49 protein-coding genes (1 of these 49 running past the window's edge) are annotated in these 57,671 nt (G+C 36.6%); 30 read left to right on the forward strand and 19 right to left on the reverse strand.

The window, feature by feature from the left end:
- Positions 1–153: 153 nt before the first annotated feature.
- On the reverse strand, positions 154–1,032 hold the full coding sequence (locus ACODR7_RS13620) for an AraC family transcriptional regulator (protein WP_488839806.1): 879 nt from the start codon (positions 1,030–1,032) through the stop codon (positions 154–156).
- A gap of 199 nt (positions 1,033–1,231) precedes the next feature.
- On the opposite strand from ACODR7_RS13620, the gene ACODR7_RS13625 reads away from it, so the two are divergent.
- The 5 genes from ACODR7_RS13625 to fabF all read left to right on the forward strand — a co-directional run bounded on the left by ACODR7_RS13625 (position 1,232) and on the right by fabF (position 6,114).
- The gene (locus ACODR7_RS13625; RefSeq protein ID WP_488839808.1) at positions 1,232–2,098 is read left to right on the forward strand and encodes a helix-turn-helix domain-containing protein; all 867 of its coding nucleotides are present in this window, start codon (positions 1,232–1,234) and stop codon (positions 2,096–2,098) included.
- A gap of 87 nt (positions 2,099–2,185) precedes the next feature.
- Positions 2,186–2,605 (forward strand): OsmC family protein, encoded by a 420-nt coding sequence (locus ACODR7_RS13630; RefSeq protein WP_488839810.1) that lies wholly within the window; start codon positions 2,186–2,188, stop codon positions 2,603–2,605.
- Between the two features lie 180 nt (positions 2,606–2,785).
- Positions 2,786–3,391 carry a TetR/AcrR family transcriptional regulator gene (locus ACODR7_RS13635; protein ID WP_488839812.1) on the forward strand — a complete coding sequence of 202 codons (606 nt, stop codon included), beginning with the start codon at positions 2,786–2,788 and terminating at the stop codon, positions 3,389–3,391.
- Positions 3,392–3,401: 10 nt separating this feature from the next.
- Positions 3,402–4,670 (forward strand): acetyl-CoA C-acetyltransferase, encoded by a 1,269-nt coding sequence (locus tag ACODR7_RS13640; protein ID WP_488839814.1) that lies wholly within the window; start codon positions 3,402–3,404, stop codon positions 4,668–4,670.
- A gap of 202 nt (positions 4,671–4,872) precedes the next feature.
- Complete coding sequence (gene fabF / locus ACODR7_RS13645) at positions 4,873–6,114, forward strand: beta-ketoacyl-ACP synthase II (protein WP_276967514.1); 1,242 nt, start codon at positions 4,873–4,875, stop codon at positions 6,112–6,114.
- 318 nt (positions 6,115–6,432) lie between these two features.
- Here the strand turns inward: fabF and ACODR7_RS13650 are convergent, their stop codons facing one another.
- Both ACODR7_RS13650 and msrB read right to left on the reverse strand, forming a co-directional pair.
- Positions 6,433–7,194: a murein L,D-transpeptidase catalytic domain family protein gene (locus tag ACODR7_RS13650; RefSeq protein WP_488839816.1), complete on the reverse strand. Its 762-nt coding sequence runs from the start codon at positions 7,192–7,194 to the stop codon at positions 6,433–6,435.
- A gap of 127 nt (positions 7,195–7,321) precedes the next feature.
- Positions 7,322–7,768: a peptide-methionine (R)-S-oxide reductase MsrB gene (msrB, locus tag ACODR7_RS13655; RefSeq protein ID WP_488839818.1), complete on the reverse strand. Its 447-nt coding sequence runs from the start codon at positions 7,766–7,768 to the stop codon at positions 7,322–7,324.
- A gap of 142 nt (positions 7,769–7,910) precedes the next feature.
- On the opposite strand from msrB, the gene ACODR7_RS13660 reads away from it, so the two are divergent.
- A complete protein-coding gene (locus ACODR7_RS13660) occupies positions 7,911–9,155 on the forward strand; it encodes a DUF445 domain-containing protein (protein ID WP_488839820.1) in 1,245 nt (414 codons plus the stop codon).
- 24 nt (positions 9,156–9,179) lie between these two features.
- Positions 9,180–10,070: a hypothetical protein gene (locus tag ACODR7_RS13665; protein WP_488839822.1), complete on the forward strand. Its 891-nt coding sequence runs from the start codon at positions 9,180–9,182 to the stop codon at positions 10,068–10,070.
- A 30-nt stretch (positions 10,071–10,100) separates the two neighbouring features.
- Here the strand turns inward: ACODR7_RS13665 and ACODR7_RS13670 are convergent, their stop codons facing one another.
- Positions 10,101–11,138: a quinone-dependent dihydroorotate dehydrogenase gene (locus ACODR7_RS13670; RefSeq protein WP_488839824.1), complete on the reverse strand. Its 1,038-nt coding sequence runs from the start codon at positions 11,136–11,138 to the stop codon at positions 10,101–10,103.
- A 415-nt stretch (positions 11,139–11,553) separates the two neighbouring features.
- Positions 11,554–12,261 carry a pseudouridine synthase gene (locus ACODR7_RS13675; protein ID WP_488839826.1) on the reverse strand — a complete coding sequence of 236 codons (708 nt, stop codon included), beginning with the start codon at positions 12,259–12,261 and terminating at the stop codon, positions 11,554–11,556.
- A 285-nt stretch (positions 12,262–12,546) separates the two neighbouring features.
- On the opposite strand from ACODR7_RS13675, the gene ACODR7_RS13680 reads away from it, so the two are divergent.
- From ACODR7_RS13680 to ACODR7_RS13690, 3 genes are all read left to right on the forward strand, one after another.
- Entirely contained in the window at positions 12,547–14,088 is a 1,542-nt protein-coding gene (locus tag ACODR7_RS13680) for a glycine--tRNA ligase (protein ID WP_488839828.1), read from the forward strand.
- A gap of 108 nt (positions 14,089–14,196) precedes the next feature.
- Positions 14,197–15,030, forward strand: a complete 834-nt coding sequence (locus ACODR7_RS13685; protein WP_488839830.1) for a hypothetical protein — start codon at positions 14,197–14,199, stop codon at positions 15,028–15,030.
- Between the two features lie 107 nt (positions 15,031–15,137).
- On the forward strand, positions 15,138–16,667 hold the full coding sequence (locus ACODR7_RS13690; RefSeq protein WP_488839832.1) for a hypothetical protein: 1,530 nt from the start codon (positions 15,138–15,140) through the stop codon (positions 16,665–16,667).
- Between the two features lie 69 nt (positions 16,668–16,736).
- On the opposite strand, the gene ACODR7_RS13695 is transcribed toward ACODR7_RS13690, so the two are convergent.
- A complete protein-coding gene (locus ACODR7_RS13695) occupies positions 16,737–18,065 on the reverse strand; it encodes a M48 family metalloprotease (RefSeq protein ID WP_488839834.1) in 1,329 nt (442 codons plus the stop codon).
- Between the two features lie 99 nt (positions 18,066–18,164).
- Here ACODR7_RS13695 and ACODR7_RS13700 point away from each other — a divergent pair, with 99 nt between their 5' ends.
- Complete coding sequence (locus ACODR7_RS13700) at positions 18,165–19,298, forward strand: serine hydrolase domain-containing protein (protein WP_488839836.1); 1,134 nt, start codon at positions 18,165–18,167, stop codon at positions 19,296–19,298.
- A gap of 2 nt (positions 19,299–19,300) precedes the next feature.
- On the forward strand, positions 19,301–19,915 hold the full coding sequence (locus ACODR7_RS13705; protein WP_488839837.1) for a YdeI/OmpD-associated family protein: 615 nt from the start codon (positions 19,301–19,303) through the stop codon (positions 19,913–19,915).
- A 24-nt stretch (positions 19,916–19,939) separates the two neighbouring features.
- Here the strand turns inward: ACODR7_RS13705 and ACODR7_RS13710 are convergent, their stop codons facing one another.
- Positions 19,940–21,211: a Y-family DNA polymerase gene (locus ACODR7_RS13710; RefSeq protein WP_488839839.1), complete on the reverse strand. Its 1,272-nt coding sequence runs from the start codon at positions 21,209–21,211 to the stop codon at positions 19,940–19,942.
- Positions 21,212–21,394: 183 nt separating this feature from the next.
- Positions 21,395–22,978 (reverse strand): Na+/H+ antiporter, encoded by a 1,584-nt coding sequence (locus tag ACODR7_RS13715; RefSeq protein ID WP_488839841.1) that lies wholly within the window; start codon positions 22,976–22,978, stop codon positions 21,395–21,397.
- A gap of 234 nt (positions 22,979–23,212) precedes the next feature.
- Between ACODR7_RS13715 and ACODR7_RS13720 the strand changes: the two genes are divergently transcribed.
- From ACODR7_RS13720 to ACODR7_RS13775, 12 genes are all read left to right on the forward strand, one after another.
- Positions 23,213–23,713: a M15 family metallopeptidase gene (locus tag ACODR7_RS13720; protein WP_488839843.1), complete on the forward strand. Its 501-nt coding sequence runs from the start codon at positions 23,213–23,215 to the stop codon at positions 23,711–23,713.
- Between the two features lie 189 nt (positions 23,714–23,902).
- Positions 23,903–24,940: a patatin-like phospholipase family protein gene (locus ACODR7_RS13725; protein WP_488839845.1), complete on the forward strand. Its 1,038-nt coding sequence runs from the start codon at positions 23,903–23,905 to the stop codon at positions 24,938–24,940.
- A gap of 158 nt (positions 24,941–25,098) precedes the next feature.
- On the forward strand, positions 25,099–25,347 hold the full coding sequence (locus ACODR7_RS13730; protein WP_488839847.1) for a hypothetical protein: 249 nt from the start codon (positions 25,099–25,101) through the stop codon (positions 25,345–25,347).
- A gap of 221 nt (positions 25,348–25,568) precedes the next feature.
- Entirely contained in the window at positions 25,569–26,327 is a 759-nt protein-coding gene (locus ACODR7_RS13735) for a leucine-rich repeat domain-containing protein (RefSeq protein ID WP_488839849.1), read from the forward strand.
- An 11-nt stretch (positions 26,328–26,338) separates the two neighbouring features.
- The gene (locus tag ACODR7_RS13740; RefSeq protein WP_488839851.1) at positions 26,339–28,522 is read left to right on the forward strand and encodes a hypothetical protein; all 2,184 of its coding nucleotides are present in this window, start codon (positions 26,339–26,341) and stop codon (positions 28,520–28,522) included.
- Between the two features lies 1 nt (position 28,523).
- On the forward strand, positions 28,524–32,342 hold the full coding sequence (locus ACODR7_RS13745) for a hypothetical protein (protein ID WP_488839853.1): 3,819 nt from the start codon (positions 28,524–28,526) through the stop codon (positions 32,340–32,342).
- Between the two features lie 72 nt (positions 32,343–32,414).
- Entirely contained in the window at positions 32,415–34,292 is a 1,878-nt protein-coding gene (locus ACODR7_RS13750; RefSeq protein ID WP_488839855.1) for a hypothetical protein, read from the forward strand.
- Positions 34,289–35,047, forward strand: a complete 759-nt coding sequence (locus ACODR7_RS13755) for a hypothetical protein (protein WP_488839857.1) — start codon at positions 34,289–34,291, stop codon at positions 35,045–35,047. The genes ACODR7_RS13750 and ACODR7_RS13755 overlap by 4 nt, the downstream gene beginning before the upstream one ends.
- Positions 35,048–35,235: 188 nt before the next feature.
- Positions 35,236–35,529: a toxin-antitoxin system YwqK family antitoxin gene (locus ACODR7_RS13760; RefSeq protein WP_488839859.1), complete on the forward strand. Its 294-nt coding sequence runs from the start codon at positions 35,236–35,238 to the stop codon at positions 35,527–35,529.
- A 116-nt stretch (positions 35,530–35,645) separates the two neighbouring features.
- A complete protein-coding gene (locus ACODR7_RS13765) occupies positions 35,646–36,566 on the forward strand; it encodes a helix-turn-helix transcriptional regulator (protein ID WP_062673781.1) in 921 nt (306 codons plus the stop codon).
- A 53-nt stretch (positions 36,567–36,619) separates the two neighbouring features.
- Positions 36,620–37,237, forward strand: a complete 618-nt coding sequence (locus tag ACODR7_RS13770) for a hypothetical protein (RefSeq protein WP_488839861.1) — start codon at positions 36,620–36,622, stop codon at positions 37,235–37,237.
- Positions 37,237–37,668 carry a nucleoside deaminase gene (locus ACODR7_RS13775; protein WP_120232447.1) on the forward strand — a complete coding sequence of 144 codons (432 nt, stop codon included), beginning with the start codon at positions 37,237–37,239 and terminating at the stop codon, positions 37,666–37,668. Before ACODR7_RS13770 ends, ACODR7_RS13775 begins: the two co-directional genes overlap by 1 nt.
- A 69-nt stretch (positions 37,669–37,737) precedes the next feature.
- Here the strand turns inward: ACODR7_RS13775 and ACODR7_RS13780 are convergent, their stop codons facing one another.
- The 5 genes from ACODR7_RS13780 to ACODR7_RS13800 all read right to left on the reverse strand — a co-directional run bounded on the left by ACODR7_RS13780 (position 37,738) and on the right by ACODR7_RS13800 (position 43,956).
- Positions 37,738–38,265, reverse strand: coding sequence for a GNAT family N-acetyltransferase (locus ACODR7_RS13780; protein ID WP_488839863.1), 528 nt, complete (start codon positions 38,263–38,265; stop codon positions 37,738–37,740).
- 68 nt (positions 38,266–38,333) lie between these two features.
- Entirely contained in the window at positions 38,334–39,092 is a 759-nt protein-coding gene (locus tag ACODR7_RS13785) for a type III pantothenate kinase (RefSeq protein WP_488839865.1), read from the reverse strand.
- A gap of 474 nt (positions 39,093–39,566) precedes the next feature.
- Positions 39,567–41,405 carry a M1 family metallopeptidase gene (locus tag ACODR7_RS13790; RefSeq protein ID WP_488839867.1) on the reverse strand — a complete coding sequence of 613 codons (1,839 nt, stop codon included), beginning with the start codon at positions 41,403–41,405 and terminating at the stop codon, positions 39,567–39,569.
- Between the two features lie 196 nt (positions 41,406–41,601).
- Positions 41,602–42,072 carry a DUF1572 domain-containing protein gene (locus tag ACODR7_RS13795; protein WP_488839868.1) on the reverse strand — a complete coding sequence of 157 codons (471 nt, stop codon included), beginning with the start codon at positions 42,070–42,072 and terminating at the stop codon, positions 41,602–41,604.
- A gap of 192 nt (positions 42,073–42,264) precedes the next feature.
- On the reverse strand, positions 42,265–43,956 hold the full coding sequence (locus ACODR7_RS13800; protein ID WP_488839870.1) for a DUF6909 family protein: 1,692 nt from the start codon (positions 43,954–43,956) through the stop codon (positions 42,265–42,267).
- 305 nt (positions 43,957–44,261) lie between these two features.
- On the opposite strand from ACODR7_RS13800, the gene ACODR7_RS13805 reads away from it, so the two are divergent.
- Together ACODR7_RS13805 and ACODR7_RS13810 are read left to right on the forward strand one after the other, a co-directional pair.
- On the forward strand, positions 44,262–46,457 hold the full coding sequence (locus ACODR7_RS13805) for a glutamine synthetase III family protein (protein WP_076596445.1): 2,196 nt from the start codon (positions 44,262–44,264) through the stop codon (positions 46,455–46,457).
- 339 nt (positions 46,458–46,796) lie between these two features.
- Entirely contained in the window at positions 46,797–47,507 is a 711-nt protein-coding gene (locus tag ACODR7_RS13810; protein WP_076596446.1) for a C40 family peptidase, read from the forward strand.
- Between the two features lie 186 nt (positions 47,508–47,693).
- On the opposite strand, the gene ACODR7_RS13815 is transcribed toward ACODR7_RS13810, so the two are convergent.
- The 6 genes from ACODR7_RS13815 to ACODR7_RS13840 all read right to left on the reverse strand — a co-directional run bounded on the left by ACODR7_RS13815 (position 47,694) and on the right by ACODR7_RS13840 (position 54,042).
- Positions 47,694–48,269: a pentapeptide repeat-containing protein gene (locus ACODR7_RS13815; protein ID WP_488839873.1), complete on the reverse strand. Its 576-nt coding sequence runs from the start codon at positions 48,267–48,269 to the stop codon at positions 47,694–47,696.
- Between the two features lie 97 nt (positions 48,270–48,366).
- Positions 48,367–49,596, reverse strand: a complete 1,230-nt coding sequence (rodA, locus tag ACODR7_RS13820) for a rod shape-determining protein RodA (protein ID WP_488839875.1) — start codon at positions 49,594–49,596, stop codon at positions 48,367–48,369.
- Positions 49,593–51,638 carry a penicillin-binding transpeptidase domain-containing protein gene (locus ACODR7_RS13825; RefSeq protein ID WP_488839877.1) on the reverse strand — a complete coding sequence of 682 codons (2,046 nt, stop codon included), beginning with the start codon at positions 51,636–51,638 and terminating at the stop codon, positions 49,593–49,595. The genes rodA and ACODR7_RS13825 overlap by 4 nt, the downstream gene beginning before the upstream one ends.
- On the reverse strand, positions 51,635–52,141 hold the full coding sequence (locus ACODR7_RS13830) for a rod shape-determining protein MreD (RefSeq protein WP_488839879.1): 507 nt from the start codon (positions 52,139–52,141) through the stop codon (positions 51,635–51,637). The genes ACODR7_RS13825 and ACODR7_RS13830 overlap by 4 nt, the downstream gene beginning before the upstream one ends.
- Positions 52,134–52,988: a rod shape-determining protein MreC gene (gene mreC, locus ACODR7_RS13835; protein WP_076596451.1), complete on the reverse strand. Its 855-nt coding sequence runs from the start codon at positions 52,986–52,988 to the stop codon at positions 52,134–52,136. Before mreC ends, ACODR7_RS13830 begins: the two co-directional genes overlap by 8 nt.
- 28 nt (positions 52,989–53,016) lie before the next feature.
- A complete protein-coding gene (locus ACODR7_RS13840) occupies positions 53,017–54,042 on the reverse strand; it encodes a rod shape-determining protein (protein ID WP_045491741.1) in 1,026 nt (341 codons plus the stop codon).
- A 401-nt stretch (positions 54,043–54,443) separates the two neighbouring features.
- Between ACODR7_RS13840 and hemA the strand changes: the two genes are divergently transcribed.
- The 4 genes in view from hemA to hemE are tightly spaced (at most 56 nt apart) and all read left to right on the forward strand, a layout consistent with a single transcriptional unit that may run on beyond the window.
- Complete coding sequence (hemA, locus tag ACODR7_RS13845) at positions 54,444–55,718, forward strand: glutamyl-tRNA reductase (RefSeq protein ID WP_488839881.1); 1,275 nt, start codon at positions 54,444–54,446, stop codon at positions 55,716–55,718.
- Positions 55,705–56,613 carry a hydroxymethylbilane synthase gene (gene hemC, locus ACODR7_RS13850; protein ID WP_488839883.1) on the forward strand — a complete coding sequence of 303 codons (909 nt, stop codon included), beginning with the start codon at positions 55,705–55,707 and terminating at the stop codon, positions 56,611–56,613. The genes hemA and hemC overlap by 14 nt, the downstream gene beginning before the upstream one ends.
- A 56-nt stretch (positions 56,614–56,669) precedes the next feature.
- A complete protein-coding gene (locus tag ACODR7_RS13855) occupies positions 56,670–57,353 on the forward strand; it encodes a uroporphyrinogen-III synthase (RefSeq protein WP_488839885.1) in 684 nt (227 codons plus the stop codon).
- Positions 57,354–57,400: 47 nt separating this feature from the next.
- A protein-coding gene (hemE, locus tag ACODR7_RS13860) for a uroporphyrinogen decarboxylase (RefSeq protein ID WP_488839887.1) crosses the window boundary here: on the forward strand, positions 57,401–57,671 show its 5' portion. The gene runs 761 nt beyond the window's last position; the window shows 271 of its 1,032 coding nt (coding positions 1–271); its start codon is at positions 57,401–57,403; its stop codon lies off the right edge, out of view.

The following is a 57,671-nucleotide window of genomic DNA, read 5'->3' on the forward strand; positions in this document are numbered from 1 at the left end:
ATTGAATATCTAAAAACAAAAAGTCGGAAGAAAAATCTTCCGACCATGACTGGATTTATTCCGTTATTTTAACAAAAAAAAGTAGATTTCTGGACGGAATTATAAAACGCCAGATAGGATAAAAAAAAGAAAAATGTAAATTTTTAATACGTATTATTCAATCTTTTTAACTCCTTTGAATTGTTCTTTAAATTCGGTTGGAGTTGTTTTTTTGATGGACTTAAATACCTTATTGAAATTCGCAATATTATTAAACCCGGCTTCGAAAGCAATTTCAAAGACCGTAAGATTTTTTTCCATCAACCAGCGTGCAGCATAACTGATTCTTATCTCATTAAGATAATTAACAAATGTTTTCCCTGTTCTTTTTTTAATAAACCTGTTAAATGTCACATTGCTCATGTTCACCAATGAGGCTACATTATCCAGCGTTATTTTATTCTCAAAATTTTTATGAACAAAATCATGAACAACCTTCATTTTATCATTGTCTGCAAAAGACTCAAGTTCAATACTATACGAAGATAAAAGTGTTTTGTTTTCTGCCACAGCCAATTCGTTCAGAATCTTCATAATTTCTATGAAAGATTCAAAACTGTTCATTTTTGACAAATTGAGAAACGAATCTTTTAGTTTCTCAGCAGTTTCTGAAGAAAAAAGAATCCCTCTGATGGAGTCTTTCATCAGATTATTGATGGGTTTCAAAATATTTTTCTCCATTAATGACTGCTGAAAGAAATCCTGGTTGAATTGTATGGTGATTTCGTGGGTCTTTCTGTTCTTACATTTATAATTCGCCCAGCAGTGCGGTAAATTAGGTCCTACCAACACCAACTCTATATTTCCGATCTCTCCGGTATGATCTCCTATCATCCTTTTATATCCCTTCCCTTTATAAATAAAATTGATTTCAATTTCCGGATGGTAGTGGTACGGAAAGTCGAATGACGCTTTAATCCTGTCAAATACGAGAAAACTATCCTCAGGAGATAGTGGAGTTATTTCTCTCAGAATATTTTCTAATTCGCTCATACAGGCAGTTATGAAAAAAGGTTAATATTATTAGGTCACAATACAAATCTTTGTAAAAATGATAAAATAATATCAATGTAAAAACATATTTCCGATTTATTTATTCCAAATTTTTATGTCAGACATCAGAAATTAGCGTTTCAATAATTTAATAGAGCTTACATCATTCATTTTTGTATCTTTAAACTAAAGTTAAAGGATGCCGCAACAGCTTATTTTTGAAGATAATTATAAAAGACTCGGACTGGAAGTATTTTCAAAGGAAAATCTGGAAAACTTTAATGGAAATCATTTCAAAACTGATATCAAAATATTTTTTATACTGTCGGGATATGAGCTTACGGTAGATTTTAATCATTATAAAACAAAGAAACCTTCTCTGTTTTTTCTGACCAACCAACATCTAAGCATACAAAAAGGAAAAGAGGAATCGATCCTTCTTTTCTATAACAGAGATTTCTACTGCATCCAGATCCATGATAAAGAAGTAGCTTGTGACGGGCTTCTCTTTCATAATGTATTTGAAATTCCTTTTGTAGAGCTTGACGACTCAGAAACAACTCTTATAAAATCTCTGTTTCAGAATATTCAGGATGAACTTGAAGGGAAAGATTCTTCTGCAGAGGAAATGATAAGAACCTATGTAAAACAGATCATCATCAGGGCTACCCGCAAGTGGAAGAAACAAAATCTGGATAATGATACGCTCAGAATACCAGGTAGTGAGCTTGATATTTTCCGGGATTTCAGCAGGCATCTGGAAATTCATTTCAGAGAAAAACATAATGTCGCTGATTATGCAGAGCTTCTTCACATCGCTCCGAAAACATTAACTCATAAATTTAAAAATTTAAATCTGGAATCTCCCAATCAGTTTATCATCAACAGAATCTTATTAGAAGCAAAAAGATTATTGTTTTATACAGACAAACCTGTAAAAGAAATTGCCTATAATCTGGGCTATGAAGATCCGGCTTATTTCAACCGTCTTTTCACCAATAAAACAGGAAGCACTCCCGCAAATTTCAAAAAAAATTACATTACGGGAAAAAAGTACAATATTTAGTTCTTTTTATCTATTGAAAACACCTTGTCACAGACATACCTTTGTAACATCAAAATCAAACAATACTAAATACAAAAAAACAACATTATGAGACGTAACGCAACAGCCGTTTGGAACGGTACTATCAAAGAAGGAAAAGGACATTTAACGACTCAGAGTACAACTTTAAACCAGACTCAATATTCTTTCAACAGCCGTTTTGCAGATGGTGTAGGGACAAACCCAGAAGAATTGCTGGCAGCTGCCCACGCAGGATGTTTCACAATGAAACTGGATGCCGAATTATCTCAGGCGGGTTACAATCCTGAAGAATTAAAAACAACTTCTGTCATTACTCTTGATCCCAATATCGGAAAGATTACAAAGTCTGAACTGACTCTTACGGCTAAAGTTCCGGGAATCTCAGAAGAAGAATTCCATAAATTGGCTAAAATCGCAGAAGAAGGATGCCCTGTGAGTGCAGCATTCAACTTTGAAATTACATTGAATGCTACTTTAGAAAATTAATCTAAGTATTTTTCAGCATCAACAGGAACGGGTTATAATTCTTAGCATAGACGAAGAAAGCCCGTTTTCTTTTTTTAAAACAATTCTATTGAACCAATACTTCTGCGGGAGTATATTTTTGAAATAAAATATACCATTTGGTATATTTTAGTATATTTGCATCAACATTAAACATTTATAATGTCGAAGGCAGAAAAAACAAAACAGCACATCATCGAGAAAACCGCAACCCTTTTTAATACCAAGGGTTATATTTCCACATCGCTGTCTGATATTACACAGGCAACAGGATTGACAAAAGGCAGCATCTATGGAAATTTTGAAAACAAAGATGAAGTAGCTATTGAGGTTTATAAATACAATGCCGGATTATTAGGCAAAACCCTCAGCCGTTCCTTTGGCGATGAATACATTACTTCGTTGGATAAGCTTCACGCATTTGTAGAGTTTTACAGAAAAAACTGGAAGTTTGTTTTTACAAACGGCGGATGCCCTTTGATGAACGCTGCAACAGAAGCTGATGACTCTTTTCCGGCTTTAAAAACTCAGGTTAAAAGATCTTTTGAACAATGGTTAACAAAAATATCAGATGTTATCGATGAGGGACAACGTAAAGGGGAAATTGATAAAAAAGCCAATGCTGAGCAATATGCTTCCCTATTCATCATGCTTATTGAAGGCGGGATTTTGCTTTCAAAAACGATGGGTGATCAGAGTTTCCTAAACAATGCTTTAGACAAAGTCGCCAGCATAATTGATCACGAACTTACTATTCTTCCATCATAAATTATACAATATGGAAACAAAAAAAGTGGCTATTGTAGGATACAACAGAATTCCTTTTGCCAGAATGAATACCGCTTATTCAGAACAGAACAATCAGGATCTGCTGCTTGCTTCTTTAAACGGATTAATAGATCGTTATCATTTAAAAGGAAAACGACTCGGAGAAGTTGCGGGAGGCGCAGTCATTAAGCACATCTCTGAAAGCAACCTCATCAGAGAAACGGTAATGAATACAACTCTTGATCCCGCAACACCTGCTTGTGACCTTCAGCAGGCATGTGATACAGGAATTGAAGCTGCTATTTATATCGGAAATAAAATTGCTTTGGGTCAGATAGATTGTGGCATTGCCTGCGGAGTGGAAGCGATGAGTAACATTCCATTCGAGTCTTCAACAAGATTAAGAAAAGCTTTGTTAAAAGCTAACAAAGAAAAATCAGCGTTGGGAAAAATAAAACTACTGCTAAGCCCGAAACTGAAAGACTGGATGCCCATTCCTTATAAAGGACAGGAACCTAAAACTGGTCTTGTGATGGGTGAACACACAGAAATTACCGCCAAATATTACAAGATTTCCAGAGAACAACAGGATGAACTGGCATTAAAAAGCCATCAGAATATGGCAAAAGCTTATGATGAAGGCTTTTTTGACGACATGATTACTCCAGCTTTTGGTCTGGACCAAGATAATAATCTGAGACGTGACAGCAGTATTGAAAAGCTTTCACAGCTGAAACCTGCTTTTGATAAGCAAAACGGAAGCTTAACGGCAGGAAATTCAACTCCTTTTACAGATGGTGCTTCAGCTGTTTTGCTGGCCAGTGAAGAATGGGCACAAGCCAATAATCTTCCTATCTTAGCTTATATTAGTTTTTCAGAACTGGCAGCCATAGAATATGTTGAAAATAAACAGGATCTGCTTCTTGCCCCTGTTTTTGCAGCTGAGAGGATGCTTAAAAGAGCTGGGATGAATTTATCTGATTTTGATTACTATGAAATTCACGAAGCATTTGCTGCACAGGTTTTGGCTACCATAAAGATCTGGGAAAATGATGAGCTTGCCAAGAAATTCGGATTGGAAAAAGCCGTGGGAAAAATAGACCGGAACAAACTGAATGTAAAAGGAGGTAGTCTTGCGGCAGCCCATCCATTTGCGGCAACCGGAGGGAGAATTATTGCAACACTGGCTAAGTTACTTCATGAAAAAGGCAGCGGAAAAGGATTTATATCCATTTGTGCAGCCCGTGGACAGGGAGTAACCATGATTTTGGAAAAGTAATAGCAGCCTTATTCCATATTCAAAAAGAGAAGATTCTTTTGTTATGCAGTAAATAATATGATTGATTATTCGTTTGCAGAGAAAGAAAATTGATAATATTGCAGTGGAAAATGAGCTGATAAAAGAAGTAATTAAAATGAAACATGAGATAAAAATTGTTTATCTCATGAAAATCTAATCTATTAAAAAAGAGTAACTATATATGAAAAGAGTTGTCATCACAGGATTAGGTGCTGTGACACCTTTGGGAAATAATGTTGAAGAATTTTGGCAAAACAGTATTAAAGGAGTCAGCGGAGCAGGACTCATTACCCATTTCGACACGGAAAAATTTAAAGTACATTTTGCCTGTGAGGTAAAAGGCTTTGATCCAAAAGTATATCTGAACCATAACGAAATCAAGAGAAGTGATCTGTTTACACAATATGCCATGTATGCTTCTGCGGAAGCGATTCAGGATTCCGGGCTGGAACTTGAAAAAATGGATCCTTTCGATACAGGAGTCATCTGGGGAACAGGACAGGGCGGAATGTGGACCTTTGAAAAAGAAGTGATGGATTTCGCTGCAGGTGATGGTACACCTCGTTTCAATCCGTTCTTTGTGCCAAAGTTTATCGCGAATATGGCTTCAGGAATGATTTCCATGAAATATGGTCTTCAGGGAATTAATTATACTACTGTTTCTGCCTGTGCTACAGGAAATACGGCATTGATGGATGCTTTCAATTATATCCGTTTAGGAAAAGCAAAAGTAATTATCAGCGGTGGTTCTGAGGCAGCCATCACTCCGGCTTCCATCGGAGGATTCTCTATTATGAAAGCCATGTCTACAAGAAATGATGATTTTGCAACAGCCAGCCGTCCTTATGACGTAAACAGAGATGGGTTTGTAATGGGCGAAGGTGCGGGAGCTCTGGTTCTTGAGGAATATGAGCATGCTGTTGCCAGAGGAGCAAAAATTTATGCTGAATTAGCAGGAGCCGCAATGACAGCGGATGCTTATCACATGACAGCACCTCATCCTGATGGTGTGGGAGCCATTAAAGCAATGCAGCTGGCAGTGAAAGAAGCAGGAGCGAATATGGAAGATATTGATTATATTAATCCACATGCTACTTCTACACCGATTGGAGATACGATTGAATTAACAGCAATCAACAAAGCCTTTAAAGGAAGTAAAAATCTTGATATCAGTGCAACAAAATCCATGACCGGACACTTATTGGGTGCTGCCGGAGCGGTAGAAGCTATTCTTTCTATCAAAGCGATTCAGAATGGAATTATCCCTCCAACCATTAATCTTCACTGTATTGATGAGAATATTCCTCAGGATATCAATATCGTTTTCGGAGAAGCGAAAGAAAAGAATATCAATTTTGCATTGAGTAATGCCTTTGGATTCGGAGGGCATAATGCAACTGTAGTATTTAAGAAGTTCAACTAATCAGATTAAATAATTGAAAATCCCTGTATGAAGCCATGCAGGGATTTTTTATCTACTTTACAGATAAACAATACCTTTTTACAACTAATAATTTTCTGATTAAAAAAAAAATGAAAAATTAATTATAATACGACTTCTTTTGTCGCTACCCGTCAATACTTTTGTTTTAGTAAAATTACTTGCAAGAATTTACAAATAAAATTATTTAAACAGAAAATATGATGTATAATTTAAACTTAACAACCACAGAAAATTTTTTATCCAATTGTCCAAATTTGGCTATACATAAAAAAAGCAGCCCAACCTGACTGCTTTATCTTATACTTGCCCTTTCAACCATTCTGAAGAGGAAAGATAATTCTGATCAGGATAATAAATGAACAGAAGATTTCTACCTTTTATGGTATTGATAATTGGCTGCGTCAGCTCTCTTGGTACTGCGGGGCATCCCCAGCTTCTTCCGATCCTTTTGTGCATAGCAGCAAATTCATCGCTTACATAATTGGCTCCGTGCATTACAATTGCTCTTCTGTAAGCTGCATCATTGAATCCCTTGTCCATGCCCAACAGTTTTAAAGAATATCCGTTGTCTCCCTGATAGGTTGCATCTGTGATATAAAATCCCAGGCTGCTCTGTAACGAACTTTCCCTGTTAGAAAAATTCGTCGCAAATTCTTCGCCTGTATTTTTACCATGGGCAACCAATGAGTTGAACAGAACTTTTTTGTCTGCAAGGTCAATAACCCAAAGTCTTTTGGTGTTGGAAGACATAGAAAAATCGCAGATCGTTAATAAATGCGAATCCTGGGTAAGCAATCCTGCTTTTTTTAAATTTTCATAGCCAGTCAATGCTTTTGAGAACACTTCATAATTAAGTTCATGTTCCGGATCAAAGGCAATAGATTGGTACAATGCTTCTGATGAAGATATTGCTGTTGTGCTCTTCTCAGATTTCGTTTCAGCTACTTTTTCAGTTTTCGTTGTTGTTACATTCTCACTTTTCGCCGCTACTTTTGGGGAAATGTAGAATGAAGTCGTCACCATGTAAACAAGGCCTAATACGCTATAAAATCCTTTCATTCAATACTATATAAATCCAAATTAGTGGAGCAAAAGTATAAAAACATCATTACGCAAAGGGTAAAAACGAAAAAAGTTTAACGCTATTTAAGAAACTTTAACGTCCTGATTTTGTGAATTAAAGCATTTATTTTTGAGAATCCGGAACAAATTCCAGGCTTACAGAATTCATGCAATATCTCAATCCTGTAGGCTTTGGACCATCATCAAAGACATGTCCCAAATGGGAATCACATCTTTTGCAGAGTACTTCTACTCTATCCATTCCATACGACTGATCTCTTACATAATACACGCCTTCTTTATCCGCTTCAAAAAAACTTGGCCATCCACAGCTGCTGGAAAATTTTGATGTAGAACGGAACAGGTGATTTCCACATACGGCACAATAATACTCTCCTACCTCATCAAATTCATTGTATTTTCCCGTAAAAGCTCTTTCTGTAGCTGCTTCTCTGGCAATGGCGTAGAGATCCGGAGCAAGGATCTTTTTCCATTCTTCATTGGAAACAGTGAGTTTTGCAGTATCTGTTCTGGAATAGTATGGATTATTTTTTGCTTCTGTATTTTTCATAGAAGGGGTTTTAATGGGTTGGTAGTTCTGCGTACAAGCCTGCAGAATAATTAACAGGGTTATTGAAATTAAAAATTTCATCATCAATTTTAATTCTATAACCACGAATGGTTTCATAACCAAATTTAGTAAATTTGAGAATATGAATGACGAAGCAAAAAGAAAACAACTCAGAAAATACAAAGCATTTGCTACAGGATTATTTGTCCTGATGGCTGTTATTTTTATTGTTACCACTATTTTACAAAAGTCTAATCAATCTCATTGGATCGGCTATGTGCGCGCATTTGCTGAAGCTGCAATGGTAGGTGCACTTGCGGACTGGTTTGCCGTTACGGCATTATTCCGTCATCCTCTGGGGCTTCCTATTCCCCACACTAATCTGATTGAAAACAGCAAGCAGAGACTGGGAGATAACCTTGGGAATTTTGTGGTGGGCAATTTCCTTTCACCTCAGAATATACGTCCTTATATTCAAAAGCTTAAAGTTTCTAATTTTGCCGGGGAATGGCTGGCTAAGGAAAAAAGCCAGGAGATTTTAATTAAAAACCTTTCGGATATTGTTCTTGATATCCTTAATAAACTGGATGATTCTACAGTAAGCCAGTTTATCAGCAAAAAAGTTTCTGAAATGACAGATGATATCAAGCTCAATAAAGTGGTTGGAAACGGAATCGGATATATTCTGGAAAAAAATGACCATCAGAGAATCATCACCAATCTTTCCAAACAGATCAAAGAATATATTATTGAAAACGATGAAATGATCCAGGAACGGGTAAAAAAGGGCAGCTATTCCTTCATTCCGTCTTTTGTAGACAATAAAATTGCGGATAAAATTGCCGACGGTCTTTCTGATTTTTTCAAGGAAATAGAAGAAAATCCTCAACATGAAGTAAGAGGATTAATTACCCGGAAAATTCATGAATTCTCAGTTGACCTGAAAGAAGATCCGAAATGGGATGAGGAGTTTAAAACCATCAAAAACGGTCTTCTGAAAAATGACAAGCTGGATGAATATTCCAATGATATCTGGGTCTCCATTAAAAAAACATTGATGAAAGAACTTCAGGAGGAAAACTCGGCTTTGAAAAACTATCTTACTAAAAATCTGAATGAGTTTGCCCAGAATTTAAAAACCGATGAAAACCTTCAGAACAAAATTGACCATTGGGTTCGGGTGACGGCTTATAAATACATTCTGAAAAATACTCATCAATTCGGGAACCTCATTAGTACTACCGTTGGAAACTGGCAGGGAAAAGAACTCAGTGAAAAACTGGAACTGGAAGTAGGAAAAGACCTCCAGTTTATCCGGGTCAACGGAACACTGGTCGGCGGGCTGGTTGGACTCATTATCTACACCATCGCTCACTTCTTCATTTAAAAACTAAATCCACGATAACTCAACATGAAAAAAGTCTTCACTGCATTCTTTTTTTGTTTCCTCACATTGGTTCTCTGTCAAAAAGTTGAATTAAAAAAAGTAACGGATTCTTCCCAGACGTTTAAGGGAGAAATCGGAGGAATACCTATTACCATGGAACTCAACTATACAGGCATTGTAGATTGTGATCAGTATCAGCATTATGTGGACGGATGGTACTACTATGACAAATACAAAAAGAAAATCCCTCTTACCGGAATATATGATTATTATGGAAATATTTCTCTTTATAATTTTGGAACCCGGCAGAAGCAAAATTCCAGGCTTTTAAAGAAACAGATCACATCCCTTCAGAAAGTAGAAAAGACGGATGAAATAGCACAGAAATTACTGCCTAAGGAATCTATAATATTTGATTCATCAACTCTTAAAAACAATCCAATTCCCGGCCATTTTTATCTTGACAAAAAGGTTCAGACTGCAAAATTGTTTACAGGCAACATGATGATCTACCGTCTCAACAATTATCTGTACTTACCGAATAATAAAAAGATCAACACGTTTGATTTCATTAATAAAGCAGGTGGAAATGAATTGATCTCCTATGCTTCAGGAAAAAACGGAAACAGGATTTTACTTTATTTTGAACAGACTTCAAATTTTAATGCCTGCGGGCAATGCGGGGCAAGTGAAGGAGAAAAAGGTTACAGAGTTCTCTATTTCACAAAAGACTGGAACTATAAAAACTATGAAGAATTCCTTACTGAAAGCTGCCGGGAAAATATGTATGACGCTACCAAAACGAAATCCAAAGATCAACAAACCATTACCTATAAAATAGGCAAATCCGAAAGCACTCTGGCCCATACACTTACTGTAGATATTAAAAATGCATCTGTAGTAAAGATAAAATAAAAAAGAGAGTCATATCAACTCTCTTTTATGTTATCTTGGTAATCTTCCTGCTCTTTTCAGAAGCTCCTGATTGATGTTGTTGATCAGTTCAGGACCTTCATAAATAAATCCCGTGTACAGCTGAACCAATGTAGCACCTGCATCCAGCTTCTCCATCGCATCTTTAGCAGAGTGGATTCCTCCTACTCCAATAATTGGAAATGCCCGGTTGCTTTTATCAGCAAGATATTTGATCATCTTTGTACTTCTCTCACGGATAGGTTTCCCGCTTAATCCACCATTTCCGATCTGTTCTAAAACTTCGGGAGAGGTTTTCAGGCCTTCTCTGTTCACTGATGTATTGGAAACTACAATACCATCAATCTTTGTTTCTGCAATCAGTTCAATGATTTCATCCAATTGATTATTATTCAGATCCGGTGCAATTTTAAGCAGTATAGGTTTCTGTACAGATTTTGACTGGTTTATTTTTTTCACTTCCGTAATCAGCTCTCTCAGATAGTCTACGTCTTCAAGCTTGGCATGGCTTCCAACATTGGGGCAGCTTACATTCAGTACAAAGTAATCTACATGAGAATGAAGCCCTTCGAAACAGTCCAGATAATCCTGGGTATAATTTTCCGGGCTTGTATCTGTATTTTTTCCGATGTTTCCACCGATAATTATTTTTCCTTTGTTGGATTTCAGCTTTTCAATAGCTGCTTGAAGACCGTCATTGTTGAATCCCATTCTGTTGATGATTCCACCATCTTCAATAAGACGAAACAATCTTTTCTTAGGATTTCCGGCCTGAGCTCTTGGAGTTACCGTTCCTATTTCTACAAATCCGAAACCTAAGTCTCCTAATTCGTTAAACAACACTGCATTTTTATCAAAACCGGCAGCCAGTCCTACAGGATTTTTAAATTTTAATCCGAAAACTTCTCTTTCCAGACGCTTGTCTTCAATAGGTTTTGGTAAAAACAGTTTGGTAAGAAATCCAAAATTCTTAAGCATTGAGAATGTAAAGTGATGAACATCTTCAGGATCGAATTTGAAAAGAATCGGACGAATGAGCGATTTGTACATTGAAAAAAAGTTTTACAAAATTACTCATTTTAAAATTAATGCTAGATTGATGTATAATATTTTATCGAAATGGCTCATCTATAGTATCTATAAGCTGGAAAACAATGATATATGCAACAAATCAGTGGTTTTTTTTAACGCTGCGACCGCAAAGAAAGATGATTATCCTGAAAACATTTTGGTTCGCAAGGGCGTTTCACTAAGCAAAGTACACGCTATCAGCCTTTGCTGAACGAAGTGCCCTTGCGATCAGAAATAAAAAGCAGACATAATTAAACTTTGCGAACATTGCGTTAAAAACAACAGATACAGAGAAATCTACGTTATCTGTTAAATGAAATGGGATACTTTTTTAATATAATTATAAACACCATCCTTGTCAAGGTTTAAAACCTTGACAAGGATATTTAAAATCTTAAGGGTTTAATGAAGAGTACGCACTCAGGTCAAAATTCAGAATATCCCCTACTCTTTTGAACTCTTCATCTATAGTAGCATTTACTGTAATTCTTTCATTAGAAATGGGATGATTAAAAATCAGCTGGTGTGCGTGAAGCGTCATTTTGCTGATCTCAAATGTTTGAAGCCACAATTTATTTTGTTTATTGCAGCCATGTTTGCGACAGCCTAATATCGGATGCAGAATATGTTTAAAATGTTTTCTCAGCTGATGAAATCTTCCCGTTTCAGGAATAGCTTCTACCAAAGAATATCTCGAAGTCTGGTGTTTTAAAAAAGGCAAATCTATTTCTGAAGTCTGCAAACGGCGATAGTTTGTAACGGCATTTTGCTTAACTTCATTTTCATTAACCAAGTCATAATCAATCGTTTCTTCTTCTTTTGTCCAACCCCGAAGAATGGCCAGGTATTTCTTCTCTACATCGCGTGATGCAAACTGCTCGCTCATGATTCTAAGAGTATCTTTATCCAGAGTAAAAAGCAGAACCCCCGAAGTTTTCCGGTCTAACCGATGTACGGGATACACTTTTTGCCCGATCTGTTTCTTCAACTCCTGAATAGCATAGGTATCAGCTTCTCCAGCATAAAAAGATTTATGAACCAGTAATCCGCTGGGTTTGTTGATGGCAATAAGATGCTCGTCACGATAAAGAATTTCTAACATCCGGCAAAAGTAAAGATTTTTCGATTGATATTATATGCTGCCATCTTTGTAAACCTAACAGGGTTAGACATCCCTTTATCAATAGCCCCGATCTGAGAGAAAATCCCGCAGCGAGGCGGCGGCGCGAAGCAGAGCCGCCGAGCGAGGAATTGCAACGGAGAGCGGGTTCCCGGCTCCTGAAAAATTAAATTGTCAATATTTGTCTGTTTATTAACTGCTTTTTTTATTGAATCTCATGATTTTGGATCCAAATTGCTATTTTTGCATTTCAGACGTAAAAAAATTATGGCAAAGCAAGAAGATGTTTTCAAGAAAGTGATTTCTCACGCTAAAGAATATGGTTTTATTTTCCCATCGAGTGAGATCTATGATGGTTTATCCGCTGTTTATGATTATGGACAGAACGGTGCCGAACTAAAAAATAATATCAAACAATATTGGTGGAAAGCTATGGTACAGCTTAACGAAAATATTGTCGGCATTGATTCGGCGATCCTTATGCATCCAACAACATGGAAGGCATCGGGCCACGTAGACGCTTTCAACGATCCATTGATTGATAATAAAGATTCTAAGAAACGTTTCAGAGCAGACGTTTTGGTGGAAGATTATTGTGCTAAAATTGAAGATAAAGAGAATAAAGAAATCGAAAAAGCAGCGAAAAGATTCGGGGATGCTTTCGATAAAGATCAGTTTGTTGCTACCAATCCAAAAATTATTGAATACAGAGCAAAAAGAGAGGCTATTCTTTCAAGACTGGCAAAATCTCTGGAAAATGAAGACCTTGCTGATGTAAAAGCTTTGATTGAGGAGCTTGAAATTGCAGATCCTGATACAGGTTCTAAAAACTGGACAGAGGTAAGACAGTTCAACCTGATGTTCGGAACAAAACTGGGAGCTTCTGCTGACAGTGCAATGGATCTTTATCTGAGACCGGAAACGGCTCAGGGTATCTTTGTGAACTTCCTGAATGTACAGAAAACTTCACGTCACAAACTTCCTTTCGGTATTGCACAGATTGGTAAGGCTTTCAGAAATGAGATTGTGGCAAGACAGTTTATTTTCAGAATGCGTGAATTCGAACAGATGGAAATGCAGTTTTTCGTTGCTCCGGGTACAGAACTTGAATTCTACGAGCAATGGAAGCAAAAACGTCTGAACTGGCACAGAGCTTTAGGTTTGGGTAATGAGAATTACAGATTCCACGATCACGAAAAGCTTGCTCACTACGCAAATGCTGCAGCTGATATTGAGTTTAACTTCCCATTCGGATTTAAAGAGCTGGAAGGAATTCACTCAAGAACAGATTTCGACTTAAAAGCGCATGAAGAATTCTCAGGAAGAAAACTTCAGTTCTTTGATCCTGAGAGAAACGAAAACTATGTTCCTTACGTAGTGGAAACTTCAGTAGGTTTAGACCGATTATTCCTTTCTATATTCTCACATTGTTTAAGAGACGAAGTATTGGAAGACGGTTCAGAAAGAACAGTTTTATCGTTACCTCCGGCATTGGCACCAATTAAAGCCGCTATTCTTCCATTGATGAAGAAAGATGGTTTAGCAGAATATGCAGAAAAGATCTTCAATGATCTGAAATATGATTTCAACCTGTTCTACGAAGAGAAAGATGCTATCGGAAAACGTTACAGAAGACAGGATGCGATTGGTACTCCATACTGTATCACTGTGGATCACGATTCTCTTACAGATCACACTGTAACCATCAGAGACAGAGATACGATGCAGCAGGAAAGAGTTCCTGTTTCAGAGTTGAGAAGAATCATTGATGAGAAGACAAACTTCAGAAATTTACTTTCTCAATTATAGTTTAAAAGCCCTGTTTTTCAGGGCTTCTTTATTTTTCATACATTCCGGATCAACCTACCACAAAAATGATTATTTTTAGCGGATTAAAAAACTAAACTAATAATAACCATGAAAAAGCTAATACTTTCATCACTGGCTGTGGCAGTGCTCTCAAGTTGTGTGTCTAATGATAATCCGGCCGACCACAGAGACAACAGCAATAACTCCCCTAACAATAACACAGGTACTTCTCCACTCTTGAAAAAAGCAACTGACGTCAATCCTGGCGGTCAGCCTTATGTGGTGGAATTTAAGTATAATGGAGACAAGCTTATAGAAACCTACAACGCATCAGATGATGATAGAGTAATTTATACTTACAGCGGAGATTATATTGCTAAGACAGAAGAGTTCATTGGCGGCTCTCTGGTTCTTATGAGAGAATTCACCTATTCCAATGGAAGACTTTCAACGGAAAAAATAACTGATAAAGAACAGGGAACGCTGATCTATACCAAAATTTATCAGTATCTCAGTGATACCCATGTTCAGTTTGATGAGTATAAAAGCGGAACTTATAATCCTTCAACAGGAACGTATTCCAATCTTGTATTTGCACAGGTGGATGTTAATTTAACCAATGCAGGAAATGTGGCTTCAGCAAAATATACGTATAACGGAGTTACCTATAATATTACCAATACTTATGACACCTTCAACAATCCTATGAAGAATATAAAAGGTTTTGTTAAGATCAATTTATTTGATGTGAGTGACGGGCAAATAGGGTATAATAATCTATTGAATCAAACAGAGAGTTATTCCGGTTCATCCAATGGAACCAACAAAATTACCGCAGTTTACACGCTTAACGGAGACAACTATCCTACCAAAGCTATTACTAAATATGATATCTCAGGCTATGGAACAAGTACTCATAACTGGCTTTACGAGTACTATTAATAATTATTTTGCATTTTAGGTGGTAAGCTTTGGAAATATTTCCAGAGCTTTTTTATTTTTCACAACATATGAGTTAATTTATTACTTTTATCCCTCAAATTTTAACCATGAAAAAAATAACGCTGATGATGTTTGGATTAATCCAGACATTTGCATTTTCCCAGACTCAGGACCTTACAACACTCGCTGCAGGTGATCATGTGGGGATGAATGCTCTATTCGATGATAAAGACAATCTGTACGGTTACGTTTCTCTATATTCTTACGGTAAATCCGGTGATAAGACCAAAAAGTTTGAGTATGTGATCCTGGATAAAAACCTCAACCCTGTTGCCAATAAAGAGTTTGAGGGAGATATTACGGCTGCTTCTTATTTGGGATATGTTGATTTTAAAGGTCAGATTATCTTAAAGCCTTCCATGATGGATTATTCTCTTGTGAAAAGCAAAGAATTATTTACTCCGGTTTCTATGGTAATCGATCCGAAAACCAACGCTATTACCCGAAAAATATATTATGATTACCTGGAAAACGGTACTTTCAAAGAGATCAACGAACCGAAGAGCTGGAAAGAACAACGTAAGGAAAACCGTGATGAGAAAAAAGAGAAAGGCTACAACTACGTTTCCGCAGTAGGAGAACTGAAAGAAGGCGGTTATTTTGCTGTTGAATACAAAGACTATGGGAAGTACGAAAATAACAACAGTCTAATGAGGTTTGATGAAAACAAAAAGGAAATCTGGAGGTATAGATACAATACTGACGGAAGTAAAAAACTGTACACTACTTTATCCGTTCTGGAAAGAGACGAAAACTATATGTACTGCATTCTGAAGAAAGTGAATGACAAGCAAAAAACATTCAGCCTCATGGTTCTTGACATGAAAACCGGAAAAGAAACCTCCAACAAACCGATTACCGGATTATCTGATGATACAATAGACAATATTGAATCCTTCTACTCCAACTACAGAAAGCTTGATAATGATAAAACTTTTGATGATAAAGTAGTTCTGTTGGGAAGGAATTATGATGATTCCGAATCTGTAGGATTTGCAAGAATGATCCTCAACAAATCTGATTTTTCAGTAGATATGAAAGCGATCAATTATGAGCCCAATATCTCTGCTTTTCTTCCAAAAGTTAACAAATATGGAATGGTAGAAAGCGGTTACATGCTTCAGACCAAAGATATGTACTTTATGAATGATGGAAGTGTAGGCATTTTATCCGAAAAATACAAACCGGCTGGTCAGTACAACGCTCCGAAGACCACTGATCTTGTATACATTTACACTGATAAAGATTTCAAAGTGAAAAATGTTCAGGTTTTTGAAAAAGAAAAATCAAAATGGGTGAACAGTGATTATTTGTTCTCCCAGTACCTCAACGGAGGAAAAGACGTTGTATTTTTCTACCGCGACTATCAAAAAGATGAAGTAACCAAACAGAAAAAATGGAATCTGTTTATCAACACCATTATTGATGGAAAATTCAAACAGGAGATTATTCCAATTTCTGAAAAAGACAATTATGCAGTAACGCCATACGTCGGAAAAGAAGGCTACATCCTGCTTCGGGAGTATAATGAAAAAGAAAAATTCAACAAGATCCGTTTGGAGAAATTAAATTACTAGTATAAAAGAAAAGAAGCCGTCTCCTATGTTTGCAAAGTCAAATGTAGGATACAGCCTCTTTATTAGAAATCAGTTTACTTTCGCTATGGTTTCATTAGTCTGATAAAAGTCTGCTATATTCTTTATTTCATCAAGACTTAAGTTCCACATAAAGTTCAGAAACTGCTGATAACTTTCACTTTGATTTTTGGGTTCTATTCTATCCAGATACCGGTTCAGATTATAGTTTTTTCTCGCATCATATATTTTTGAGAAACATCTTCCCAACCAGCTTTTATAATACTTTTCTTCCTCATCATCCTGTAAAAACTGCATGGCAGTATAAATTCCCAGGCCATAATCTTCTGAATGAAAATAATTGGGTAAAATCTCCATCCTCGCCGTTTTCTTTAATGTTAAAAATAGATCTGAAGGCTTTTCCGGACTAACAGATGTTTTAAGTTCGATAAAAGTTTTTTTTAGCATTTCAATCCTTCTGGATACCTCAGGATGTGATGCCAGAGAATCTTTGTTCAGCTTTTCTTTGTAGAAATTATAATTGTACAGGGAGAAATCTTCCTTTTTCATCCATTTTTCATTGAACGCCTGTTTGGGAAGGTTAAAAAGTTTTTTATAGGTTTCAACCTTTAATTCTCTCGGAGAAATGGTATCAAAATCCTGCAATCTCTGAAGAGCATTGACAAATTCTGCTTTCCTGAAATCACTGTTTCTAAAAAGGACATACCCCAAAGAATCTGCCTGCATTTCACTTTGTCTTTTTTCTACTCCTTTCCTGTAGACTCTGTTTTTAAAAATATCGAAAGCTTTTTGGTTCCGGCTCTGGCTTCTGCTTGGTGTAGTGGATTTTATATTCTCAACCACCGCTTTATCCTGTTTATCCTGTTCAATAATTTTTAGAAATGTTTTCAGGGAATGCTCCTCTATTTTATGTCCCAGCTCATGGGAAATCACTGCAGCAATCTGTTCCTCGTTATTCAGCCAGCTGTAAAGCCCCATGTTGATTACAAAGGTTCCGTCAGCAAGGCAATAGGCATTGGGAGTGTTGTCTTTGGCAATCAGAATTTTCAGATCCTGAGGAATTGTTGGGTTATTCTTCTTAAGACGTTGAATCATAGACTGTATACTGGTTTCAAATTCAGATTTAAAGATAAAATCCTTATTCTTCACCTGCTTTTCAAAGTCAGTTCCGAATTCTTTATAAATTTTGGATAATTCTGAGCCTGTTTTCCCGGAATATTGAGACTTTAATCTCTTTACAGTCGCTTCATTATTTCCTTCAAAACTCTTTAAAAATGCTTTTCTCTGTATATAATCTGCAGTATCTATCGGTTTATAAATCTGGGCCATTCCCATGATTGAAAATAAGAAGTATCCCAATACAAAAAGTTTTCTGGTCATAATTTTCATCAATAAGAACAAAAATAACTTATTTGCTGGTTCATTTTAAATTTTATAGCCAAATTATTATAAATTTGTTGAAGACCCATTCATGAAAAAATGAGAATACTAAAGTATATGGTAGGTGGAGCTGCAGCAGGTGCAGCGGCGGCTTATTTTTTTGGATATGATTATTTATTTAGTGGTATTTCCAAAACCTACCTTAAAGGAAAGTTGAGCGCACACATTGATGACGGAGATCTTTTTCCCAGCAATCCTATTGTAACAGAAGAGCCCAGACTCTGGGAAGAGGATTCTGAGTATAACAAAAAAAGCTTACCTAAACATTTAGTTGAAAACTTAAAACACTCCAGAACAGCAGCTCTGGTGGTGATAAGAAATGGGAAAATTCTTCATGAACAATACTGGGATGGCTACAACCAGCTATCGCCAACCAATTCTTTTTCTATGGCAAAAGCAGTGACTGTGATGCTTTTGGGAAAAGCGCTGGAAGAAGGAATTATTCCGACTATCGATGAAAAACTTTCAGACTTTTATCCGGAATTTAAAAATAAACCTTTCGGAAATCAGGTTACTCTTAAAAATTTAGCTCAGATGGAAGCCGGATTAGACTGGAATGAAGACTACAACAATCCTTTTCTTCCCAATGCTAAAGCCTATTACGGAAAAAGCCTTGTAAAAGCTGTTTTTTCAAGAAAATTCAAGGAAGAACCAGGAGCCAGATTTGAATACCAAAGCGGCTCTACCCAACTTCTTGGTTTTGCTCTTCGAAAAGCATTGGATAAGCCATTGGCAAGTTATTTATCAGAAAAATTCTGGAGTCCTCTGGGAATGGAACAAAATGCCAAATGGAGTACAGATGATTATGGTATAGAAAAAGCCTATTGCTGCATTCATTCCAATGCAAGAGATTTTGCCAAACTCGGACAGCTGTTTCTGGATGACGGAAAAGTCGGATCTCATAAGATCCTTAATGCAGATTTCATTGAACAGATGAGAACTCCAACAGAAAAGTCTGAAAACATTTATGGAATGGGACTTTGGATCAATCATGACAACCCTATCAAACATTATTATTTTCTGGGATTGCAGGGACAGTTTATCATTATGGTTCCTGAACACAATATGGTTATTGTAAAAACCGGAAGTTATTCCAACAACCCTAAAAATGACAGAGGAAGACCTGATCAGGTAAAATTCCTTGTGAATGAAATTGTACAATTATTCCAATAAATATGATGGAGAAGTATAGTTCTAAAATTGATGCATATATTGAAAAATCACAGGATTTTGCAAAACCTATCCTGCATTACATCCGTGCAGCCGTTCATGAATTCTGTCCTGATGCCGAAGAAACGATGAAGTGGAGTTTTCCGCACTTTATCTATAAAGGGAAAAATCTTTGTGCCATGGCTTCTTTCAAACAGCATTGTACTTTTGGATTCTGGCTTGAAAGGGAAATGAAAACCATGCAGGAAATTACTCAGGATATTGAGAAAAATTCAATGTTCAGTTTAGGAAAAATTGCACAAATCGGGGATCTTCCCTCCAAACCTCAGCTGAAAAAAGCGATTAAGGAAGCCATGGAGCTTACGGATATGGGTGTTACCATGAAAAAAGCAGCTCCTTCCAAAAAAGAAATGGAGGTTCCTGATTATTTTCAGGATGCCTTACATACCCATCAGATAGCTCTTGACGTATTTTTGAAGGCTTCCCCATCTTTCCGAAAGGAATATATTACATGGATTGCAGATGCTAAAACAGAAGCTACGCGAAATAAAAGAATGGATCAGGCTTTAGAATGGATCGCTGAGGGTAAAGGAAGAAACTGGAAATATGAAAGAAAATAGATATAAACTGCAGACGAGATATTCTTAATGAAATCTGAAGTTCGCTTCCGGTAATGTGTTTTTTTTCAGAAAGGCCTCATATTCCGGGGACAGTTTTGCGCGCCCAAAGGTATTTTCCCCGCTCATGCTTCCCAATCTCACTTTATCCTTTCCAAATTTCCTGTTCATTGCGTCCATTGCTTTCATTACAGGAAGATGTTGGTTTTGAATATCTTCTTCGAAAAGGCTGATCTGTCTCTGGTCTTCAGGAACAAAATCATTCACCATTACTCCTGCTCTCTTGTAATGAAACCCTTCTCTATAAATGGCCTCAAACAGTTCATTGACCACCCTTCCGATCAGGATAGATGAATTGGTTGGATTTGAAAGAATCCGGGTCATTGCATTTTTATATTCAGGTAAATCTTTTCTGAATCGGTTGGTCTGTACAAAAACAGTAATCATTTTACAGCAGGTATTCTGCTTTCTGAGTCTTTCCGAGCAGTACATTCCAAACGTTTCTACTCTTTCCCGTACTTCTTCTTTCCTGGTAAGCATCTGCATAAAACTTCGGGTAACCGCTATGGATTTTTTAGGAGAAGGCGCGTCCAGTTCCAGCTGACGAATTCCTCTCAGTTCATTAATCATTCTTATCCCATGAATTCCCATTATCTTTCGGACCCACATTTCAGGTTTCTGAAGAAGGTCCCATGCTTTATAAACACCATTATCGTTCATTTTGGCAGCAAGCCTTCTTCCAATTCCCCAGACATCTCCTATATTAAGCCATTTCAAAGCTTTTTCAATTTTCTCAGGAGTATCCAGAATATACACTCCTTTAAATTTATCCGGAAATTCTTTTACAATTCTGTTTGCCACTTTACACAATGTTTTGGTAGGAGCAATTCCTATACTTACCGGAATATTTTCTTTCTCATCAATCTCATTTCTGATCTTAAGACAATATTCATAAATATCAATGTACTTGAATCCCGTCAAATCAAGAAAAAGCTCATCAATACTGTAAACCTCATGATCAAGAACATACGATTTAGCGATATTAATAACCTGCTGGCTTTTGTAATTATACAGTTCAAATTTTGCTGAAAAGCTTTTTACATCATATTTCTGAAAAAGCTCTTTATACTTGAATGCAGGAGCAGCCATAGGAATTCCCAGATCTTTTGCTTCTTTACTTCTGGACACAACACATCCATCGTTGTTGGAAAGTACCACAACGGGTTTGCCTTCAAGATCAGGATCTAAAGTCCTTTCACAGGAAACAAAAAAATTGTTACAATCTACCAGAGCATACATGACAATTGTATAGTAAAATTCTACACAAAATTATAGTTTTTAAAGAATAAAACAATCTTTTAAACCATAATTAACATCACATTTAACAATCTGAAAAACAAATGAATAAAATTTTTAAACACGACATGTTTTGTCGCATTAACGCTTTAATTTTGTTTTCAAAAACATTGATTGTGATACGGATTAAATCATCCTCAGGCGTTCTTCCTCAAGATCCAGCTGGTAAAGCTGATGGCGGATAATTTCTTCATTCACGGAAATATCTTTATTCAATTCTGAAAGAAACTGTCTCTGACTTTCCAGCATTTCAAAAAAGATATCTTTGGTTTTTTCATTCATCCAGTCTGTATTATGAGTCTGTATTTTTTCCTCCCATTGTTTGAGCATTCTTTCTAATCCTGCATGGCTGTTCAGTTCATTTTCATGCTTATTTTTAAGAAAATGATAAACATGCTGTTTCAGTTGATGTTTTATTTCTTCCCTCGCCTTTTTATCTTTCTCTTCATCTGTAAAATCATCAAATACATGTCCGTATTTTATAAAGTAGGGCAAAGTAAGTCCTTGTACGAGTAAGGTAAGCAGAATCACAACGAAAGTAATAAAGAGGATAAGATTTCTGTTGGGAAAAGGAAGCCCGTTGTCAAGGGTAATCGGAATTGCCAGTGCAGCAGCCAATGAGACAACACCTCTCATTCCCGTCCATCCCAGCATCAGAGGCATCAAGAGCCGCCTTCTGGTGGAGGAAGCACGAGGAGCTACACTCGGTCGGAAAATCAATGTAGCCAGCATGGCGGCATAAGAACTTATAATTCTGGCGGCAATCAGAATACCGGTCACCAACACTCCATATTGGATAGCAATTCTTAAAGGAATTCCTTCAGACCGCAGTCCTCCGACAATTTCAGGAAGTTCGAGTCCTATTATTAAGAATACAATACCATTCAGAATAAATACAAAGCTTTGCCATACGCTATAGCCCATGATACGGCTGGTACTGTTTAAAAATATCAATCTTTTACCTGACATATACAGCCCTCCGCAAACTACAGCCAACACCCCGGAAGAATGAAACTGTTCTGCAATCCAATACATCAGATAAGGTTCAATAAGTGTGAGTGCAATATCTGAAGAAGCTTCTGTAGGAAGTCGTTTGTGAGCCTGTACAAAAATCCATGCCAGTAGTAACCCGATTCCTGCTCCTCCTATTACCATCCATAAAAAATCCAGGGAAGCTTCCTGCCATATAAACTGTCCTGTTCCTACAGCAATTAAAGCAAAACGGAATATAATGAGTGAAGATGCATCATTCAGTAAACTTTCACCTTCCAGAATAGCAGATGTAGTGGATGGTATCTTTACAAATTTCATGATCGCTCCTGTACTCACGGCATCCGGTGGAGATACGATACCACCCAGCAAAAACCCGAGAGCAAGTGTAAATCCGGGAATAAAATAATTAGCTGTCACTGCTACTGCCAGTGCCGTAAAAAAGACTACCAAAAAAGCAAAGCTTCCGATAATACGCCACCATCGTTTCATTTCTTTAAAGGAAATTGACCATGCGGCTTCAAATAAAAGAGGAGGTAAAAAGATAAAAAAAATAAGATCGGGATTAATCTTTACAACCGGAAGACCTGGCACAAAACTAACCAGCAGTCCGAATACAACGAGCAAAATAGGGTAAGCAATTTTTAACTTTGCAGCCCACATATTGAGCAGCACAATAGCCACAATCATGGCTAATAAAAAAGGTAGGATAGTATGCATTAATATTGTGTTTTATCCATCATATTTACTACTTCTATTTGATTTTTTAAAATTTAAAAGCAAATTTTCTCATTTTTTTGTGCATAGACTAATTTAAGCATTTCTGAATATGTCTCCCTTTTATGTTTTTATCCTCTGGTTGAATGTTATATAATTTTAATCAAAATTCAAATAAAACACGTCAAGTTTCGTCGCAGCCGCGCTATACTTTTGTCCTGTAACAAAATAAGAAATATGGACAAAGTAACCTTAGAACGAATTCAGAACCTTCACCCGTTGGTAAGAGATGAAGTGAAGCAAATTATACAGGAATGTGATGAAGCACTTACCGGAAGAGCCAAAGTACGGATCACTCAGGGATTAAGATCTTTTGAAGAGCAGGAAAAGCTGTATGCAATCGGAAGAATTACTTCAGGAAAAAAAGTAACCAATGCAAAGGCAGGACAAAGTATTCACAATTATGGCCTGGCAGTAGACATCTGTCTTATGATTGACGGGAAAACAGCAAGTTGGGATACGGCAAAAGACTGGGATAATGACAACGTTGCAGACTGGTACGAATGTGTAAAAATCTTTGCCCGTCACGGCTGGGATTGGGGCGGAAACTGGAAAACATTTAAAGATCTTCCTCACTTTGAAAAAAAGACCATCCCCTCTAAAAAAGGACCTGTAAAAACCAGCTGGAGAACGCTTTTGAAGATGCCAAAAGACCATCAGAATTACGTTGTTTTTTAGTGTTATTTATTGAAATTAAATATAATACGACACGTTCTGTCGCTTCCCCAGCCTACCTTTGCTTTATAAGAAAACAACGAAAAAAGCAATGAAATCTCAATATGGAATCTCAACATTTTTTGATTATTCAACGGATTCTGTAGATTTAAGATTGCATGTGTCCTTTTAAAAAACCATTAAAAATATCACATGAAAAAGACAACCATTCTTTCTTTGGACGGAGGTGGAATAAGGGGAATCGTAACCTGCATTATTCTGCGTTACATAGAAGAGCAGCTTCAGTATTATGATAAGCCGGCTGCCAAACTCGGAGATTATTTTGATCTGGTGGCCGGCAGCAGTACCGGAGGTCTGATTGCTTCTATTATTCTCTCTCCTGATGAAACCCGAAAAGCAAAATATTCTATTCAAAAAGGGTTGGAATTATATGCTGAAAAGGGGGGCGACATTTTCCAGGTTTCCTTTTGGGAAAAACTGGTCAATCCATTCGGATTATTGAATGAAAAAATTTCCCAGGAAGCTCTTGAAAAAAACTTAAATGACTTTTTTGGAAATTTAGAATTAAAAGAATTCATTAAACCATGTTTAATAACGAGTTATGATATTGAGAACAGAAGAGCAAAGCTTTTCAACTCATGGAAAGCCAACCTCAGCACAGACAATTTCTTTGTAAGAGATATCTGCAGAGCGACTTCAGCGGCTCCCACTTATTTTAGTCCTGTTCAGATTAAATCCATGTACGGACAAATTTTCAGCCTGATTGACGGTGGGATGTTTGCTAATAACCCAGCACTCTGCGCCTATGCTGAAGCAAGAAAGATCCCTTTTGCAGAAGTTTTAAAAAACCATCAGAAAGCCAACCATCCAAGTGTAAACGATATGATTATGGTTTCTATCGGAACAGGAATTGAAGCAAGACCTTACTCTTTTAAAAGACTGGAAAAAGCAGGAAAAATTGGCTGGGTAAGCCCAATCGTTGACATTTTGATGTCTGCCAATGCAGAAACAGTAGATTATCAGCTGGAACAGATGTTTCAGACACTGGGACTTAGAAATCAAAAAAATTATTACCGTTTGAATCCTTCATTGAAAAATGCTTCTCCCGCCATGGATAATGTAAGAAGATCCAATATTGAGAATCTGATACAAGCCGGATTAAGCTATATCGACGATAACAGAGAAACTTTGAACCAGATTGTTCAGAAACTCATCAAAAACAAAATATAAGCTTTTTACCTTATAAACCCTTCATATAAGCTATTAAGATTATAGTGAAAAATTTTAAAATCTTTTTTAAACACGTCAAGTTTTGTCGTTTCGCACGATTACCTTTGAAATATCAAAAAATACACAGACAACAATCCTTAAAAACTTTTATAAAGCATTTGAATTCAACATTTCCCTATGCTGAACAGCCTGAAATATGTTCAAAAAATTATAACCAACACCTTATCACACAAAACATGGAAACACCAGATCACAATACAGATATACTCACCGATGAAGATCTCTATACGATAGAATGGAGCGATATCGAAAATGCTGAGATGGATTATGAAAACTATCTCAATGACATTGAAAACTTCTTCAGAGAAGATTTTGAAAAAGGAATACCTGAAGAAGATGTTTTTTAAATAAATTTAAAAAAACACGACAAGTTCTGACGCTGTCCGTCATTATCTTAGATATCTCTATAACACACGCACAGCCATCTCATTAAACAATCTCAAACACCTTTGAATTCACCATTCACAAAATGCTGGACAGCCAGAACTATGTCTGAAAATATAACAAACTATAACCTCTACAAAAAAATATACAACAATTAATTAATCAACAAATCACACGACGTTTTATGAAAACAAAACAAGAATTAAAACTCTATTTTGAAAATGGAGATATCCCAAAGCAGGAAGACTTTTGGGAATGGCAGGACGCTTACTGGCATAAAGACGAGAAAATTGACATGCGGAAGATTTCAGGTCTGGAGAATGGTACATTCAACATACTCTATGCTGAAATGGATGCTGATAAAAATGCTTCACTCGCCTTCTTTTCAAAAAGAAAAATTGTGATAAAAGAAGGAACACTCACCATTCCCAAAAATTTCACCGCAGGTCTGCAGGTAACTGATATAGAAATCCCTGACTCCGTAACAAGCATTCAGGAAAGCGCATTTAGTGGCAGCAGCTTAACAACCTTTAAAATTCCTCCAAAGGTAACCGAAATCCCCAATTGGGCGTTTTACAATAACAAATTGACATCTTTATTTATTCCGGACAGCGTTGTTCATATTGGAATACAAGCATTTACCGCCAATCTACTGACAGAACTTCGCCTTCCTAAAGGAATAACAATTATCTCACAAGCAGCCTTCTCTGTTAATAAACTAACATCTGTTGATATTCCCAATGGAGTAACAGAAATTCGATCAGATGCTTTTGTCAGTAATCAACTCACCTCAGTGATTATTCCCGACAGTGTACTCAAAATTGAAAACAATGCTTTCAGAGATAACCAGCTTACAAAAGTAACATTAGGCCCTGAAACGACTTATTTACCTTATTCTTTTGATAGTACAGTTGAAATCGTGGGAGGAAAAATGATCAATTAAATTTTAAACAAATGAAAACAAAACAAGAATTAAAACAATATTTCGAAAACGGAGACATTCCGGTACAGGAAGAATTCTGGGAGTGGCATGATTCATACTGGCACAAAGATGAAAAGATTCCTGCAGATCAATTAGATTATGATCTGTCTAAAAAAGCAGATGTAAACGCTTCCAATATAAGCCAACAAGATGCTCAGCTTTGGAAAGAAAAAATTGAAACTCAGACAGCTATTCAGTCGCCCCAACTAAATGGAAATGTCTTAACGGTATTTTATACGGGTGAGAATGGTGTCCAGCAAAGTAAATCCGTAGATTTAAGCAGTTTGGTAACCCGTGATATCAGCATTGAAAACGCGGTATATGATGCCTCTCAAAATATTATTACCATTACCCAAAATGACGGATCAGCCTTTCACATCAATCTCTCGGAATTCAGCATCATTCCAACGACCAATGCTGATGGAAGTGTGACATTATCACAGGAAGGACAGGAAAAAATCACTGTAAAAAAAGTAGCTGTAACAGGAAGTTACAACGATCTTTCCGATAAGCCAACTTTTAGCGGAAATGATAATTTACAGAATGTCATCGACAGAGGTAACGGAACAACCAAACCTATTATTTTTCAGCCAAGCCAGGGCAGAGCGGGCGAAATAAACTTCAGTCCTACCACTTATTCCTTTTGGTTTGGAAATTTGAATACGGATCATACCGGAGCTTACGGACTAGGCATTGGTTATAATACATTGTCAAAATTAACCACAGGATCAAATAACGTAGCCCTTGGTTCTTATGCTTTAAATGAAACCACCACAGGAAGATGGAATACCGCAACCGGTGTTTCAAGTGGAACTAAACTTACAACGGGTAATTTCAATGCTTTTTTCGGAACACAAGCGGGAACTGAAACAACAACAGGAAATGGAAATACGTATATCGGAGATGAGGCAGGAAACAAAAATATTGCCGGAACTAATAACACTGCGCTTGGACTTGGAGCCGCTTATTCCTTAACTAATGGAACCCAGAATACCTTTTTAGGTGCTTTTGCAGGAAATATTCATGGAAAAGTGACAACTTCAGGCGCATGGGGATCTAATACTTTTGTTGGATATAATGCAGCTTCCACTACACATGCTATGGGAGTTTGGGGTGACAACAATGTCGTTATCGGCTGTAATGCCCCGTTAGGAGGTTCAACATTCAACAAGTTGGTCATTGAATCTAATCCTGTAGCAAGACGTCATGATTTTGTCACTCCATTAATTGGTGGAGATTTTGCCGCAAGAACATTAGATTTTGACGCTGTGGTTTCTGCAAAAAGAACACCTTTAGCAGATAATACCTATACAAAAGTAGCTGTTCTAAATGCCAATAATGTATTTGGATATAAAAATCTTTCTGATTTCCAAAACTGCATTCCTATTACAGGAACAGAAGTTAACAATCCCGTGTCTGGTCATATTCAATTTGAGAATGCCGAAGCACCGGAAATTGAATCTCTTCTTTATAAAATCAATACTCAGGACGGAATTAAAAACCAGGTAGGTTTCTTTCCAAGCGGAGTTTTGATCACATCAGGCAGTGTAGATAATTCTATACAATCGAATTTAGATGTCAGTAAAGATTACGGTGTATTGGCAAGAGCATATGGTGCAAAACTTAGTTTAAGTAATGCCGGAGCCTCTTTAACGAGTTTTACCGATCATTCTGACGGAAAAGGAATCATGGTAAGCAATTATCCAGATGAACCTGTTATGGTAGAACATCAGGTATCAAATGCCAGAGGATTAAGTTCTAAAACTTATTTTGGAGACAACGCACAGGAAAATGATTACATTCAGAAACAATATGCAGACAAACAGCATTCCTACAGCACCAAAGAAGAGCTGACAGGTGGAAAATGGATCAACGGTAAGCCTGTTTATAAAAAGACCTTGTATCTTAATCAGATTCCGAGAACAGGTGAAATCGATTTAATACCTGAATTCCCGGATCTTGAAACCATTATCTCCAACAAAATGTTTACAGAATGGGATGATCTTAAAGCGGCATTTGCAGGTAACCAATGGAGAACAAAAGCCTACATCACGATCGAGAGAGAAAGAGCCATTATAGAACTGTTGAATACACCTGATTATGATTATTCTCTTATCAACTCGTTTACTCTAACACTTGAATACACCAAAAAATAAAATGCCAACAAACAATACATCAACAGCAAAATCCGCATTTACCGTCGGAAAATCCTTAATAGGAGAAGGAATTATTAACTACAAAGAAACAAACCCTATGAATACCAATAACGCATCACAATCACTTTTCAGATTTGTAAGTCTGAGAAACCCGCAATTGACAGAAATTAAAGACAAAAACTTAGGATTTATCCACAGACCTAAAGGAGTAACCGGTGTTTTTGATACAGCAGTCGTTGGAAGGCCTGCCAAAACTTTAAAATTTACAGCCATGAAAAGGGCTGCCGGTGAGTTTAACAATGCCGGATTCGAAAGCGAAAAGAAAATCGAAGAAGGAGCATTTAAAGACCTTCTGATGATCGGAAGAAAGCTTTCTAAAAAAGAAACATTAGAAAGCGCTGACTGGACGTTCGTTACGGATTATTACAAAAGCCTTATTAATCCCAACAGACAGCTAAACGCAGAAGGAATTGCTATATTTTCCCAGCTTTGGAATAATTATATTTATCAGATTGTTACCCAAGGGGATTTCTATATTAAAGAAGCCATCAGCCACATTTTAATGGCTATTCAGCTTGGTTTTGCCAGCAATCAGGATCTTACGGATCAGGAAATCATCAAAATTAATGGAGAAAAACCATTAGAAAAAGCAATGGATGGGAAAATTATACTTCCTACCATTCTATTTTCAGAGGATACAGAAACGGCATCTTTAGTTTCTGCGAGAGCTGAAGGTTCTGAACCGGCTTTGGCAGCGAGAACGGTTCAAAGATTAGAGTCTGAAGCAAGAGCTTCTTTTATATCCAGCAAAGCGATCCACAGAAAAGAATCTCTGAACACACTGAATTCCGAACTGGAAAAGCTTCAGAAAAAGTTCCATAAATCCAGACATCAGGCCTACCAGGATGAGTATTCCAGATATATGGCAGAAAACAAAGAACGTTTGGAACTGTATGACAGAAAACTGGCAGAAGTAGACAGTAAAATCACTCCGGACATGTCTGAAGAAGAAAAAGAACGTCTTTACAGCACTTTGAAAGAATATGAAGTTGCTCCTTTCGTATTTACGTACAAAAATGAAATCAATTTAGAAGATTTACAGGCAAAGCTTTCTCCTGAATCTTTCGACCTTTTTGTGGAACTTTTCGGTGAATCCACAACCAGCTTAACTTCTGTGGCAGAAGATAAAGACAGCCTTCAGATTCTTTCGCATGACACCTTAAGAATTGGTGCTCAGAACATTGTTCTCGATGATGAGATTGAAAGCTATGCTGATGCTTTACTGGTTGTAAGAAACAATATTTCTGCTTCCATGGAGACCGCACTTCAAAACAGTCCTCTTCCGGAACAACAGTATGCCAATATCGGCGGAGCTTCAATACCTCTTATTCAGAATACAGCCAGAACACCGATGGCATACAGCTTATATGCTCACAGTGCTTACGTAGTAGCAGGCAGCAGAGGATTTGTTAATTTTTCTTTTGAAGTTGAAGATGTTTCGTGGAGCGTTGCCAATGCTAAAATTACGGCTACAACAGATGCTGCCGGAACTTTCGAAGAAAATTACAGCAATATTTCTGTAGTTGATAATAAAATTACCTTACCTGCGGCTTTGGTAAACAGATTCAGAACCAGCTTTAGTTTCAAAATAGAAATTATTTTTGATAACGGAAGCCAGGCTTATGGAGAGATTGCCACACAATATCTGAAAGAAGACTTAAACCTTACCGGAATGCTGACTTTAAAACGTGCAGCAGTTGAAAACCCGGGTACACCTGAACCAGGTACAACCCAAAAACGTAAAAATTTCGGGATCAAAAGATTGGGAGTAGCAGATTATATGAAAGTCGTGCAAAGTGTTCATGCTTATGTTCCGGGAGAAGTGTCCAATATTGAGAACGTCATGGCAAGCGAATTGAGACATAAGTCTTCCGTTTCCAGAGAATACTCAGAAATTACAGATACCACATCAAAGTCTCAGGAAACAGAGAAAATGTCAGACACTTCCAAAACTTCCAGAACGGATATGCAGACCGAAGTTGCGAAAGAAATTGAGAAGCAGCAGAGTATTTCTGCCTACACAAGATTCAGTTATGGAAATGACAGTGCCATGAAGTTTGAAATCGGTGCAGACTATGCCAATAATACGGCACAGCACGACAGTACAAGACAGGCTGTGATGAAATCTCAGGAAATCACGGAAAGAGCAATGGAAAGAGTTCTTACTAAAATTTCGGAAGAAAGAGTTCAGAAAATCATTAAAGAATATACCGAAACCAATGTTCATGAATATGACAACAGAGGAAAGGTAACCAACACTGATAATGCTGAAGCAGCACAGCCTAAACACATTACCGGAGTTTACAGATGGATCGACAAGAAAATGAAAAACCAGATCTACAACTATGGTAAGCGTACAATGTTTGAATTTATGGTTCCTGAACCTTCAAGATTACACCGTCTGGCTCTTACTGTTGCCAAAGCTCAGGTGCTTAAGGCTCCTGTAGACCCGAGAAAAGCACCGGAACCATGGTTAATGGCAGATCCAAAATCGGCAACGATTGTACAGATCCAGCATTGGGCTCAGGAATACGGAGTAACTTTAGAGGCATTCCCGGAAGCAACCAAACAAGTAATTCATACTGCTTCCAGCGTTCCTCAGACAAATGATGATTTTGGAATTGACTATACACAGTTTACCATCCCGGACAATTATGCCGGAAAAAATGCAAGCTTTGCCTGCAGATCAACCAGAAACAGAGGTGGTGGATGGTCAGGGTCTCGTTATTCTGAAGTGATGTTCTCTAACTTAAAAGGAGATATGATTGGCCGTTCTGAACGTGGTGGAGACCTTAATTTTGACGATGGATCATCTGGTTTCAATATTACAGGTAATGTATCTTTCCAGGTGAAGGGACACAACGTAAGAAGTTATACCATCAAAGTCGTTGTGAACTGTGAGCTGAGCGATGCCTTTATCAACCAATGGAAAACAGACAGTTTTAACGATATTATTAAAGCCTATGAAGCTGCTTATGCCAAATTCCAGGAAGATCAGGCAAGGCTGGATGCAGAGCAAAAAGAAAAAGAAGCTCAGCTTAAAGAAAGACAGGATACTTTCTACCGTTATATGGAACATGACGTCTTAAAGCACAACTGTATCGCTTATTTATTACAGGATTACCTTTATACATTAGGCCAGGAAACAACCAACGGTGCTGATGAGAAAACAACCATGGATAATTTCCAGGTATATCTGAATGAAAATCTGGACAGATATACAGCCCTTGCCAAGTTTATGGAGCAGGCATTCGAATGGGAAATCATGGATTACACCTTCTATCCATACTATTGGGCTAACCGTAAGAGCTGGCAGGAATTCTACATCAGCGAAAGTATGGACCCATTGTTCAGAAGCTTCCTTCAGGCAGGTATGGCAAGAATTATCGTTACCGTAAAACCAGGTTTCGAAGCAGCTGTTCAGTTCTTCCTTGAAACAGGGTTGATCTGGAATGGCGGATCTGTTCCGGTAATCGGCGACCCAATGTACATGAGTATTGTAGACGAAATGAGACAGCCTACCGGAGAACCTCAGGGTAAATACTGGATTACCAGAATCCCTACTACATTGACGATCCTTCAGGACAAATCCACAGGGCTTCCGGTAAATCAGCCATTACCAATTTTCCCGGAAAATGCCCCGGAAAATTGTGAAAACCCATCAGAATTGGAGTTTGAAACAAGCTTCAGATTGGATGAAGATGCACAATTGTCACATAGTGACGGAGCTACAACATTGCCTACCACAATTGTCGGATAGAATTTACCTTAATGGCGGTGTGAAATATCACCGCTATTTTTTTACAATTTTTAATTTCAAAAATCTTAAAAAATGAAAAATATAGATATTAGAAATCTGACAAAGATTGGAGTGACAGATGTGGATGTTTATAAGACTAATCATAGGAAATTTAGTACCACATCTCCCAAATTATTAATGTTTTTTAGATCTCCAGATCAGGCGAAGGGCCTTCCTAAAGATTCATCTGGTAAAAACAACGATATGAAATATAATCAATCATTTGGTTTTGATATGTTTTGCCAGCATCTATATGGTAATAATACTGATGTCTACAAAAATGGATACTATGAAAAAAAGGTTGTTGGCGGAAAAACAGTTGACGACAAATCAAGAGAAAAAATTGTAGGAAAACTTGAGTCATTTTATGAAAAAGATCCTAATCTAACATATGAATTAAAAGACCCAAAAACTCCGCCAGTATCTTACTTTATTGATGAGACATACACATTATCAAAAAGGAATAAAAAAATGACAGATATCAGTTATTATATTCCCAATGTACTTATTAAGCCAGGTCAACAAGTCGTATTGTCTGTCAAATTTTTCGACACAGATAATGCTTCAAAATTAGGAGCTATTGTTTCATTCAAATTATCTAATAATAAAGGTATTGAAACTTTTACCCCTTCTCTTACATTTAATAAGAATGAGGATGTTTTAGATTTTATTATTAAAACTAAGGCTAGCGAATTTATTGCTGACAAAACAACAATAACAGCTTTTATCAGTGATGGCACAGGAAAAGAATTGGAAATAGGCAAAATAAATCTATTACCTAATCAATTATTAAAAGCAAAATCCTTCTTTATTGATGTTTTTTATAATACGACGACTCCAACTGCTCCCTTCAATGGTACAACAATGATAAATGATTTAAATATGAAAGCTTTAAATCAATCGTCTGTAGAATTAATTTCCGGAGGAGCAAATAAAACAATGTTTATTAAAGCTAATGATCAAGAACTTGTAGATGGGAAATATGACGGGCAGCCAATTTCCAATATTTTGACAAATAAGGGAGCTGGAAAGCCATATGAACTCAATGATTTAAATAAAGCTTTAAGAATAATAACGTCCAGATTCTATGAAGAAATAATTAATGAAATTATAATAAATACTGAAACAGAATTAAAAAATCTCGATGTAAACGACGGAACTGCTACAAGAAAGCTAATTGATCCATCCTCCTCACTAAAGGGAGTATTAGATGACCTGGATATTACAAAGCCTTTCAATTCAGGAGGTAGTGTTATGAAAAGATATGATTTTATTAAAGATCGATTATATGGTTATTTACATTATGAATTTAAAATAAATTATCTTTTTGCATTTATATGTCATAATATCGAAACAAAGATAACTACAACTTCAACAGCAACTACTTCAACTACTTCCCGTGATGAAGCAATGGCTTTTCTCGATGCAAAAGAAATCATTATTCCCAATAATGCTATTGGAAAAACAATGACTTTAGCTCATGAAATTGCACACTGCTTCGGTGTTAGACATACTTTTGATATTCCAGGAAGCAGTCCACAAATAGGGGATCTGAAACTTCCTCAGCAAAAAACCCTTGAAAATATTATGGATTACCCTAAGAATGGTGATGCTGACAGAAGGTCTTTTATTAAATACCAATGGGATAAAATAAGAGAGAGTGTTTCCTCGCGTGTAAATACAGTTGCAGAACTTAACTTTGAGCAACATACCGACAGGAACCAATCCGGTCTCGTCGATTTTACTAAAGAAACAGGTTATATATGGGACTATAGCAGAAATTTAATGGACTTCCTCATGAGAGCAATGGAAAAAAAATATAATGGTGATTATTCAGAAATTAAAAATTCTAGTGATAAAATTTTGACTATTTTTGCTAATGAAATTACCAAAACTTTAAATAAATTATGAAAACTCTATTTAGATTTATACTTTTTATATTTATTCCATTACATTTTTCAGCTCAGGGCGCTTTACAATACGATTTTAAAAAACAGGTGAATTATGTTTTTCAAGGTTCTCTATATGAGGCTTTCCAAGAAGCTGTAACCAACTACAATAGTAATTCCAAAGAATATATTCAGTCTGATATTCTACCTTTAAAGTTTGCAACTCAGCATAAAGAAAGTAAAAATAAAAACTACACAATAAAAATTGAAGATTTTCCCAATCAATATAATATAAAATTCAAATTTGATCAATATGAAAACAGCAAGGAAAACTGTTTGAATTTTTTAGAAATTGATACAAATAAATTATTTATACAATCACAAAAAGATAATTCAGGAGTTAAGTATATTAATACATATTTAAACTCTTTTATTCTAAGTAGTAGTTGTGATAATGATAACACAAAAACATGGATTTCAAAAAGTTTCCTATGCAAAACCCATGTGATATCTAATGATTACATTGATCTTAACAAAGATTTTAAAATATTCAACATATTGTATTACAACACTTTATCATTAACATCTAACAGCGCTAAAAATAAGTTTGAAATTACTATTTATGAGAAGGTTGATAGGCAAATGAATCTTTTAATGAGAAAAACAATTATAAAAGGGAATAAGGAAGATGCAATTGATTATTTAAAACGCTATAATATTAATTACAATAGCATTAATGATAAGGACTTTCAGGAACAGGATTTCAAAAAAATTTAAAACTGATTCCTAATAGTAATACTTAAAAAAATTTTGCAGAAATAATGTATAGATGTTATATTTTGAAACTCTACAAAAAGTAGAATACGTTAATTGATAAGCCACAGCAATGCTGTGGCTTATATTTTTTAAACTGTTACATTCGTGCTATATTCATCACATGTAAAAAATGGGAGCCAATTAAACCTATGAAAGTATTAACAATAAAAGAAAGCGAGTTAACATGTAACCGTTTAGATGGCGGAGGAGTTCCTATATATTATCACAATGGCAGCCCTTTTACAGGTATTGTTTTACGGCACTATGACACTGGCGAGCTTTTTTGCGAAGAGGAATATAAAGATGGCTATCAGGAAGGATGGTTCAGATCTTATCATAAAAACGGTAAAAAATATACAGAATATAAAGCCCATAACAACGTAGAATACGACGGAACTTATAAAAAATGGGATGAAAATGGTAATTTGACGGCATCCTTCTGATAAGAATATAATAGATAAAAAATAAAATACGACACGTTTTGTCGCATTAACCGCATATATTTGTCTTATACAACTTTACCATGAACGCAGCGCTGCTGCACCATAAAAATAGAGAAATGAAGAAAGATTTTTATCTGACAAGATATGCCTTAATAATTAAAAGATTAGAAAGTTCTCCGGCTACCTATTCACAGCTGGAGGACTATCTTTTAAACTCATTTGAATTCCAGGATGCAGGAATCAAGAGCTACTCTATCCGTACCCTGCAGAGGGATATCCGGGAGATTTCCGATCTTTTCAACCTCTCTATTCACAACAAAAAAAAGGGTGATAACCGATATTATATTGAGAGCCGCCCGATTATGGAAGTGGATGAGTACAATCAAAAGCTTCTTGAGTCCTTTCAGGTGAGCAACGCCCTGAATCTTCATCCGGACTTTTCAGATTTCATCTTTTTTGAAAGCAGAAAACCCACTGGTGTAGAACATTTTTATGATCTGTTCTTCGCTATCAGAAATAAAAGAGTTGTAAGTTTTGAACACTACAATTACAAAAACAAACTGATGACCTCCCGAAAAGTGCATCCTTTGGCTTTAAAAGAATCTAAAGACCGATGGTATCTTATTGCCATTGATACCAAAGACAAAGTTTTAAAATCTTTCGGGCTGGATAGAATTAATTATCTGGACGTATCCAAAAATCAGTTCAGAGAAAAGTACAAATACAACTTCAGGGAGCATTTCAAAAATGCATTCGGGGTGATGAACCTCACAGAACAGAATCCACAGAACATTGTATTGAAATGCAGCCGCCACCAGGGAGAATATATCAGAAGTTTTCCGCTTCACCAGTCACAGAAAGAAACCAAAGAAACTCCGGAAGAGATCTATTTTGAGTTCTTCCTCCACCCTACTTATGATTTTATGCAGGAGATTCTTTCTTATGGAAAGGAAGTAACCGTTCTGGAACCGAAAGGTTTAGTTGATGACATCCGCAATCATTTGCAGGAATCTTTGAACCGTTATCTTGAAAGCTGATCATCAGGAATATATTTCATATTTTTTGTTATATTTACATAAATATACCTTTATTGAAAACTTTATTCATTGGCATCAGCTGCTTTATCTCTTCCTTTTTTCTCGCACAGCAGAAAGAAGAGTTCAGACTCATAAAGAGTTATTATAACCAGCACAGAAATATGCTGAATAAAGAGTTCAAAAAGAAATTTGATGCAGAATCCAATACAGTCAAAAAAGCAGCTATAAAAGGGGATTTCCTCTTTTTTATGAAAAAAATGGACAGCATTGAAAATAATGCTCTGATCGGAGCTTTATTAAAAGTCAGAAATCTGGAAGACCTTCAAACCATCAAAAATACCGCATTCACCTCATCTGAAAAGTTTGCAGATGCCGAAAAGATCGCAGATTATCCCGGAGGCATCAATTCTTTGAGGCAGGAAGTCGCCAATCTGCTGTATGTTAAAGGGGTATATTCTGAAGAAAAAATAATAAAAACCGATGTTGCCTTTATTGTAGAAAAAGATGGAACTGTCAGCAATGTTCATGCACAGGGAAATAATTTCACCTTCAACAGGCAGGCAGAAATAGCCCTGTATTCTCTGACCGAAAAATTTTCTCCGGCAATGCTGAAAGGCGATCCGACTATTTACCGTTTTAAACTTCCTTTAACTTTAACAATGACGGATTAATGTTTACTGACGAATATTACATGAAAATGGCTCTCCAAGAAGCAGAAGCCGCTTTAGAAAAAGATGAGGTTCCTATCGGATGCGTTGTGGTTTCAAACAACAGAATTATTGCAAGAGCTCATAATCTCACCGAAACACTGAATGATGTTACAGCCCACGCAGAAATGCAGGCCATCACCTCCGCAGCCAACTTCCTGGGAGGAAAATATTTAAAAGACTGTACGCTGTATGTTACGATGGAACCTTGCGTCATGTGTTCAGGCGCACTTTCCTGGTCTCAAATCTCGAAAGTAGTGATTGGAGCACGGGATGAACAAAGAGGTTTTATCAATAAACATCTTTCTCTCCACCCGAAAACAGAAGTTATTACGGGAATCATGGAAGCGGAATGCTCTTCTATTGTTAAAGAATTCTTTAAAAGTAAAAGATAATTAAAAACAAAAGCCAGAGGATATTGATATTCTCTAGCTTTCAATTTTATAACCATAAAGACCTTATATTCAGTTTTTTAAGATACAATATCTCACCAGATCAAAATATTCTCCGTCCTTTTTCACTTCTTTTATGAGAACAGCCTCCTGCTCCATTCCTATCTTCTCCATAATTCTTCCGGACGCGGGATTGTGAATGAAATGAGTGGCAAAAATTTTATTCAACTTTAATTCATTAAGGCCAAAATCTATTATCGCTTTTGCAGCCTCAGTTACATATCCTTTATCCCAGTAAGGAATTCCTATCCAGTAGCCAAGTTCAGCTTTATCATCATCTCTGTCATGCAGCCCAATAGCTCCTATGATTTGACCTTCTTTATTCCGAATAGCAAATGTGTATCCGGTATTGTCATCAAAAGCTTCTTTTGACATTTTCACCCAGGATCTCGCATCATTTTCCACGTATGGATAAGGAATATTAGAGGTAAGATCAGAAAAAATTCTGTGCTGAAGATATTCAACTATAAAAGGAATATCTCTTTCTTCCAGCCGGGAAAGAGTCAGCCTTTCGGTTTGTATGACAGGAAATTTTTCCATTATGTTAATAGTAAGATTGAGGAACTAAAGTATCAGATGGATTCAACCTCAACCTTAATCATTTAAATTTATAAATCTTTCCCGAGGAAATAAAGACCTTTCAGGGTGTGAAGTCTGTCCATCACATGAATCTTATCCGTCAGAGGCTTATAGACGTGGGAAACACCTCCTGTTGCCACTACAAAACAATCGTCATTCACTTCCTCATTGATGCGGGTTATAAAACCTTCTACCATCCCAAGAAAGCCATATACCATTCCGCTTTGCATACAGGTTACTGTATCCAATCCCAGGACAGATTTTGGTTTTTTCAGTTCGATATCCGGAAGTTGTGCGGTCTGGTTGATCAGTGAATTCAGAGACGTAACAATTCCCGGAGCAATAATGACTCCTAAAGTTTCCCCTGTTTCAGCTACACAGCTTGCGGTAAGAGCGGTCCCAAAATCTATGACAATCTTTTTTCTGTTCGGGTACAAATTGTGTGCAGCCACCAGGTTTGCATAAATATCTGTTCCCATCTGCCTGGATTTTGCCTGCACTCCCGAAGGAGTTGACCTATCAACAATCACAGGATTCGTTCCATGAATTTTTTTGATCCCGGAGCTCATCACTTTGGTAAGCTGAGGTACTACGGATCCGATAATTACCTTATCAATTTCTTTAGGATCAATTTTATAGGTCTGATACAGCATCAGCATCTGTACATAAAGCTCATCTGCTGTTCTGTAAGGTTTTGTATTGATAACCCACGAAATATCACAATTATCGCCATTGAAAAGACCGAATCTGATATTGCTGTTTCCTACGTTTATTACAATTGAATTCATTGACATATTTTTCAGAAGAAATTCATTACATAAATTGAAATCCCGCTTATTTTTGAGGCACTAAATTTAATGATTTTTATAAAAAAAACCTGCCAATCTCCCATAAATTAAGATAAGCTCAATAATATCATTTATAAAAACTCTCCTAAATTCAAAACACTCCTGTTTATAAACTGTACAACTCTTCCGGAAGTTACAAACAATAGTTGTTTTGGCCTTCAGCAGATGTATAGAGGTTTAAAACAGGGCTGCGGTAGACTTCAGTAGATGTCCTAAACGCTCCTGCAAGCTGCGGGAAGCCCAAAGAAGTCTCCGAAAGTGTCCCGCGGTTCTGCTTGTAACAAAATGATAGATTTTTTAATCATTATCGAATATATTAAAGTAAAACACTATCAAAAAACATCTCTATAGATTAAAAAGATAACGGCGCGGAAATAAAATTTCCGCGCCGTTTATATTATTCTTTTGTATTGATTATTTCACCTCAACAAAATTATTTTCCATATTCACATCTGCAATTCTCTGGCTGAAATCAATACCCAGAACAGATAATTGAGATTTTGTATAAGGAATGGTGAGGGTATATTCCTTTTGTGTCCAAGGCCAGTAAGGCATTGTTTTAAGATCACCATAAACATCCTTTTCTTTCCATGTATGAGTCATATTCATTGGAATCTGATACGTAACGATCTTCTTATCCGCAGTCATCACTCCAAAATCAATAGGCATTGGAACCTGACCATTGTTGATTAAGGTAATGGTTGTAGATTTTGCATCATACTTTACATCTTTTATTCCGTAATCAATTGTCTTTGTTGTATTAATCCAATAGTTATGGAACCATTTCAGATCCATTCCGGAAACCTTTTGGGCAATGTGAAGGAAATCCCTGTCTGAAGAATGTTTCATGCTCCATTGGTCATAATATTGTTTTAAGGTTTCTGCAAGATTCTGCTCTCCCATAATGTACCCAAGCTGCACCAGATACAACTCCCCTTTTACATAAGATGCATAGGTGTAAGCTGTTCCGTTATCATGGTGATCACCTAACCAGACTGCCGGTTCTTCAATTCCTTTTTTAATAAAATCTCTGTAAGCATCCAGTGTTTTAGCAAAAGGATTTGGCAGATCTTCAGGGAATAACTGATACATGGTATACCCTTCCGCATAGCTTGTAAAACCTTCATCCATCCATGGACGCACAGATTCATTAGTGGCAAGCATCTGCTGATACCATGAGTGAGCACCTTCGTGAGCCATTAGTCCCATTAAATCTTTAACATTTTTAGCTTCCCCTAAAATCATGGTACACATCCCATACTCCATTCCACCATCACCTCCCTGGATAAATGCGTAGGTAGGATATACATATTTTCCAAAGTGAGCGTTCATAATCTGGAAATACTTGGTGATATAAAGCTGTGATTCACCCCATGCTTTCGTTTTATCATTTTTCTGATACACCAGATATACTTTCGGACCTTCCGGAACATTGAAGCTTTCTACCGAATAATCTCTGTCTGCACTCCATGCAAAATCAAGAATATTTTTTGCCGTCCATCTCCAGATTGCCTTTTTATCTTTTTCTGTTTTTATTTTTGCATTAACATCATAACCTTTTACTTCTGCAGGGTTCTCCAGGATTCCTCCTGCTCCTACTACATAATCTTTGTTGATTTTAATGGTAACATCAAAATCGGAGAATGGTGCATGGAATTCTCTTCCCAGATAATCAAAAGTGGCCCAGCCGTCATAATCGTACTCAGCAATTTTCGGATACCACTGCGTCATGGTCATATCTACTCCTTCTCTGTTGTTTCTTCCGCTTCTTCTGATCTGCATAGGAATCACAGCATCCCAATCCATTGTAAACGTAGTGGTAGAATTTGGCTTGACGGGTTCTGCCAGATATACTTTCATAATGGTTTCCTGAACTTCAAATTTCAGATCTTTCCCATTTTGTTTAATCCAGTGAATATTCTGAGCACCTTCCTGGTCTTTAGGAATGGAAGCAAGTCTTGAAACACCGTCTTTCTGTAGTCTTCCGTCACCATTTTTCCCTTGGGAAGCCACTCTCTGATCCATCATAGAATTAGGTTTGAAAGCATTCCAGTATAGATGAAAATAAACCACATTCAGCTCATCGGGTGAATTGTTGGTGTATTCTAAAGTTTGTTTTCCCTGATAGGTAAATTTTTCAGCATTGACATCAATATCCATCTTGTACTTCGCAGCCTGCTGATAGTAAGCTCCTTGCTGAGCCTGAAATTGTGAAATGATAAACGCAAAAATGATTGCAGCCGATTTTCTCATTTAAAATTTTATTTTTTCTAAAGGTAGGTAATTTAAATAATAACCTCAAATAGGAGTTATTCAAAGGTTTTATTCCGTTTATTATGGTTATAGATGGATTTTGATCTGAATTGTTAAATTTCTTTCTGAGTTTTCTTGAAATAATCCTTGTCAAGGATTACTGGTTCATGGCTTTTCAAAGGTCCTATATTTATTTTCAGGCGTTTTTTAATAATTTTTTGATTAAAGTAATCTGTCCCAGATGATAATAGCTATGCTCAATCATTCCATCGATATTTCTTCGGTAGGTTTCATATTTTTCATCAACAAAAACCTCATCAAGTCTGGAATCAGGCATTTGTTCTAATAATAATACAAACTTTTCAGAATCTGCCCAGAGTTTATTCAACAAGCCATCCCATTGTTTCCGGGATTCAACAGGAGGAAAATCAAAACTGAACTGATCTTTGATCTCAAGCTCGCCGCCTTCAAAAACATTAATAATGCCTGCAATATAATAATCAATATGAAAGGTAAGCATGGCAATGGTATTTAAAGAATCTATTTTTGCAACCGCCTGTTCCCAGGTAACATCTGAAAGCTGATCTTTAAAATTCGTATTGGCGATCCAGAAACCATCCAGCAGAACCTCTCTGAATCTTTTGGCAAGTTGTGAAATTGAGCTCATGGATATTTATTTATGTTTCCTAAAGATAGGTTTTTATTTAAACACAAATTTCACCAATGAAAACCACTATTTTAAACACAATAAAATAGTGCAATTTGTGCAAATAAATTTGTGATATTCGTGTTTAATTAATTACAAAAAAACCTCAAATACAAAAGTATCTGAGGTTGATATTATACTATTAAATTACCATTATTTTTTAGATGAAGCTTCTTTCTTTCCACTTCTTAAAATCTTTTCAAGAATTCTTAAAGTGATCAGATAGGTTGGCTTTACTCCCGTAAGACCCAAGCCTCCTGAAGATAATGTACTTCCTGTTTCCAGCGGATTATCTGAAGCGTAATAAGCATACATCACAAATAGGTCCGGCGAAATATGATGTCTGATTTTAGAGGCTACCTGAATGGCTTTCTGGTAATGCGCTCCTTCCATTTCAAGACCTATTGCTTTCCATGAAGTATTCATAAAATACAAAAGAATATCTTTATTCTGAAGAGAAGTACCCAGAACGGTAATCATAGGACCTTCAAAAGCTTTTAATTCATCATCTTTGAAATCTTCCAGTTTTAAAGCATTTTCAAAAGGATAGTTATCTGCAGTTCCTTCAAAAATATGGGAAGTAGGAATCATAATATCTCCTTTCTCTCCGGTAAGAATTCCGGCTTTACCCATAATGGAAACAGATTTTACATGCATCATATAGACTTCTCCTTTATGTTCAAAAGGACGAAGCAATTCATCCATTACTTCAAAAGCCTGCTCTCCGAATGCGTAATCAAAAACCATTACCACATCATCTCCTCCGAACTTGCAGTCTGCAAATGGGGTATTCTTCAGGTCTGTTTTGCTGAGGTCTATGATCTGAACATCGATATTGCTTCCGCTCTTGTCAGCAATATGGATCATTCCTTCATCCAAAGCATATTTCAAAACCTTATCACGAAGTTCTTTTTTGTTCGAAATCTCTTCGTACAATTTATAATCCACCTCATGATGCTGCTTCTTTTTAAGGGCGTTATTGGCATACAGCATATTTTTCACCGAGTGCATATTGGCAGAAATAATATGCAACGGACGCATGTGAAGATTGTTTTCAAATAAAACCTCTTTCACTTTGTTCGCCCACTTTTCTCCAAAATAATGATGTCCTACTCTTTCTTTTAATATAGAACTGAAATGAATTTCTCTTTCTCTGCTTCCTTTGGCATCATCAAGACTTACTTTTGCCAAGTTGTAAATTATTTTAAACAGACGGTCAGGGTTATGATCGTCACCAAAAGTATTATAAGCTCTTAACGTTTCATCAAAAGATCTTCCTATTAAGGAAGAAAGATGTATAAGTGCCACTTCTTTTTCTTTTCTGCTATATTTCTTTTCACCCTTCACCACTTCTTCAATAATTTTGAAGGCACGTGTAGGTTTCCAGTTTTCGTCCTGGATGAATGCCAGATTACGGATTTTGTCAGCTTCTATAAAAAGGAAGGTAAGGTGGGTAAGAATGTCATAAATTTCGGAACGGCCCAAAAGAACCTCAATATTCATCTGGTGTTCGTCTATTCTATAACAGTTTCTTCTTCTTTTCTTGGGAACAATAGGTTCGAAACTTCCTTTATCAAACCCTTCATCAGATGTAAGATGAATAAAAGCGCATTCTTCAATTCCTTCCGGAAGTCTGTCCAGCACATACATCAAACCGTCCAGTTCCAATTTACTTGGAATATTCATGGTTCCATAAATTTCCGGATTGATGGTCTTTAACAAACTTCTGATACTTTCTCCTGAAACTCCGCCCGGCTTGAAAAATCCTCTATAAAACAGGTGTCTCATAGAAATGTATAGTCTTTCAATAGCCTCTGTTGTTTCTCTTGCTCTAGAATTTGTCATAAAATAAATTTCACACAAATATACAAAATCTTTGCCCACTTTATTTTAACTGTCTTTTAATAAGTAGCTTAATCCCGCAAAATTATTGTAAATTGTAGACCATATAATATATTTACATTCATACTGTACAAAACGAGCTTAGATTCTCATATTTTAAGACATAAATTACAAAACACCCCATTCAAAAAACACCAAACAATCGTTTAAATTATATAAATTTTCAACTCACCCCTAAAATTTTTAGGGTTAAAATGTTTTCGATTCATTTTTTTTGTAAATTTGCCCTGTAAAAAATCAACCCAATTATGTCAACCTTAAGATTCAAAGCATTAGAAACCCTTCCATTTAAGGATTTCAGAAAAGACAACTCTGTTGAGATCCCTGCGAAATTATCAGAGCTATTCTGTAAAAATGTTTTCTCAGAAGAAACAATGAGAGAATATTTAACGAAAGAAGCATTCGGTTCTATCATGGATGCGATTAAAAAAGGAACTAAGATCCAGAGACACATTGCAGATCAGGTAGCTGTAGCGATGAAAGACTGGGCAATGAGCAAAGGGGTAACCCACTACACGCACTGGTTTCAGCCTTTAACAGGTACTACTGCAGAAAAGCACGATTCTTTCTTTACACCCATTGAAGGAGGAAGAGCTATTGAAAGATTCAGCGGAAATATGCTTATCCAACAGGAGCCTGATGCATCGTCTTTCCCTAACGGAGGTATCAGAAATACTTTTGAAGCAAGAGGTTATACAGCCTGGGATCCTACCTCTCCTGCATTCATTATGGGAACTACATTATGTATTCCTTCTATCTTCATCTCTTATACAGGAGAAACGTTAGATTATAAAGCACCTCTTTTAAGAGCTTTGAACGCTGTGGATGAAGCGGCAACTAATGTAATGCAGTATTTTGACAAAAACGTAACTAAGGTAACGCCTACTTTGGGTTGGGAGCAGGAATATTTCCTTGTTGATTCAGCATTATACCAATCACGTCCGGATCTTGTATTAACAGGTAAGACTTTATTAGGACATTCTCCGGCAAAAGGACAGCAGCTGGACGACCACTATTTCGGTTCTATTCCTACAAGAGTAATGAACTTCATGAAAGAGCTGGAAATCGAATGTATGAAATTAGGGATTCCTGCAACAACAAGACATAATGAGGTTGCTCCGAACCAGTTCGAGCTTGCACCAATGTTTGAAGAAGTAAACGTTGCGGTAGACCACAACTCTCTGTTGATGGACATCATGGCAAGAGTAGCACACAAGCACCACTTTCACATTCTGTTCCACGAGAAACCATTCGCTGGAGTAAACGGAAGCGGAAAACACAACAACTGGTCTTTAGCTACAGATACTGGTGAAAACCTGTTAAGCCCGGGAAAGAATCCAAAGAAAAACTTACAGTTCCTGACATTCTTTGTTAACACCATTAAAGCGGTTCACGAATATGCAGATCTTTTAAGAGCAAGTATCGCTTCTGCAAGCAATGACCACAGACTTGGTGCCAACGAAGCGCCACCAGCAATTATTTCCGTATTCATCGGAAGCCAGCTGTTCAGTGTATTGGAAGAACTTGAAAAAGTAACCAGCGGAAAATTATCACCGGAAGAGAAAACAGAATTAAAATTAAATGTAGTTGGAAAGATTCCTGAAATCCTTTTAGATAACACAGACAGAAACAGAACCTCTCCGTTTGCATTTACAGGAAATAAATTTGAGATCAGAGCGGTAGGTTCTTCTGCAAACTGCGCAGAGTCTATGACCGTAATGAATACTATTGCTGCTAAACAGCTTAATGACTTTAAGAAAGAAGTTGATGCTTTAATTGAAACGGGTCTTAAGAAAGACGAAGCGATCTTTAATGTATTGAGAGAATACATCAAGCAGTGTAAAAACATTATGTTTGAAGGTGACGGATATTCTGATGACTGGGCAAAAGAAGCTAAGAAAAGAGGATTGAACAACCTTAAGACAACTCCTGAAGCTTTAAAACAGGAAATGGATAAGAAATTCTTAGATCTTTATGAAGAGATGGGAATTTTCAACCACAGAGAAGTAGAAGCAAGAAACGAGATTAAATTAGAGAAATACTCTACTGTAATTGATATTGAAGCTAGAGTGTTAAGTGATATCGCCAGAAACCACATCATCCCTTCTGCATTAAATTATCAGAACAGATTAATTGAAAACGTAAAAGGTCTTAAAGATATCTTTGGCGATAAAGAATTCAAAACGCTGGCAAAAGAGCAGATGAGTTTAATTACAAGCATTTCTGAAAATGTTTCTAAAATCAAGCTTGGGGTTGAAGATCTTATCAAAGCCAGAGAAGCTGCAAAAAGCATATCAGACAGCCAAAAACAGGCAGAAAACTACTGTAACAAAGTAAAACCATTATTCGATCCTATCAGAGAGGCTTCTGATGCATTGGAAATGATGGTTGACGATGAGCTTTGGCCAATGACAAAATACAGAGAAATGTTATTTACAAAATAACGTCCTGTAAAGTTCCATATTAGTTTAAATTCCTCGGTTTTCCGGGGAATTTTTTTGTTTTGTTAACAACATAGAAAATCAAGACATTGAATCACAAAACCCGATATATAGAAGAAAATCGAAGAAGTTTGTTAAAGAATCTTAATAAAAAAAACCGCACACTTACCAAAAACAGGCTGTTGCGGTTTATTTTTCTTTAACATATGCAAACTATATGTTAAAATGTGTTAAAATAAGATTCTGACAATTATCATATCAGGGGTCTTTTGCTTGGAATCTCTACTTTTGTATTGCTTTTGAAAATAAATATTCCTTTTTAACACGGATAATCAAATATATATGAAGAAAAGAGTTTTGTTTTATTTAGTTGCTTTAGTCTCTACAGTTTCATTGCAATCGTGTGCTACAAATTATGTGGTTTCAAAACCAGCAACTTACACAAAAGAATACAAAACAGATGCCAAACTAGCTTCTATAGATTACAAAAAAATGGAGCAGGATAAGCAAAAACTTATCGACTCATTCCTTGCAGAAAAGGCGGCATCTATCGCTAGTGCTAAAAAAGCAGTTAAGAATTCTGAGATTGCAAAAGCAATCAAACATAATAAAACCATTGACGGTATCCTTGAAGAAGCTGAAACATACCTTGGGACTCCTTACAGATACGGAGGGACAACCAGAAACGGTATCGATTGTTCAGCTTTTGTTCTTTCTGTATTCGGGGCAGCAGCAGGCCTTAGCTTACCCAGAGTAGCGGCTTCTCAGGCTCAGGAAGGTGAAAGAGTAGAAAAAGGAGAACTACAGAAGGGAGATTTGATCTTCTTTTCCCATGGAAGAAGAATTTCTCACGTAGGTATTGTAGAAAGTGTTTCTGAAGAAGGTGAGATTAAATTTATCCACGCAGCAACATCAAAAGGAGTAATGATTTCTTCACTGAATGATTCTTATTGGGGACCTAAATTCAGATTCGCCAAGAGAGTGATCAACGAAGAAGGAGAAACTTATAATAACCTAGCTGCCTCTACTCCGGCTACACCAGCAAATTTTTAATTTTATAAATAATTGATTTAAATAATGAAGCCATCAGAATTCTGATGGCTTTTTTATATGTGTTATTTCTTCTAATTTCCTAACAAAGCCGTGAGTGAATATAGACTAAAGAGAAAATCGGATTAAAACCGCTTTTATTAACTTAATACTGAAGTTTTATAAGTAATCATTTCTTAACCGAAGACGTCAGCTGTCCTTATCAATTTCAATATCTAACTTATACAACAGTCCATAGATTTCAGAAAGAGAAAATTTAGCTTTTTTAAGCCTGTTTAAGGCAGGATCTATTGAATAATTAACCGATGTCCGGAAATCTGCTTTTTCCAGGTTTGTACCATCAAAAACAGCGCCTGAGAGATCGCAGTTACTGAAGACTGCATTGGACAAATCACATTCACTAAAATCTACCTCAATCAATTTGGAATTTCTGAAAACGGTTTTCTTAACAGATGTCTGATAAAAAAGCGAATTATTGAGAGCACTTCCATCAAACATAAAAGATAATCCGAAGGCATTACAATCATCGAACTGAAGGCCAAACATCTTACATTCTTTGAAAACAACCTCATGAAAAGACGTTTTTACCAATTTCGCCATACTGAGATTACACCTTGAAAATTCACAGTCTGTAAAGCTGAAACCGGATAGATTTCCGTATTCAAAATTACAGTTTCTGAACGTACAGTTTTCGTACCCGCCCTTTTCTATTTGAGAAAGGTCGGTATTTTCAAAATCCTGATCCAGGACGTAAGCTTCTTTCATGTTTTATGTTTTATGATACGACAATATACCCTGCAATCTGCAGGCTTATCAAATGGGTAAATACTAGTTTTTTGAGAGTCCTTTTAACTCCAAAACATTACACCAAACTGTTCTTATCCGAATAATTAAGTTTAAAGAAAATAAAAGTCATCATAGAGAAGGCCAGTAAAGAACTTCCTCCATAACTGAAATAAGGAAGCGGAATCCCTACAGTAGGAAAAAGCCCCATAACCATCCCCAGGTTGATCGAAAAGTGCATCAACAGAATAGAAGCAAAACAATACCCAAAAACACGGTTAAAAGTAGATTTCTGCTGTTCAGAAAGATAATAGATTCTTCCTATGTACACCATATAAGCAAGCACCAGAAGAGCACTTCCAACAAATCCCCATTCTTCCCCCACCGCGCAAAAAATATAGTCTGTCTGCTGCTCCGGAACAAATTTACCCTGAGTAACTGATCCTTCACGATATCCTTTTCCCCACAGCCCACCGGACCCGATCGCTGTTTTGGAATATAACAGGTTGTATCCAGAAGTATCTCTGAATGCCTTTTCCCCTTTGTAAAGAACTTCAATTCTTTCTCTCTGGTGCTTAGGGAGCTTTTCTAAAATATAAGGAGATCCGAAAGCCAGTCCGCACAATAAAAGAATGGAACCTGCAATTCCTGAAATTGAAATAACATCCCAAGACATTCTATGATAATTCATTGCAATCAGAACTCCTGCAATCAATAACACGGCAATCGCAACATAAATAGGAGGAATAGCCAGAGAGATCAGAAAAACTCCCGCAAAAATAAATCCTATACCGAATAAAAGGCCACTCAGTCCTTCTCTGTACAAAGCAATGAAAAATGCAATAAATACAAGCATGGAACCTACATCCGGGATAGCAAGAACTACAGCTGCCGGAATACCAATTATGGCTAAAGTAGTCCACAAAGACTTCTTGTTTTTAAGATTGAAATCTGGTCCTGAAACATAATTAGCCAGCATTAAAGCTGTTCCTATCTTTGCAAATTCTACGGGCTGCATGGTAAAACTTCCGAATTTATACCAGTTCTTCTGCCCCAGAATCTCTTTACCAAACGGGAAAAGTCCTATGAGCAGCAACACGCCGCCAATATAAATAATCCCTGCCATATTCTCAAAGAATTTACTTCGGCTGACAAAGATGATAAGCCCCACGAATAATGAGATACAGAAAAAAACCAATTGCTTTTCTCCCAGTTTCTGGTCCACACTGTAAATATTTGCAATGGCAAAAATGCAAAGCAGGAAGTACAGCCCAAGGCCCAGTTTATCTATTCCTTCTGTCCATTTCATTGCTTCACAGTTTTTTTAGCAGTGTTATTCTTTTTGGTTTCCTCTTGTATCTTCTTTTGCAGTTTTGCTTTTTGCTGTTTCACCTGCTCCAGACTATCCTTTAATCTTTTCTGTCTGATTGAGTCAGGTTTAGGATCAATATATAAGCCTTTACGTTTCAAATCTGCAATCCACTGCCTTTTGTATTCAGGCATGAAACTCGATGTGATCATTTTTTTGTAAAGATGTTCTCTTTTCAGATCACCTGTAATATACTTTTCAGCAATCACTGTACAGGCTGGTCCTGCCCAGGTAGCTCCAAATCCGGCATGCTCCATTACTGCTACCACAACAATTTTGGGTTTATCAGCAGGAGCAATTAATACAAAGATGGAATTATCCTTTCCTTGCGGCACCTGTGCTGTTCCTGTTTTTGCCAATTGTGTAAAGTCATTGGACTTCAATCCTCTTGCAGTTCCTCTCAGCACTACGGCTTCCATTCCTTTCAATACCGGTTCGAAATGCTTCGGATCAACTAATGTCTTATGTTTAACCTTAAATCTTGGATCTGGATTGGGTTTCCCATCAATTGCTTTTACGATATGAGGAGTATAATACCATCCTCTGTTAGCAATAGCCGCTACATAATTGGCCAGCTGAATAGGAGTTACCAAAACATCTCCCTGCCCCATTCCATTATAAATAGCACCGGTAGACATTTCATCCCAGTTTTTAAAATCAGTTCTCTGGGAACCGCTTGCCTTCATGATCGCTTTAAATCTTTTTTCGTAAAAATCTCCTGAAGGTATTCTTCCTTTTGCCCCGACAGCAAAGTCATTATTTAAAAATTCTCCGACTCCGAAGCTGCTCATGATTTTTTTCCACTCATCAACACCTTTTGAAGGATTTCCCGGATATTTTTTGATAATGGCAATAAATGCGTAGGTGAAAAAACAGTTACTGGAAACCTGAATGGAAGGAATAAGCGGATCTGCTCCACCATGGCCTTTAATTCTTTTTCCTTTATAGAAAAATCCTCCTCCACAAGGGAAGATTGTTTTCTCATCCATCACTCCCATCTGCATTGCCGCTAAAGCGGTCAGTAATTTGAAAGTTGATCCCGGAGGATATCCTGCCTGTAAAGAGCGGTCAAAAGTAGGTTTATTTTCATAAAGCGTATCTTTTGAAAGGGCATATAAGTTTTTTGATTTATTAGGTCCGGTAAAAAGGTTGGGGTCAATATCCGGTCCGGTTGCAGCTACCAATACTTCTCCATTATTAGGGTCTAAGGCTACAATTGCACCATGTTTGTTCACCAGCATTTCTTCTGCTGTTCTCTGAAGATCGTAATCAATGGTTAATGTAATATCTTTACCCGTAATCACATCTTTATCTAATGCACCGTTCTTATAGGAACCAATATTTCGAAGCCTGATATCTTTCTGGATATATTTCACTCCTTTCACTCCACGAAGTTCTTTTTCGTAGGATTTTTCAACCCCTGTTTTCCCAATGAAATCTCCCGGTAAATAGTAGAGAGAATCTTTTTTAATATCTCTTTCGTTTACCTCACTGGTATAACCAAGAAGGTTTCCTGATGTGGAAACTTCGTACTGACGTTGAGGTCTTGATACAATATTAAATGCAGGATATTTAAAAATAATTTCCTGAACTCTTGCAATATCTTCTCTGCTGAGGTCTTTAATGAAAGTCATCGGCGTCAGCTTAGAATAGTATTTTTCCTTTTTGATAGCATTGACTTTATTGATAAAATCCTGTTTTGTAATTTTCATCAAACTACAGAAAGCCAGAGTATCAAAATCAGGTTTCATCAAAGCCTGAGTAAACGAAATTTCATAAGCAGGCTGGTTACCCACCATGATTTTACCATTTCTATCAAAAATAACCCCACGCTGCGGAATGACATATTCTGTTTTAATGGAAGTATTCGCTGCATTTAATGCATAACGATCTGTAAACAACTGCAAATATGAAAGCCTCGCCACAAAGATCAGGGCGATGATAACGAGGATGGAAAAAATTTTTAAATAACGTGTGTTCAAACTTTTTGTTTGATTTTAAATATTAATGCGTAGATGACTATAAAGATAAATGAAATTACACTTGTCACCAACACATTAAATAATATTTCAAAAAACCTGCTAAACTTAAAGAACTCGATATACTGTACTAGAAGCTGATGCAGGAAAATACTTGAAAATAAAAACAGCAAAAACTGCGCCCATTGAAGGGACTGGAAAGAGAAAAAGTCCGTAGACGTATCTGTGGAAGTCCTGAAAATCAACGTTCTGAAATAAGCAATCAGTGTTGTTGCAAATGCATTGATTCCCCAGGAATAGAGGAAGCCGTCAATAGACAGCCCTATTAAAAAACTCAGTGCCAGGAATTGAAATTTATTTCTGAAAAACGGGTAGAACATGACAAACACAGGATATAATACCGGAGTATATTTCCCCAAAAGTGTAATCCTGTTCAATACAAAAATTTGTAATGCCACAAGAAAGATTATGATCAATATATCGGTAAATAAAGTCCTGCTAATCATTTTCCTTTTTTATTACAGCCTGTAGAGTATCCTGAATCTTCTGCACTTCTGCTTTCTTAAGATTCTTCACTACATACACTTTATTCAACGCTCCCATTTTTTCACTCAGCTCTACGGAAATATCCCAGAAGCCGGTTTTATTGTCTACAGAATATCCTGCAATAGTCCCGATTGTTACTCCTTTAGGGAAAATAGCAGATTTTCCGTCTGTAACAACGGTATCACCTACTTTCAGGGCTACGTATTTTGGGATATCCGCCAGGTGCATGACCCTTGAATTATCTCCATTCCATGTTAAAGTACCAAAATACCCCGAGTTTTTAAGTGCTGCATTAATTCTGATCTTGTTAACACTTAACACGGATTGAACTAATGCATAACTGTCTGTAGAATTGATTACAATTCCCGCAATACCTCTTGGCGCCATTACTCCCATTTGAGGAAAGACTCCGTCTCTACGGCCACGGTTGATTGTAAAATAGTTATTTCTTCTGTTGATACTGTTAAAAACAATCTCTCCATCAACAAAGGTATAGATCTGACCGCCACCAATGGTATCATGAACTCTTTTGAAAACAGGATTTTTTTCTCCGTCTTTTCCATAGAGCTCAGTCATAAGGGCTTTATTCTGAACCACAAGATCTTCATTGATCTGTTTTAGCTTCAGATAAGAAACTCCTTCATCAATATATCCGGAAACCCAGGAATTAAATGCAGCCGTTTGGCCCGCAATCCAGGATCTCTGCATGGCATTTCTTGAGAATATCAAAACCAGAGCAATAATTTGCAGGAATATAAAGAAGACGAAAAGAGTATTCTTCGAAAATAATCTCAGCAAAAATCCCATTCAGATATAAGGTCGTAAAAAGTTAAAATTATTTAATTAAGAAATTGAACTTATCCATATTCTTAAGGGCAATACCTGTTCCGCGAACTACAGCTCTCAACGGATCTTCAGCAACAAATACAGGAAGGCCTGTCTTTTTGTGAATTCTGTCCGCAAGACCTCTCAATAATGCCCCGCCTCCAGCAAGATAAATACCTGTTTTGTAGATATCCGCGGCAAGTTCCGGTGGTGTAAGAGATAATGTTTCCATTACAGCATCTTCAATTCTGATGATTGATTTGTCTAATGCTCTTGCAATCTCTTTGTATCCAACCATAATTTCTTTAGGCTTACCAGTAATAAGGTCTCTACCCTGTACCGGGATATCTTCAATATCTACATCAAGATCTTCTACTGCAGAACCTACTTCAATTTTGATTCTTTCTGCGGTTCTTTCTCCGATATAAAGGTTATGGTGAGTTCTTAAGTAATAAGCAATATCATTGGTAAATACGTCTCCTGCAATCTTCACAGATTTATCACAAACGATACCTCCTAAAGCTACAACAGCAATTTCCGTAGTTCCACCACCTATATCAATGATCATATTTCCTTCAGGCTTTTGTACATCAATCCCTACCCCAATTGCAGCTGCCATTGGTTCGTAGATTAATCTTACTTCTTTTGCATTTACTTTCTGAGCAGAGTCTCTTACTGCTCTTTTTTCAACTTCAGTAATACCAGAAGGGATACAGATTACAATTCGTAATGCTGGTTGAATGAATTTACCTTTGATTCCGGGAATTTTCTTGATGAATTCCTTAATCATGTGTTCAGAAGCGTGAAAATCAGCAATAACCCCATCTTTCAAAGGACGGATGGTTTTGATATCCTCGTGAGTTTTACCTTGCATATGCTTAGCCTGTTCCCCTACAGCAATGGGTTTACCCGTAGAACGTTCAATTGCAACAATTGACGGTTGATCTATAACAATTTTATTATTATGGATAATAAGGGTATTAGCCGTTCCCAGGTCTATCGCAATTTCTTGCGTAAACATATCAAATAAACTCATATTTTTCTTCTGATTTTAAGAATACAAAGATATAAATTTAAGACTACTAAAGAAATTTCCCAACAACTTAATTTGGTTAAAATTTTATTAAAATTTATAATTCTTTATTAACTTTCAATTTAGACATTTACAGAGTTTGATTTCAACTAAAATTAATGGGATATTAAAAGGGGTAAAAAGCGAAATAACGGAAGGGTAAAAAGGCTAGAAATCCGCACAAACAAGATCGGATAAAATAAAAAATATTAACAATTATGATCAAAATAAGCAATTTTATCATTTTAAAGTTTTGCCTTGCCGTCATAAAGATCTTTTTCTTCCTTTTATAGTTTTTTACGATAATTATCATATACACTATCTGAGAGAGGTTAATTAAAAAAATCGTAAATTTGCCACTACCTATGTTACAGTATTCCAACATTCATCGAACGTCAAATTTTGCCGTGCTTTCAATAAGCTACGAAAAAGCCGATGTAGAAACGAGAGGAAAGTTTGCATTCTTTGATGAGAACATCAAAAACTTTGTTTCCAGAGTTCATCAGGAAGATCTGGGCGACGCATTTGTTGTTTCCACCTGTAACAGAACGGAAATCTATACCACTTCTCCCAATTACCTCTTAGTAGCAGAAGAGTATTGCAAAACAATTGGAGTACAACTAACAGACTTTCTTCAATTCGCTAATATTCTTACCAAAGAGGAAGCTTTGATTCATCTTTTCAGAGTAGCGGCCGGTCTTGAAAGTCAGATTATCGGGGATTTTGAAATTATCGGACAGATTAAAAAAGCATACAGCCGTTTCAAAAAAGAAAGACAAAATTCTAATCCTTATCTGGAAAGAGCCATCAATTCGGCTATTCAGATTTCGAAAAGAATAAAAAATGAAACCGGTATCTCCAATGGTGCAGCTTCTGTTTCTTATGCCGCGGTTCATTATATTCTAAACAACCAGAAGAGAATCACTGAAAAAAACATTCTTCTTTTGGGAGTAGGTGAAATTGGACAGAATACTGTTGAAAATCTGGTAAAACATGTCTATCAGCCGAAAATTAAAATCGCCAACAGAACTCAGGAGAAAGCGGAAAAGATTTCCCAGAAATATAATATTCCTCATGTTGATTATTCTGATTTTGACCAGGAATTAAAAAATACAGATATTCTTATTGTGGCAACAGGGGCCAAACATCCTATTGTTAACCAGTCTCATTTCCCGAACGGAAAAGAAACGCTGATCATTGATCTTTCTATTCCGCATAATGTTGAAAAGAATGTTACTGAAAATAAAAACGTAACTCTGATTGACGTAGATGAGCTTTCAAAACAGATTCAGGAAACGATTCAACAGCGCGAAAAAGAAATCCCTAAAGCTGAAAAAATCATTAAGGAACTGATGAAAGACTTTATTGAATGGGAGAAAAAGAGAAAGCTGGCACCCAATATTCATCATTTCAAAGCAGTTCTAAAAAACATGGAACGCAATGAAATGCATAATTTTTATAAAAAGAATAAATACATAAACATCACGGACATGGAACTTTCTGACAAAATGATCCAGAAAATCACCAACCGTTTTGCAAAATATATCATCGATAACCCTTTAAAAGCCGAAGAAATTAGTAAATTAATGCACGAAATATTAGTTGAACAACCAAACAACGAATTCAATGAAAAGCATTAGAATCGGAACAAGAAATTCCGCACTTGCACTTTGGCAGGCTAGAGAGGTTGCGAGGCACCTTCAGAACAACAATTATTTAACGGAAATTGTTCCTATCGTTTCTTCTGGCGATAAGAACCTCAATCAGCCGCTTTATTCTTTAGGAATTACCGGGGTTTTCACAAGAGACCTTGATATTGCCTTACTGAATGACGAAATTGATATTGCCGTACATTCTTTAAAAGACGTTCCTACTCAATTGCCTCAAAATATTGAGATGATCGCTTATCTGGAAAGAGATTATCCACAGGATATTCTGATCAGAAAAGAATCTGCAAGGAATAAAGAATTCCACGAGCTTAAACTGGCTACCAGCAGCTTGAGAAGAAGAGCTTTCTGGCTGAGAAATTATCCGGCTACTGATTTTTCGGATATCCGTGGAAATATTCAGACAAGGCTTCAAAAACTGGAAGACGGAGATTTTGATGCCACCATTTTATCTTTGGCGGGAATCAAAAGAATGAAAATGGAAATTGATTACGAAATGCTTCCATTAATGATCTCTGCTCCATCACAAGGCGTAATCTCTGTAGCCGGACATACCGACAAACCGGAGATCAACGAAATTGTACACCAGATCAATCATAAACAGACTCAGATCTGTGTGGAAATTGAAAGAAACTTCCTGAGCACTTTAGAAGGAGGCTGTACTGCACCTATCGGCGCATTTGCAGAAATCATCGGCGACCAGATCCGCTTCAAAGCAGCACTTTGCTCTCTGGACGGGAAAAACTGCATTGCTGTGGATGAAAACTTTGTATATACTCCAACCGAGAATTTTGGAGAAAAGTTCGCACAAGTTGTTCTTGAAAACGGAGGGAAAGAATTAATGGCAGAAATCAAAAGCCAGATCTGATATTTCAGATGTAAATTCCTTTAGCCGCACTTTTTCATCTTCTTAATTTTACAGACATGAAAATCTTATTTACCAAAAATATAGACCAGACACTTATATCCAAAGAATTAGGAGAGGATATTTTGGTTGACTGTGTTGAGGTGATTAAGACCAAACCCATCATGATCAGTCCTTTTGAACTGAAGAATTACTCTCTTATTTTCACCAGTGTGAATGGAGTTGCTTCTTTTTTTAAAAACAGATTCAAACCCAATGAGAGTTTTACAGCCAAAAACTACAACAAGATCTATTGTGTAGGGGAAAAGACCAAAAGAGAACTAAGGAAGCATGGCTTTGGGACATTTAAGGTACTTAAAAATGCTGAAACACTTTCCAGATTCATTATCGGAAAATGCCAGCACGAGCAGTTCCTTCATTTCTGCGGCAATCTTGCCATTAACGTTCTGGATAAAGACCTTCCGTTACAAAACATTAAGTACAAAAAAGTTACAATTTATAATACAGAGGAAATCAATCCTGTAATAACTGAAAAATATCATGCTGCAGTATTTTTTAGTCCGAGCGGAGTTCGTAGTTTTGCAAGGCGAAATTCTCTGGAAGGCATGAAGCTTTTTTCCATTGGAGAAACCACTTCCGGTGAGCTGAGAAATTATACGCAGAAAGAAATTTTTACTTCTGAAGAAAATACCCTGACATCCATCTTTGCATTGATCAGAAAAGAAATCGGAAGTAGAATTTAGAATATCTGTTACCGAAATATTGCCGGTAATATTAGTTACAATAGATTATGATAAAAAACGACCTATATTTAAAAGCACTTCGCGGAGAAACCGTTGAAAGACCTCCTGTCTGGATGATGAGGCAGGCTGGAAGATATCTGCCGGAATTCATTGCTTTAAGAGATCAATATGATTTCTTTACAAGATGTCAGACTCCTGAACTTGCCGCAGAGATCACTCTGCAGCCTATCCGAAGATTTCCTTTGGATGCCGCGATTCTGTTTTCTGATATTCTGGTAGTTCCGCAGGCAATGGGAATTGATTTCAAAATGAAAGAAT

The sequence above is a fragment of the Chryseobacterium sp. FG46 genome (assembly GCF_057809135.1).

Bases quoted from the DNA above. Each gene is read 5' to 3' on its own strand.
- ACODR7_RS13620 (WP_488839806.1), bottom strand. From the start codon at position 1,032: ATGAGCGAATTAGAAAATATTCTGAGAGAAATAACTCCACTATCTCCT.
- ACODR7_RS13625 (WP_488839808.1), top strand. From the start codon at position 1,232: ATGCCGCAACAGCTTATTTTTGAAGATAATTATAAAAGACTCGGACTG.
- ACODR7_RS13630 (WP_488839810.1), top strand. From the start codon at position 2,186: ATGAGACGTAACGCAACAGCCGTTTGGAACGGTACTATCAAAGAAGGA.
- ACODR7_RS13635 (WP_488839812.1), top strand. From the start codon at position 2,786: ATGTCGAAGGCAGAAAAAACAAAACAGCACATCATCGAGAAAACCGCA.
- ACODR7_RS13640 (WP_488839814.1), top strand. From the start codon at position 3,402: ATGGAAACAAAAAAAGTGGCTATTGTAGGATACAACAGAATTCCTTTT.
- fabF (WP_276967514.1), top strand. From the start codon at position 4,873: ATGAAAAGAGTTGTCATCACAGGATTAGGTGCTGTGACACCTTTGGGA.
- ACODR7_RS13650 (WP_488839816.1), bottom strand. From the start codon at position 7,194: ATGAAAGGATTTTATAGCGTATTAGGCCTTGTTTACATGGTGACGACT.
- msrB (WP_488839818.1), bottom strand. From the start codon at position 7,768: ATGAAAAATACAGAAGCAAAAAATAATCCATACTATTCCAGAACAGAT.
- ACODR7_RS13660 (WP_488839820.1), top strand. From the start codon at position 7,911: ATGAATGACGAAGCAAAAAGAAAACAACTCAGAAAATACAAAGCATTT.
- ACODR7_RS13665 (WP_488839822.1), top strand. From the start codon at position 9,180: ATGAAAAAAGTCTTCACTGCATTCTTTTTTTGTTTCCTCACATTGGTT.
- ACODR7_RS13670 (WP_488839824.1), bottom strand. From the start codon at position 11,138: ATGTACAAATCGCTCATTCGTCCGATTCTTTTCAAATTCGATCCTGAA.
- ACODR7_RS13675 (WP_488839826.1), bottom strand. From the start codon at position 12,261: ATGTTAGAAATTCTTTATCGTGACGAGCATCTTATTGCCATCAACAAA.
- ACODR7_RS13680 (WP_488839828.1), top strand. From the start codon at position 12,547: ATGGCAAAGCAAGAAGATGTTTTCAAGAAAGTGATTTCTCACGCTAAA.
- ACODR7_RS13685 (WP_488839830.1), top strand. From the start codon at position 14,197: ATGAAAAAGCTAATACTTTCATCACTGGCTGTGGCAGTGCTCTCAAGT.
- ACODR7_RS13690 (WP_488839832.1), top strand. From the start codon at position 15,138: ATGAAAAAAATAACGCTGATGATGTTTGGATTAATCCAGACATTTGCA.
- ACODR7_RS13695 (WP_488839834.1), bottom strand. From the start codon at position 18,065: ATGACCAGAAAACTTTTTGTATTGGGATACTTCTTATTTTCAATCATG.
- ACODR7_RS13700 (WP_488839836.1), top strand. From the start codon at position 18,165: ATGAGAATACTAAAGTATATGGTAGGTGGAGCTGCAGCAGGTGCAGCG.
- ACODR7_RS13705 (WP_488839837.1), top strand. From the start codon at position 19,301: ATGATGGAGAAGTATAGTTCTAAAATTGATGCATATATTGAAAAATCA.
- ACODR7_RS13710 (WP_488839839.1), bottom strand. From the start codon at position 21,211: ATGTATGCTCTGGTAGATTGTAACAATTTTTTTGTTTCCTGTGAAAGG.
- ACODR7_RS13715 (WP_488839841.1), bottom strand. From the start codon at position 22,978: ATGCATACTATCCTACCTTTTTTATTAGCCATGATTGTGGCTATTGTG.
- ACODR7_RS13720 (WP_488839843.1), top strand. From the start codon at position 23,213: ATGGACAAAGTAACCTTAGAACGAATTCAGAACCTTCACCCGTTGGTA.
- ACODR7_RS13725 (WP_488839845.1), top strand. From the start codon at position 23,903: ATGAAAAAGACAACCATTCTTTCTTTGGACGGAGGTGGAATAAGGGGA.
- ACODR7_RS13735 (WP_488839849.1), top strand. From the start codon at position 25,569: ATGAAAACAAAACAAGAATTAAAACTCTATTTTGAAAATGGAGATATC.
- ACODR7_RS13740 (WP_488839851.1), top strand. From the start codon at position 26,339: ATGAAAACAAAACAAGAATTAAAACAATATTTCGAAAACGGAGACATT.
- ACODR7_RS13745 (WP_488839853.1), top strand. From the start codon at position 28,524: ATGCCAACAAACAATACATCAACAGCAAAATCCGCATTTACCGTCGGA.
- ACODR7_RS13750 (WP_488839855.1), top strand. From the start codon at position 32,415: ATGAAAAATATAGATATTAGAAATCTGACAAAGATTGGAGTGACAGAT.
- ACODR7_RS13755 (WP_488839857.1), top strand. From the start codon at position 34,289: ATGAAAACTCTATTTAGATTTATACTTTTTATATTTATTCCATTACAT.
- ACODR7_RS13760 (WP_488839859.1), top strand. From the start codon at position 35,236: ATGAAAGTATTAACAATAAAAGAAAGCGAGTTAACATGTAACCGTTTA.
- ACODR7_RS13765 (WP_062673781.1), top strand. From the start codon at position 35,646: ATGAAGAAAGATTTTTATCTGACAAGATATGCCTTAATAATTAAAAGA.
- ACODR7_RS13775 (WP_120232447.1), top strand. From the start codon at position 37,237: ATGTTTACTGACGAATATTACATGAAAATGGCTCTCCAAGAAGCAGAA.
- ACODR7_RS13780 (WP_488839863.1), bottom strand. From the start codon at position 38,265: ATGGAAAAATTTCCTGTCATACAAACCGAAAGGCTGACTCTTTCCCGG.
- ACODR7_RS13785 (WP_488839865.1), bottom strand. From the start codon at position 39,092: ATGAATTCAATTGTAATAAACGTAGGAAACAGCAATATCAGATTCGGT.
- ACODR7_RS13790 (WP_488839867.1), bottom strand. From the start codon at position 41,405: ATGAGAAAATCGGCTGCAATCATTTTTGCGTTTATCATTTCACAATTT.
- ACODR7_RS13795 (WP_488839868.1), bottom strand. From the start codon at position 42,072: ATGAGCTCAATTTCACAACTTGCCAAAAGATTCAGAGAGGTTCTGCTG.
- ACODR7_RS13800 (WP_488839870.1), bottom strand. From the start codon at position 43,956: ATGACAAATTCTAGAGCAAGAGAAACAACAGAGGCTATTGAAAGACTA.
- ACODR7_RS13805 (WP_076596445.1), top strand. From the start codon at position 44,262: ATGTCAACCTTAAGATTCAAAGCATTAGAAACCCTTCCATTTAAGGAT.
- ACODR7_RS13810 (WP_076596446.1), top strand. From the start codon at position 46,797: ATGAAGAAAAGAGTTTTGTTTTATTTAGTTGCTTTAGTCTCTACAGTT.
- ACODR7_RS13815 (WP_488839873.1), bottom strand. From the start codon at position 48,269: ATGAAAGAAGCTTACGTCCTGGATCAGGATTTTGAAAATACCGACCTT.
- rodA (WP_488839875.1), bottom strand. From the start codon at position 49,596: ATGAAATGGACAGAAGGAATAGATAAACTGGGCCTTGGGCTGTACTTC.
- ACODR7_RS13830 (WP_488839879.1), bottom strand. From the start codon at position 52,141: ATGATTAGCAGGACTTTATTTACCGATATATTGATCATAATCTTTCTT.
- mreC (WP_076596451.1), bottom strand. From the start codon at position 52,988: ATGGGATTTTTGCTGAGATTATTTTCGAAGAATACTCTTTTCGTCTTC.
- ACODR7_RS13840 (WP_045491741.1), bottom strand. From the start codon at position 54,042: ATGAGTTTATTTGATATGTTTACGCAAGAAATTGCGATAGACCTGGGA.
- hemA (WP_488839881.1), top strand. From the start codon at position 54,444: ATGTTACAGTATTCCAACATTCATCGAACGTCAAATTTTGCCGTGCTT.
- hemC (WP_488839883.1), top strand. From the start codon at position 55,705: ATGAAAAGCATTAGAATCGGAACAAGAAATTCCGCACTTGCACTTTGG.
- ACODR7_RS13855 (WP_488839885.1), top strand. From the start codon at position 56,670: ATGAAAATCTTATTTACCAAAAATATAGACCAGACACTTATATCCAAA.